This window comes from Enterobacter sp. CCUG 70166, assembly GCF_020224095.1.
Lineage (GTDB): Bacteria > Pseudomonadota > Gammaproteobacteria > Enterobacterales > Enterobacteriaceae > Enterobacter > Enterobacter intestinihominis.
In genome coordinates this window covers 1-51,744 of the sequence record NZ_NRIQ01000010.1, presented here as the reverse complement: position 1 = coordinate 51,744, position 51,744 = coordinate 1, and the positions used below count along the sequence as shown (strand labels likewise).

The following is a 51,744-nucleotide window of genomic DNA, read 5'->3' as shown; positions in this document are numbered from 1 at the left end:
TATGTATCCGGTCATACACTTCGCTTACCGGGCCTACGATTTGCCCTTGCGCCGTGCTCCCTGTTGAAGAGGGCCGGGGTGAGGGCATCAGGCATTAGCCTTTATCCGCTGAATCTCCGCTTCTCCACGTTTCATCACTCTATCCAGCACTTCCGCCTCCAGCTCCGCCAGTCTGGCCGATCCCACCCGGCGAGGACGTGGAATATCCACCGTCAGATCCAGACCAATTTTACCCTCTTCTATTAACAGCACCCTGTCTGCCATTGCCACAGCTTCGCTTACGTCATGCGTCACCAGCAGCACCGTAAAGCCGTGCGTCTGCCAGAGGGTTTCAATCAGATCCTGCATCTCGATCCGCGTCAGGGCATCAAGCGCGCCGAGCGGTTCATCAAGCAGCAGCAGGCCGGGACGATGAATCAGCGCGCGTGCCAGGGCCACGCGCTGCTTTTGTCCACCCGAGAGGGCCGCAGGCCACTCTCCCGCACGATTCTCCAGCCCGACGGCGGCGAGTGCCTGCCGGGCGTCCTCCCGCCAGCTGCCCTTCAGGCCCAGCCCGACGTTATCCATCACCGTTTTCCACGGCAGCAGACGCGCGTCCTGAAACATCATGCGCGTATCATCCTGAATCGTGGACAGCGGCGTGGTGCCTGCCAGAATGTCACCACTGTTTGGCGCCTCCAGCCCGGCTAAAAGACGCAGCAGGGTACTCTTGCCGCCACCGCTGCGGCCAACAACGGCCACAAACTGTCCGGCAGGAATATGCAGATCCAGTGCATTCAGAATAGTGTTATCACCGTAGCGTTTGGTCACGCCGTTCAGCAGTAACGGTGTTCCCTGGTTCAGTCGTGCAGTATTCATGCTTTCGCCTCCTGAGCGGTGTAGGCCGGGTTCCAGCGCAGCCAGCTACGTTCCAGCCACTGGGCGCTGACGTCCGCAAGTTTGCCAAGCAGGGCATAAAGGATAATGGCAACCACCACCACGTCCGTTTGCAGGAACTCGCGGGCGTTCATCGCCAGATAACCAATGCCGGAGTTAGCCGAAATGGTTTCCGCCACAATCAGGGTTAGCCACATCAGGCCGAGCGCAAAACGCACGCCAACCATAATGGAGGGCAGGGCGCCCGGCAGGATCACATGGGTAAACAGGGCAAAACCTGACAGGCCATAGCTGCGGGCCATCTCAACCAGACCGCGATCGATATTGCGGATCCCATGCCAGGTATTGATATAAATCGGGAATAATGTTCCCAGCGCCACGAGGAAAATTTTGGCGCTCTCATCAATGCCGAACCACAGGATAACCAGCGGAATAAGCGCCAGATGCGGCACGTTACGCAGCATTTGAACGGAGGTATCCAGCAGCCGCTCACCCCAGCGGGACAGGCCGCTGATCAGCCCCAGCGTCAGGCCGATGCTCCCGCCAATCGAAAAGCCGATTACCGCGCGCCAGGAGCTGATGGCAAGATGTTGCCACAGCTCACCGCTGGCGCTTAGCGACCAGAACGCTTCCACAACGCCCTCCGGAGAGGGCAAAATACGGCTCGACAGCCAGCCAGTTGAAGACGCCAGTTGCCAGACGAGGACAATGCCGACGGGCAGAAACCACGGTGCGGCGCGCAGCAGCCATTTTTGTGCGGTTGCAGACATGGTGGCTCCTTAACTTTGCGCGACTTTTCTCGGGATAAACGCATTCGCCACGGCTTCGCCCTGCAACTGAAGCTGACGTGGCTGCGGAATTTCCGGGATAGCGACATCCAGGTGCGGGAAGAGCAGTTCACCCACCTTGTAGGCCTCCTCCAGATGCGGGTAGCCAGACAGGATAAAGCTGTCGATCCCCAGCGCCGCGTATTCATTAATGCGTGCCGCTACGGTTGGACCATCGCCGACCAGCGCCGTACCGGCGCCGCCGCGCACCAGACCCACCCCGGCCCACAGGTTCGGGCTGATCTCAAGATTTTCACGCTTGCCGTTGTGCAGGGAGGCCATTCGGTGTTGGCCCACGGAGTCGGTTTTGGCAAACGCCGCCTGTGCTTTGGCGATAGTGTCGTCGTCCAGATGAGCGATCAGACGGTCGGCAGCTTGCCAGGCCTCGTCGTTGGTTTCGCGTACGATCACGTGCAGGCGAATGCCGAAGCGCACCGTACGGCCATGTTCTGCGGCTTTGGCGCGTACCTGAGCAATTTTCTCTTTAACCAGCTCCGGTGGCTCGCCCCAGGTCAGATAGAGATCGACCTGCTCAGCCGCCAGCTCCTGCGCCACGTCCGACGATCCGCCGAAATAAAGGGGAGGGCGCGGCTGTTGTACCGGCGGGAAGTAGAGTTGCGCATCGCGAACGTGGATATGTTTTCCTTCGAAGGTGACGGTTTCCCCTTCCAGCAGACGTCGCCAGACGCGGGTGAACTCTGCGGAGGCTTCATAGCGCTCGGTATGATCGAGAAAAACACCATCGCCCGCCAGCTCCTGCGGATCGCTGCCCGTCACCAGATTGAACAGCGCGCGGCCGTTGGAGAGCCTGTCCAGCGTTGCCGCCTGGCGTGCCGCGACGGTGGGCGACACCACGCTTGGGCGCAAGGCTACCAGGAATTTCAGGCGCTTGGTGACGGGGATCATCGACGCGGCAACCAGCCACGCATCCTCACATGAACGGCCCGTCGGGATCAGCACCCCGGTAAAACCGATGCGGTCTGCCGCCTGGGCGATCTGCTGTAGATAGCCGTGATCGACCGGGCGGGCGCCTTCTTCTGTGCCAAGATAGTGTCCATCACCGTGGGTGGGTAAAAACCAGAAAAGATTCAGACTCATGATTTTTTTCCTTCAATACCAGCGGGTTGCCAGATGCGTTCGCGAATATTCACCTGCTTTGGAACCAGGCGGTTTTGATAAAAGAGGTCTGCCGTTTGCTGCTGGAGGGCGGCAACGTGGGCGTCAACCGGCGCTATGGTGGTGGGAGGACGGTGGTCAAGATAGGTGGCGATCACCGATTCAGGCAGGCCCATGGTTTTTGCCAGTAGCGTGATGCTCTGCTGACGCTGGCTTTGGGTCAGCGCATCGGCCTGAGAGAAGGTATCCAGCACCTGCTGAATAAATGCGCCATTTTTTTCAGCGTAAGGACGTGCCGCCAGGTAGAACGAACCGGTTTGTTTCAGGGTGGTGCCGTCTTTCAGCACCCGCACACCGCCCTGCAACAGTGCGGCGGAGTAGTACGGATCCCAGATAGCCCAGGCATCAACATTTTTTTGCTGAAACGCCGCGCGCGCATCGGCAGGCGTCAGGTAAACGGGCTGGATATCGGTGAATTTGAGGCTGGCCTCCTGCAACGCGCGCAGCAGCAGGTTATGCGAGCTGGAACCTTTCTGGAAAGCAACCTTATGGCCTTTGAGATCGGCGACGCTTTTGATCTCGCTGTTTTCCGGCACCAAAATAACCTCTGCCTTCGGCTTGGCGGGCTCAACGCCAACGTAAACCAGATCCGCCCCGGCCGCCTGGGCAAAGATCGGCGGGATATCGCCGGTGCTGCCTAAATCAATACTCCCGACGTTCAGCGCCTCCAGCATCTGCGGTCCGGCAGGGAACTCGACCCATGAGAATTTGGTCTGCGGGAAACGTTTCTCCAGCAACGCATGGCTTTTCGCCAGCACCATGCTGACGCTGCCTTTCTGATAACCGATACGCAGGCTCTCCGGCGTTTTCTCCGCCGCCTGAGCCAGCGATGCCACTGCCAGCAGACCTGCCAGCCCGATACGGGTAACTGTTTTAAACATGCGCCACTCCTTGTGATTGATGAAATGCCGCCGCGTGGCGATCCCGACGATTAAGGGCGTGCCAGAAGGTTTCAAGCGCGCTGTCGAGGCGGGTTTGCAGATTCGGCGTGAAATGCGGTTTATGCTGGTAGTCGATTACCTGTGAGTCGTCAGCGAAGACGCCATGCAGGATCTCCTGCGCTTTCAGCGCGTTCAGAACCGGCTTGAGGGCATAATCCACCGCCAGTAAATGGGCTACCGTACCGCCTGTGGCCAGCGGCAGGACGACCTTACCGTCCAGCGCGCGTTCGGGCAGCAGATCGAGCAGCGTTTTCAGTGCACCGGAAAAAGAGGCTTTATAAATTGGTGTCGCGACGACCAGCCCGTCAGCACGCTTAAGTTGTTCGATCAGGGTTTTCAGCGCCGGGCTGTCGAAACGGGCGTAGAGCAGATCTTCAGGCGCGAAATTGTGCAAATTCCAGTGACACACTTCGACATCCAGAGCATTAAGCTTTTCGCGAGCGTATTCCAGCAGTGCGCTGGATCGAGAGGGGAAGCGGGGGCTTCCGGCCAGGGTAATGACGCGCATGGTTGCTCCTTATAACTAATTGTTTGCTTTTATCTAACATTCATAACAATTTTCAGGAGTGTGACATTGCGTGGTTATTCCACTAAATGATTTATCCTCAGGATGAATGCAGAAAAAAGCATAAGAAGCGAACCGATAAGTAAACGATTGCGTTTTACATGGCTTTTTTTGCCACAGGTCAATTCCCTTTCCGGGCGGGATCGCACATAATCCCCTCCCGGTTTGCACACCGGGAATCCAGGAGAGTTCATGTACTACCCCTTCGTTCGTAAAGCCCTTTTCCAGCTCGATCCTGAGCGCGCTCATGAATTTACATTTCAGCAGTTACGTCGTATTACAGGAACGCCTCTGGCCGCGCTGGTGCGTCAAAACGTGCCGGAAAAACCTGTCCAATGCATGGGCCTGACGTTCAAAAATCCACTGGGCCTTGCGGCCGGTCTGGACAAAAATGGCGAATGCATTGATGCACTCGGCGCGATGGGCTTTGGCTCGATCGAAATCGGGACAGTGACGCCGCGTCCGCAGCCGGGAAATGACAAGCCACGTCTGTTCCGCCTGGTTGAAGCCGAGGGGCTGATCAACCGCATGGGCTTTAATAACCTTGGCGTCGATCATCTGGTTGAGAACGTTAAGAAAGCCCATTTTGATGGTGTGCTGGGTATTAATATTGGCAAAAATAAAGACACGCCAGTCGAGCAGGGTAAAGATGACTATCTGATTTGTATGGAAAAAGTCTATGCCTATGCCGGTTATATCGCGGTGAATATATCCTCGCCTAACACCCCAGGGCTGCGTTCATTACAATATGGCGAAGCGCTTGACGATCTTCTTAGCGCCATTAAAAATAAACAAACGGCACTACAGGCGATCCACCATAAATATGTTCCGGTCGCGGTTAAGATCGCCCCGGATCTTTCGGCAGAGGAATTGATCCAGGTTGCCGACAGTTTAGTTCGCCATAATATTGATGGTGTGATTGCGACCAATACAACGCTCGATCGCTCCCTCGTCCAGGGAATGAAAAACTGTGACGAAGCGGGTGGATTAAGTGGCCGTCCGGTACAATTAAAAAGCACCGAAATTATTCGCGCACTCTCCGCGGAATTAAAAGGCCAGCTGCCGATTATTGGCGTGGGTGGCATTGACTCCGTCATCGCTGCACGTGAGAAGATGGCGGCAGGGGCTTCACTGGTGCAAATTTATTCCGGCTTTATTTTTAAAGGGCCGCCATTGATTAAAGAAATTGTCACGCATATCTAATCTTTTCTCTTAATCAGACAACCAGGGCTTTATTTCCAGCCCTGGTTGTTTTATATTCCGTCATTGTTGCTTATTTAGACATTATAGTCTTTTATTACTAGTGTTATAAGCGAAGCGGCAAACAGGACATTTTTAGTACAGGACGTTTTGGGGACGGGAGAGAAACATGCGAATTAAACCTGACGATAACTGGCGCTGGTATTTTTGTGACGAGCATGACCGTATGATGCTCGACTTAGCCAATGGCATGTTGTTTCGCTCTCGTTTTGCGCGCCGAATGTTAACGCCAGACGCGTTTGCTCCCTCAGGCTTTTGCGTTGACGACGCTGCACTCTATTTCTCTTTTGAAGAAAAATGCCGCGACTTCAATCTCTCCAAAGAACAGCGCGCTGAACTGGTACTAAATGCGCTGGTGGCGATCCGTTTCCTGAAACCACAAATGCCGAAAAGCTGGCATTTCCTCGCGCACGGTATGAGCTGGACCCCGGCTATCGGCGATGCGGCCAGCGTCAATCTGAGCGATACCGAAGAAGAGGTGAATCTGCTGGTGGTTGAACCCGGTGAAAACGCTGCGCTCTGTTTGCTGGCCCAACCCGGCGTGACCATTGCCGGGCGAGTCATGCAGTTAGGTGATGCCATCAAAGTGATGAATGACAGGCTGAAGCCTCAGCTGCGCGTCGATTCCTTCAGCCTCGAACAGGCGGTTTAAGCTTCCAGCTGTACGGATGTTTTCGGTACACAGCTACAGCACAGGATCGTGCCGTCAATGCCAATCGCAGATTTCTTCAGGGCACTCACTTCACCATCGACCAGTTTAATGCGACAGCATCCGCAAATCCCCGCGCGACAGGAATAAGGTACGCGGATACCCGCCTGCTCCAGCTGTTCCAGTAGCACCTGCTGATTGTTACCACGAATAACTTTGCCTTCCCAGTGAATATCCACCGCGGAAGCGACGTTGGTGACAACGTCAACCATTTCTTCTTCCTGGCCTGCGCCGTACACTCTTGCAGGCCCGCGGGTAAGAATTTCGACCTCGTCGCCCACGCGGATTACGCCGCTGGAGCGGGGGATCAGGTTCTGGCCGAAGTCGACATCACCGTTATCCTGCGCGGTACGAAATGACTGCAAGGTTTTCAGCGGTTCGCCGGAAGGGTGTTTCTGACCTTTCTCCGGGCTGACGGTGGTAAAAATACAGCGGCTGCACGGCTTCACGACATCAAAGATAACGCTGCCGATGCGGATCACTTTCCAGGTATCTTCATCCCAGGCATCCGCTCCGGTCACCACCAGATTCGGGCGAAACTGCTCCATCTGCACGCTGGCTTTGCAACGGGTTTGTAAATCACGCAGCGAGGCCTCGCTGGTCAGCAGGAAGGGAAAACCATCCGCAAAGGAGAGGGGAACCGCGTCGTGGCGTTTCACGCGACGAGTCAGCGCAGGCCCAACCCAGCGCAGCTGAACGTCACGTGAGAAAAAGCCGCTCAGCCACTGGTTAATGTTATCCGGCGCGATACGCGCGGTAAAATGATTGCCCCACACTTCCGTTGGCGCTTCAACCGGCGCAAAATCAGCAAAGCGGATCACGACGCTTGAACCGTCTGGCGCGGTCAAATGCAATCCGTCATGAAGCGGGGAAGGCGTAAAGCGAACCATCTGCGGGAACTGACGTGCGGTGATGAACGTACCGTCAGGCTCGGTGATCATAAAAATACGATCGAAGGCGAATCCGCTCATATCGGCCAGCGCGTGCGTCACGCCGATACCACGCATGGATTTCACCGGATGAATAAAAAGCCTGGATAACGTCGCCACTGCACACTCCCGCTAAATAAAATAAGCCTTCAACTTTATGACATACACGCCATATTAGCTATAATGCGCGACAATTTTCTATGAGTAAAAGTGACGATATGAATTCTCTGTTTGCCAGTACGGCCCGTGGGCTGGAAGAGCTGTTAAAAACTGAACTGGAAACCCTGGGCGCGAAAGAGTGCCAGGTGGTTCAGGGTGGTGTCCATTTTGAGGGCGACACGCGGCTTATTTACCAGAGCCTGATGTGGAGCCGTCTGGCGTCGCGCATCATGCTGCCGATGAAAGAGTGCAAGGTCTACAGCGATCTTGATCTCTACACCGGTGTACAAATGATCGACTGGACAGAGATCTTCACCCCGGACGCTACCTTTGCGGTGCATTTCAACGGCGTCAACGATGAGATCCGCAACAGCCAGTACGGCGCCCTGCGCGTCAAAGACGCCATTGTGGACTGCTTCACGCGTCGTAATAGAGAACGTCCGAACGTAGATCGTGAAAACCCGGATCTGCGTATCAACGTCTGGCTGAACGGCGACACTGCCAGTATTTCCCTGGATCTGAGCGGCGCAGGCCTGCATCTGCGCGGCTATCGCGATCGCACCGGCATGGCCCCAATCAAAGAGACACTGGCCGCCGCTATCGTGATGCGCTCCGGCTGGCAGCCGGGTACGCCGCTGCTCGATCCAATGTGCGGTTCCGGTACGCTGCTGATTGAAGCCGCGATGCTGGCCACCGACCGCGCGCCAGGGCTGCATCGTGGACAGTGGGGCTTCAAAGGCTGGGCGCAGCACGATGAAGCCCTCTGGAAAGAGGTCAAAGACGACGCGCAGACCCGTGCCCGTAAAGGGCTGGCGGAGTACACCTCTCACTTTTACGGTTCGGACAACGACCCACGGGTGATTGAACGCGCGCGCAGCAACGCCCGTCGTGCCGGTATCGGTGAGCTGGTGACCTTCGACGTCAAAGATGTGGCGAACCTGACCAATCCGCTGCCAAAAGGCCCGTACGGTACGGTGATCAGCAACCCGCCGTATGGTGAGCGTCTTGGCAGCGAGCCAGCGCTGATTGCGCTACACAGCCTGCTGGGCCGCAACATGAAAGCGCATTTCGGCGGCTGGAACCTCTCCCTGTTTAGCGCCTCGCCGGAGCTGCTGAGCTGCCTGCAATTACGTGCCGATCGCCAGTTCAAGGCGAAAAACGGCCCGCTGGACTGCGTGCAGAAAAACTACCATCTGGCAGAGATAGCAGCGGACAGCAAACCGTCTGGCGTGGCGGAAGATTATGCCAACCGTCTGCGCAAAAACCTGAAGAAATTTGAGAAGTGGGCGAAGCAGGAAGGCATCGAATGTTATCGCCTTTACGACGCTGACCTGCCGGAATACAACGTGGCGGTTGACCGCTATGCAGACTGGGTGGTGGTTCAGGAATACGCCCCGCCGAAAACCATTGATGCGCAAAAAGCGCGTCAGCGTATGCTGGATGTGATTGCGGCCACCATCGCCGTACTCGGCATTTCGCCAAACAAGCTGGTGCTGAAAACCCGTGAGCGTCAGAAAGGCAAAAACCAGTATCAGAAGATGGGCGAGAAGGGCGACTTCATCGAAGTGGGCGAATATAACGCGCGCCTGTGGGTTAACCTGACCGATTACCTTGATACCGGTCTGTTCCTCGATCACCGCATCGCCCGCCGCATGCTGGGACAGATGAGTAAGGGCAAAGACTTCCTGAACCTGTTCTCCTATACCGGCAGCGCCAGCGTTCATGCAGGGCTTGGCGGGGCGCGTAGCACCACCACGGTCGATATGTCCCGTACTTATCTGGAGTGGGCAGAGCGCAACCTGCGTCTTAACGGCTTAACCGGTCGTCAGCATCGCCTGTTACAGGCCGACGTGCTGGGCTGGCTGCGCGATACCGATGAGCAGTTTGACCTTATCTTTATCGATCCGCCGACCTTCTCTAACTCCAAGCGTATGGAGGATAGCTTTGACGTTCAACGCGATCACCTGCGCCTGATGACCGACCTGAAGCGTCTGCTGCGTAAAGGCGGCACCATTATGTTCTCGAATAACAAGCGCGGATTCCGCATGGATCACGACGGCCTGGCCGAACTGGGACTTAAAGCACAAGAAATCAGCCAAAAAACGCTGTCTCAGGACTTTGCCCGTAACCGTCAAATCCACAACTGCTGGCTGATCTCCGCGGTCTGAAAGGAAAAATAAATGTCTTTAATTAGTATGCACGGCGCGTGGCTCTCTTTCAGCGACTCACCGCTTCTCGATAATGCAGAGCTGCATATCGAAGATAACGAGCGCGTCTGTCTGGTCGGCCGTAACGGCGCAGGTAAATCGACGCTGATGAAAATCCTCAACCGAGAGCAGGGGCTGGACGACGGCCGTATTGTTTACGAGCAGGATCTGGTCGTCTCTCGTCTGCAACAGGATCCGCCGCGTAACGTTACCGGCAGCGTGTACGATTTTGTGGCTGAAGGAATTTCAGAGCAGGCGGAATACCTCAAGCGCTACCACGAGATTTCGCATCTGGTCATGACCGACCCGAGCGACAAAAATCTCAACGAGCTGGCAAAAGTGCAGGAGATGCTCGATCACCACGGCCTGTGGCAGCTGGAAAACCGCATTAACGAAGTGCTGGCTCAGCTTGGCCTGGAAGCGGATATGGAGCTGTCGGCGCTCTCCGGCGGCTGGCTGCGTAAAGCCGCGCTGGGCCGTGCCCTGGTGAGCGGGCCTAAGGTACTGCTGCTGGACGAACCAACGAACCACCTGGATATCGAAGCAATTGACTGGCTGGAAGGGTTCCTGAAAACTTTCAATGGCACCATTATCTTCATCTCCCACGACCGTTCGTTCATCCGCAACATGGCCACGCGCATTGTCGACCTCGACCGCGGCAAGCTGGTGACCTATCCGGGCGATTACGATACCTATCTGCTGGAGAAAGAAGAGAACCTGCGCGTGGAAGAGCTGCAAAACGCCGAGTTCGACCGCAAGCTGGCGCAGGAAGAGGTATGGATCCGTCAGGGCATCAAGGCGCGTCGTACCCGTAATGAAGGCCGCGTTCGCGCCCTGAAGGCGATGCGCCGCGAACGTAGCGAACGCCGTGAAGTCATAGGTAGCGCCAAAATGCAGGTGGAAGAGGCGTCCCGCTCGGGCAAGATTGTCTTCGAAATGGAGAACGTGAATTATTCGGTTGACGGCAAAGTGCTGGTGAACGATTTCTCCGCACAGGTTCAGCGTGGCGACAAAATTGCGCTTATTGGTCCAAACGGCTGCGGCAAAACCACGCTGTTGAAACTGATGCTGGGCCAGTTGCAGGCAGACAGCGGTCGTATTCACTGTGGTACCAAGCTGGAAGTAGCGTACTTTGACCAGCATCGCGCAGAGCTGGATCCGGACCGTACGGTGATGGACAACCTCGCAGAGGGTAAACAGGAGGTGATGGTTAACGGCAAGCCGCGTCACGTGCTGGGCTACCTTCAGGACTTCCTGTTCCACCCAAAACTCGCCCTGACGCCTGTGCGCGCGCTGTCCGGCGGTGAGCGTAACCGTCTTTTACTGGCGCGCCTGTTCCTGAAACCCAGTAACTTACTGATTCTCGATGAACCGACGAACGATCTGGATGTCGAAACGCTGGAACTGCTGGAAGAGTTGATTGATGGCTATCAGGGAACCGTGATGCTGGTCAGCCACGATCGTCAATTTGTCGATAACACCGTGACCGAGTGCTGGATCTTCGAAGGCGAAGGACGCATCGGTCAATATGTGGGCGGCTATCATGACGCGCGTGGACAGCAATCGCAGTCGCTGGCGCAAAAACAGGCGAAGACCAAAAATGTCGCTGAACCTGTTGTTGTGAAAGCAGAAACTGTCAAAAAGTCTCCTGCTAAAATGAGCTATAACTTGCAGCGCGAGCTGGAAGGGCTGCCGCAGCGTCTGGAAGAGCTGGAAGCGGCACTGGAAGCACTGCAAATTCAGGTCGCTGATGCGTCATTCTTTACGCAGCCTCACGACTATACTCAGAAAGTATTGGCTGAACTCTCCCAGGCCGAGCAGGCGCTGGAAGAGGCATTTGAGCGCTGGGAGTACCTTGAGTCTCTGAAAAACGGCGCATAAACAGGGATAATCTATGTGTGACCAGCACCATGCCGATCGGCATATTTTATGCTCGCAATGCGATATGCTCGTGGCGTTGCCAGAGCTTGGTCACGGACATAAGGCTGCCTGCCCGCGCTGCGGAGCTACGCTGACGACCGAGTGGGACGCGCCAAGGCAGCGTCCTACGGCTTATGCGCTGGCAGCCCTGTTCATGTTACTGCTCTCCAATCTCTTCCCTTTCATCTCTATGAAAGTGGGTGGGATGGTAAGCCAGGTGGAGTTACTGGAAATTCCAGGCGTGATGTTCTCGGAAGATTACGCCAGCCTTGGCACCTTCTTTCTTCTGTTCGTGCAGATAGTCCCGGCTTTTTGCCTGGTCGTCATTCTGCTACTGGTCAATCGCGTCAGGATGCCCACCGCCCTTAAAATCAAACTCGCGCGGATCCTGTTCCAGCTGAAAAGCTGGGGGATGGCGGAAATTTTTCTGGCGGGTATCCTGGTCAGCTTCGTGAAGCTGATGGCCTACGGCGATGTGGGGATTGGCAGTAGCTTTATTCCGTGGTGTCTGTATTGCGTGCTGCAACTGCGCGCTTTCCAGTGCGTGGACCGACGCTGGACCTGGGACGATATTGCCCCGGCACCGACGCTCTCGCAGACGGTAAAGGTGGGCGTACCGGGTATCCGTCAGGGGCTGCGCTCCTGCTCCTGCTGCACCGCCGTGCTGCCCGCGGATGTCGAGGTGTGTCCCCGCTGTGAAACAAAAGGTCACGTCCGACGCAAAAATAGCCTGCAATGGACCATGGCGCTGCTGGTGACCTCTGTCATGCTTTATCTGCCCGCCAATATTTTGCCGATCATGATCACCGATCTGCTCGGCGACAGAATGCCCTCGACCATCCTTGCCGGGGTGATTTTGCTGTGGAGCGAAGGGTCATACCCTGTTGCAGGCGTCATATTTCTCGCCAGCATTATGGTTCCGACCTTAAAGATGATTGCCATTGCCTGGCTTTGCTGGGATGCAAAAGGGCACGGTAAGCGTGACAGTGAGCGCATGCATCTGATTTATGAGGTCGTGGAATTTGTTGGCCGCTGGTCGATGATTGACGTGTTCGTGATTGCGGTTCTCTCAGCGCTGGTGCGTATGGGTGGGCTGATGAGTATTTATCCCGCTATGGGAGCGCTGATGTTTGCTTTGGTCGTCATTATGACCATGTTTGCGGCCATGACCTTCGACCCTCGTTTATCGTGGGATCGTGAGCCCGATTCAAGCCATGAGGAAGAGTAAGAGCATGGAAAATAAGAGTGGAGAGGCTAAAGTGCAGAAGGTCAGAAACTGGTCGCCGGTGTGGATTTTCCCCATCGTGACCGCGCTGATCGGTGCATGGATCCTGTTTTATCATTACAGCCATCAGGGACCGGAAGTCACGCTAATTACCACCAATGCAGAGGGAATTGAGGGCGGAAAAACCACCATCAAGAGCCGCAGCGTGGATGTGGGTGTCGTGGAAAGCGCGACCCTGACGGATGATTTAACCCATGTTGAAATTAAGGCCCGCCTGAATGCTGGCATGGAAAAACTGCTCCATGAAGATTCCGTTTTTTGGGTGGTGAAACCGCAGGTCGGAAGAGAAGGGATCAGCGGCTTAGGGACGCTATTGTCAGGGGCTTACATTGAACTCCAGCCCGGCAATAAAGGCGCCCAGCCAGCAAACTATCAGTTGCTGGATTCACCGCCGCTTGCGCCACCGGATGCAAAAGGGATCCGCGTCATTCTGGACAGCAAAAAAGCGGGCCAGCTCTCGCCGGGCGATCCGGTGCTGTTCCGTGGGTATCGTGTCGGTTCGGTTGAAACGAGCACCTTCGATCCGCAAAAACGGACCATCAGCTATCAGCTATTTATCAATGCGCCTAATGACCGACTGGTGACCAGTAACGTTCGTTTCTGGAAAGACAGTGGGATCGCTGTGGATCTCACCTCTGCGGGGATGCGCGTTGAGATGGGTTCACTCACCACGCTGTTTGGTGGGGGCGTCAGTTTTGACGTGCCGGAAGGTATAGATCTGGGACAACCGGTGGCGGAAAAAACCGCCTTCAGATTGTTTGACGATCAAAAAAGCATTCAGGATGCGCTCTATACCGATCACATCGATTATCTGATGTTCTTTAAGGACTCTGTACGCGGCTTGCAGCCAGGAGCGCCAGTTGAGTTCCGCGGTATCCGTCTGGGTACAGTAGGGCAAGTGCCTTACTTTGTTCCGGGACTCAAGCAAATGCTTGATGATGATTATCGTATTCCGGTGCTGATACGCATTGAGCCTGAGCGTTTAATTAACCAGATTGGTGAGGATCAGGATATTGGGGAGCATATCAGCGACCTGATGAATCGCGGTCTGCGTGGCTCGCTGAAAACCGGCAACCTGGTGACAGGGGCGTTGTATGTCGATATGGACTTCTATCCAAAAGCGCCACCTATGACGGGAGTCCGTGAATTTGGCGGCTACAAAATCATTCCTACGGTCAGCAGTGGCCTGGCGCAGATCCAACAGCGTCTGATGGAAACGCTGGATAAGATCAACAATCTGCCGCTGAATCCAATGCTTGAGGCTGCGACGGGATCACTGCATCAGAGCCAGGCGACGATGCAACGTCTGCAAACCACCCTGGATAATATCAACAAGATCACGGCCAACCAGTCCATGCAGCAGCTGCCGCAGGATATGCAGAAAACGTTGCGTGAACTGAATCGCAGCATGCAGGGCTTCCAGCCGGGCTCAGCGGCCTACAACAAGATGGTGGCGGATATGCAACGTCTTGATCAGGTTTTACGCGAGCTACAGCCCGTTCTGAAAACGCTCAATGAAAAGAGCAACGCGCTGGTGTTTGAAGCGAAAGATAAAAAGGATCCTGAGCCTAAGAGGGCGAAACAATGAAAAAATGGCTAATCATCGCAGGCGCACTGGTATTAACGGCCTGTAGCTCTGGAAGCGATAACAAAAGCTACTACCAGCTGCCGTTAAGCGCGCAGTCGGGGGCGCAGAGCAGCGCCTCGCAGGGCAGCCGTCTGCTGTGGGTTGAGCAGGTTGCCGTGCCAGATTACCTGGCGGGCAACGGGGTGGTCTACCAGACCAGCGATGTGCAGTACGTAATCGCCAACAACAACCTGTGGGCCAGCCCGCTGGATCAGCAGCTACGCAATACGCTGGTGGCGAATCTGAGCAGCCAGCTCCCCGGTTGGGTCGTTGCCTCGCAGCCTCTGGGAAGCGATCAGGACACTCTGAATGTTAACGTGACGGGATTCCATGGCCGCTATGATGGTGCCGTTGTTATCAGCGGGGAGTGGCTGCTGAATCACCAGGGTCAGCTGATTAAGCGTCCTTTCCATCTTGAACTCAAGCAGCAGAAAGATGGCTATGACGAAATGGTGAAAGTACTTGCGCAGGGATGGGCACAGGAGTCGGCTACTATAGCAAGAGAGATTTCCCGCCTGCCATAAGTAAAATTCATCGACGAAAGCCGCACTCAGCTTCTTGCTGATTGCGGCTTTTTTTTCGTTTTACGTTCAGGTTGTTACTTGTCCCGCATCACACTTTTTGTACAAACGATCTTCCATGTAGCTCACAAATATGACACCCGTATGAATTTTGAACGTTGACGCTGACGCAGATTCGGGGTATTCGTTAACTGTGCTTGCACATATTGCAACCACTGTTTTCTTTCCACCAGACAAAAGAATGAGGGAAACGAGGCATGAAGAGACAGAAACGAGATCGCCTGGAAAGGGCTCATCAACGTGGTTATCAGGCTGGCATCGCCGGACGTTCTAAAGAAATGTGTCCCTATCAGGCCCTGAATCAAAGGTCCCAATGGCTAGGGGGCTGGCGAGAAGCCATCGGAGACAGGGCAGTACTTGCTTGATACCGTCTCTTTAAAAAGAAACCTCCGCAATGCGGAGGTTTCGCCTTTCTGGAAGGGGCTAAAAGCCGTTATCAGAAAGCGGAGGTATCCTGGAACAGACCCACTTTCAGGTCGTTCGCGGTATAGATCAGACGACCATCAACCAGCACTTCACCGTCCGCCAGGCCCATAATCAGACGGCGGTTAACGATGCGTTTGAAATGGATACGGTAGGTGACTTTCTTCGCGGTAGGCAGAACCTGACCGGTGAATTTCACTTCGCCTACGCCCAGCGCACGGCCTTTGCCTTCACCGCCAAGCCAGCCCAGATAGAAGCCAACCAGCTGCCACATAGCATCGAGGCCCAGGCAGCCAGGCATTACCGGATCGCCAATAAAGTGGCAACCGAAGAACCACAGGTCCGGGTTGATATCGAGTTCTGCTTCTACGTAACCCTTATCAAAGTTGCCGCCGGTTTCGGTCATTTTCACGACACGGTCCATCATCAGCATATTTGGGGCTGGTAACTGCGGGCCTTTCGCGCCAAACAGTTCACCGCGACCAGAGGCAAGAAGGTCTTCTTTAGTATAGGATTCGCGTTTATCTACCATGTTCTCAGTAAGCCTTATTTTAGTGAAGGACGCAGGATAGCTAACACGTGTACGCTGAACAAGTCCGATCAGTTCGCACTAAACCAACTCAACCAGCGTAACGGCCACGGATAACGATGACGAGCATCCTGCTGTGTCGCCTGAGCTATACGTTCCTGAATGGTCTGCATCAGGGTTGTCTGGCCTTCGCCGTCCCAGACCAGGTTTGTCAGTAAGGGTAGTGCATCCTCAACCCCTTCGATGGCCCAGACGGTGAATTGTTCCTGCTCTACCGCATCCAGAATCGCCTGGCTCAGGCTCAAATGGCGAGCGTTAGGTGCCGGAATTATCACGCCCTGTTTGCCGTTTAAACCGCGCTGCTGGCAGATTGCGAAGAAGCCTTCGATTTTCTCATTCAGTCCGCCCACCGGTTGGGCACGGCCAAACTGATCCACGGACCCGGTAATCGCAATATTCTGGTTAATCGGCACGTCTGCAAGCGCGCTGATCACGGCGCACAGCTCTGCCATTGAGGCGCTGTCGCCGTCGACTTCACTGTAGGACTGCTCAAAGGTCAACGAGGCAGAGAAGGGGATCTGCTGCTCGAGCTGAAGTTCAGACATCAGGAATGCCTGCATGATCATCATGCCTTTGGCATGAATGTTTCCGCCCAGTTCGGCCTTGCGTTCGATATCGGTAAATTCGCCGTCACCAATGTGTACGACACAGCTGATACGGGAAGGCTCACCAAAGGCGCGTGGGTGCCCGGGGAACTCGATGACGGACAAGGCATTGATTTGCCCGATACGTTCGCCTTCGGTCTCCACCAGAATCTGTTCAAGCAGAATTTCATCCTGCATACGGTCAGCAAGATAGCCTTCGCGCCATTCACGCTGGGCCAGCATCTGGCACAGTTGCTCACCGTTGAACGTACCGTTGCCGCTGATAACGCCCACTTCACGCAGTTGTTTACCGATCCAGAGCGGACAGAGCGGCAGGGTTTCCTGATCGCCGGTGTAGCGTACGGCCTCGCGGATTAAGCCCGGCCACGCATCCTCGGCAGGTGAGGGCAGCGCGAAACGTTCCGCCACGGCCATAACCCACTGACACCACTGCGCCATGTCATCGGCATCTGCAATCTGAATATTGTCTTCAAATTCGCTGTAAACCGCCTGCTCCGCGAGTTCTGGCTCCATTTCCTGGAAGTCAGCCAGGGATTCACGGTCACCCGTCAGCACGACGGTCAGCGACAGCGGCATAGACGGAATGGAAAGAGGCAGAGGACGTGAATCGTCGAAGCCTACCCAGTCAAAACGTTGCTGCGTCACCACCGTTTTCAGGCGCATCCACAGCAGCGGCTGCGCAAGCAGTGTGCGAAGGGAGATGAGCAATACGCCGCCATTAGCGCGGTGTACCAGCCCGGGTTGCAGTGAAACATCGCCATTGAACTGACGAAGGCAGCCGAACAACTGTTCTGCTTCCACCCAGTTGGCGGTGATCACCTCGCCTTTTGCAGCGAACAGTCCATCTGCCTGTGTGGCAGGTTCGAATGTCACGTCGCGTCCGGCAATATGATACTGACCACCAAAAACGGCATTCGTTTTTGGCTGCAACTGGCGCATGGCATCACCGAGAAGCGTCAGATACTCGGCTTCTTCCGGGGCTTTGAGCAGCATGAAAGGAGATGTAGCCCATGGGGATGACATCTGCTCCAGCGCGTAATGCAAACGCGGTTGTGTCTCGCTAAGTATGAATTTGTGTTCTTTTGTGAGGTCTGGCTGTGCAAACAGCTCCTGATAGCTCTCGGTATCCGGAACCAGGTCACGCCATGCAAGTTTCGTAATGGTCAAAGTTGATGTTTTTTAGTCAGAAGTAAAACCGTGGAGTATACCGTAAGCGGCGCACTCTGCCCAATCAGGATTCGGGTTTTCATCATGCGGATCGCCTGCGACGTTTCACAGGATATGATTTCTTTTCAGCAGATTGCCAAAAAACTGATATTCTGAACAGAGTTACACGGTAACACTGAGATCGCAATGAAATATCAACAACTGGAAAACCTCGAAAGCGGCTGGAAATGGAAGTACCTGGTCAAAAAGCACCGTGAAGGGGAGCTGATCACCTGCTACATCGAAGCCAGCGCGGCACAAGAAGCTGTGGATATGTTGCTGACCCTCGAAAACGAACCGGTACAGGTCAACGGCTGGATCGAGAAACACATTAATCCGGCCTTGTTAAACCGGATGAAGCAAACTATCCGAGCTCGTCGTAAACGGCATTTCAATGCCGAGCATCAGCACACCCGTAAGAAATCCATCGACCTGGAGTTCATGGTCTGGCAGCGTCTGGCCGGGCTTGCGCAACGGCGCGGGAAAACCCTGTCGGAAACGGTGGTGCAGCTGATTGAAGATGCCGAGCACAAAGAGAAGTATGCCAGCCAGATGTCGACGTTGAAAAACGATCTACAGGCACTGTTAGGTAAAAAATAAGCTTTTTACTTTTCTTCAGATAATAAAAAACCCCGCATGGCGGGGTTTTTTTATAAGACGATAACTTATGCCGCAGGCTGAGTTACAACGTCTTTGATACCTTTAACTTCGATCTCTACGCGACGATCTGGTGCCAGGCAGTCGATCAGTGCAGCGCGTGGTTTCACGTTGTCACAGGTAGAACCGGTAACTGGGTTAGATTCGCCCATACCACGTGGGGAGATCTTGTTAGCTGGGATACCTTTAGATACCAGGTAATCAACTACAGACTGAGCACGTTTCTCAGACAGACCCTGGTTGTAAGCGTCAGAACCGATACGGTCGGTGAAGCCCAGAACCACTACAGAACCGTCTTTAGGATCCAGGTTGCTCAGCTGGGTGTACAGCTGATCCAGTGCCTGCTGACCTTCTGGTTTCAGGGTAGCTTTGTTGAAGTTGAACAGAACGTCAGACTTCAGAGTGAAGTGCTTGGTCTGTACTTCTGGCGCTGGAGCCGGAGCTGGAGCTACGACTGGCGCATCTTCCTGCTGACCGAAACGGTAAGAAACACCAACGCTCAGCATGCCGTTGTCTGGACGAACACCAACGGTAGCACCGTCACCGATGTTGTTAACCCACTGGTATTCCAGACGGGTAGCGATGTCACGGGTCATTGCCCACTCAACGCCACCAGCGAATACTGGGGAAACACCAGTGTCGTGGTCGTCACCAGCGATGCTGTTGCTGGAGTCTGCACGCCATACCATGCCGCCCAGACGGGTGTACACGTCCAGATCGTCAGTTACTGGGTAACCCAGTTTAGCGGTCAGCTGTACGCCTTGAGCTTTGAAAGCGCCATTTACGTTGTCGCCTTTGTAAGGCATACGACCTAACCAGTCGTAACCCATTTCAAAGCCAACATACGGGTTAACCTGATAGCCACCGAACGCACCTGCACCCAGCTGGCTCTCGTGAGTAGGGCCATCGTTGTTCAGGCTGCTGTTGTACCAACCGGTGTCATGGAACTGAGACCAGCCCAGTTTACCACCTGCATACCAGGTATTATCTTTCGGAGCGGCCTGCGCTACGGTAGCGAAGCCAGCCAGTGCCACTGCAATCGCGATAGCTGTCTTTTTCATTTTTTGCGCCTCGTTATCATCCAAAATTTGCCATGAATATCTCCATCGGAGGAATCACGGTTAAATCCTTCACCGGGGGGCGTGGTCAAATATAAACCTACCGATATCTTCGGCTTAGGCCGAGCACCCCTGGCGATGTAAAGTCTACAACGTAGCTGAAAACTTACAAGTGTGAAGTCCGTCAGGCATATGAAAAAAAAAGTTCCGTATACCTAATATTTAACAATTTTTGAACGAATTTTGTGCAGTAAAATTAACGAGAACCGCGTCAGACAAGCCTTGCCGCAGTTTTGGCGCGTTGAACTTTTTTTGCATACTGCGGTCGAAAAAAATTCCAGGAAAACTCTTAAAATGACTCAATGGTACACATTTGAGTGAATTTTTAGCCCGGGATGTTGTCCTCTGCGATAGGAATCTCCACGAACTGGCCGCATGATGAAACCCATCGCGTTACCTTCTTCAGCCGCTTCAGTCAGACGCAAATGTTCCTCTTGCGACAGATCCTCAGGCAACCACCCAATCACGACGCTATAGTTCCCGGTACGTAATGCCCGGACCATCGACTCGACCGTATCGCAAGGGGAGAGTTGATTAATCTGCATCACCTTCGCTAACGGCAGCCCAGCCGACTGAACCCATTCGCGACTTAATTTTTGCTGTGGCGTCAGCCAGAGCTGCCAGCGAGACTGTTGCCCGAGCTGCTGCAAAAGCGGCAGGAGTAAGAGTTGTGTTAACAGCGGCTGGTCTTCACGGTAAACCACTTCACTGATAAGCCCTGTCGATACACGCCCGATAGAATTCTGCGCAGCATTGCCTGCGGCAGAAGTGGAAGGTGTTAAGTGATTTGCATAGCCTGAAGTGTACATATTCATTCCAGCCCTGTAGTTACTGTATGGATATACAGTAACCCCTGTGTGCATAAAGATCAACCTCATTTTCGGAAAGCGACTCGCAAATTTCATCCATTCCTGGTGAACCTGAAAAAATCATCTTGCCCAACGGCAATAAGTTGCCTATTTTCCTGCTAACGGATCCGTTAGTAAGAAATATCGTGGTTACTGTATGATTTTTAATGGAATTATCATGAAAAAGATATCTTATGATCGGATTTATCAATCTCAAGAATACCTCTCTCCGCTGGGCGAAATTCATCATCGCGCCCTGTTTGGCGGTTATACCTTGGCCGTGGATGAAGCGGTGTTCGCGATGGTGTCTGACGGTGAGCTTTACCTTCGCGCCTGTGAGCAAAGTGCAAAATACTGTGTAAAAAACGCCTCTTCTTTTCTGACCCTGATGAAACGAGGACGTCCTGTGCTGCTTAATTACTACCGTGTGGATGAAGGTCTGTGGCAAAACAGGGAAAAACTGCTTCAGCTCTCCTCGTTTGCGCTCGATGCCGCCAGGAAAGAGCGCTACCAGCGCCATCAGCGTAACCGGCTTAAAGATCTGCCGAACCTGACCTTTCAGATTGAGGTCCTGCTTATGGAGGCGGGCATTACCAATGAAGAGACGCTACGACAGTTGGGGGCGAAGACGAGCTGGCTGAAAATGCGCTCTAAGAATAAAGCGCTGAGTATCCGGGTATTGTTCGCGCTTGAAGGCGCGATTGAAGGGTTACATGAAGCGGCACTCCCGGCGGATATCCGCCGGGAGCTTACGGAGTGGTTTAATGCGCTGCCTGAGTCGCAGGGCCATCATTCCGCCAGGTAGCGATCTGCTGTCGCAGCCGACAAATTTCCGGCAGCAAAGCGATAAGCAGGCCAATTTGCTGAAGGACCAGCGGAGCTTTGTTGTCGGTGCCTGGATCAAGGTGTGCGATACGTTGCACCAGTTCATCCAGTGCCTGGTGAACCCGTGGCTCATCCGCAGGTTGATGATGAAGCGCATCATCAACGTAGCAAACGGCATCGTCCAGTAGTGCCAGGATGCCCGGATTCGTCAGTTTCTCTCGGTGGGCGCCAAGGGTAGAGATATAGCTGGTGAACGTGTGGTTCAGACACAGCAGGCGGAAGGCTGTCTCCCGGATTTCTGCCGTGGCGCGCGGCTCAGTTGACATATTCGAGACAACGGAAGCCAGCTCTGCGTCAGTGTTATGCGCATCGCGACGGGCAATCCGATAGGCCAGACGGTTATCGCGACCCTGATGGTATTGCTCAAGTATGGCGTCCAGATAGCGGCAGTTGGCGTTCATTGCTCTGTCGGACACGCGCGGTAAATTTCGGAAACGCCAGTCCGGCCAGATAAAGCTCACCGCCGCCCAGGCGATGGCGCAGCCGATCAGCGTGTCGATCACACGGGGGAGGGCCACTTCAAAGCCTTCACCCAGCAGATTGAAGCAGAGCAGCACAAGCAGCGTGATGAACATTGTGGCGTGAGCGTACTGCACATTGCGGAAGGCGAAGAACAGTACCCCGGTAATCACAATCAGGATCAGTTGCCCTTCTACTGAGGGTACAAAATAGAGCACCGGCAGCCCGATGGCGACCCCGACTAACGTCCCGACAATACGCAGCGCGAGTCGATGGCGGGTAGCGTTATAGTTCGGCTGGCAGACGAACAGGCTGGTCAGCAGGATCCAGTAGCCGTGGTGCAATCCTGTTATCTGGATAAACGCGTAGCCAACGCACAGTACCAACGACATCCTTACCGCATGGCGAAAGAGGGCGGATTCCGGCGTAAAATGACGGCTCAGGCGCAGCCATATATCGCTGAAACCGTTGAGACTGTCGTCGGCAAGCTGGTTGTCAGCGTCATTGCCCGGCATCGCCATCGCCTGTTCAGACTCAATGGTGGCGAGCTGAGCATCGATGGCTCTCAGGTTGTTGAGCAGGAATCCCAGGGCTTTGAACTGTTCCGGCGAAGTTCCACTGGCCTGAACGCGATCGAGCGCCGCATCCAGGTGGCTGAATGCACGTTCAAAGCGAGGATCGTGCTGATAGGGCGTGCGCAGCAGTATTGAGCGCGCAAGTTGCTGGCAGGCCTGAGACTGCATCGACAGCAGACGCTGGAAACGGAACATCACGTCGCTGTAGCGGAATTTCTCGCGCAGATCAGCGTACTGTACATGCGAGGAGCTGGCGCGCTCGTGAATATCCTGGGCAACAAAGTAGTAGTGCAGGGTGCGCCGGGTACCGCGCTGACCGCGATCGCCGCGCAGACGGGTGAGCAGAGACGCTTTGGTCTGATTCAGCGTGGCGACCAGTTGGCCATTTGCCAGCGCCAGATCGTACAGGGGCGCCTGGCTGTCCTCTTCGATATCCGGATCAAACAGCCGGGATTTCAGCTCCAGATAGTGGGCCAGCTGTTCGTAACTGCGGGCAATGTTGTCCTGTAAGGCACGAACCGGAAAAATAAGATGCCCGGTTAAGGTCAGCAGGTTATACCAGATAGCGCCCAATAGCAGCAGGACCGGTTGCTGATACCACTGATCGTAAAGAGAGACGCCCAGCATGGTGTAAATGGCAATCAGCAGGGCGCCAAACGCGATAGTGGCGTAGCGTTGCCCGAGGCCGCCGAGCAAAATGAAGCCGCTGGTGGACACCGTCAGCCCTAAGGCAAACAGCCAGGGCCACGGGAAAAGCAGCTCAACGGAGGCGGAAGCAATAAAGAAGCAGACCAGCGTGATGACCAGATTACGCAAACGACCGGCCAGGCGGTCGTCGAGATCCGCCAGCGCGCCGGCCACCACCCCAAGCGTGAGGGGGATGGTGAGCTTCACATCATTCAGCCACCACGGCAGAGCGACGGTGCCGCAGAGGGCGATAAATATCCTGACGTTATACAGCCAGTTACTGTTCCATGTATAGCGACGAAGCAGGGGGCTTAGCATGAGAGCGGCCAGTCCTTATTACTGAAAACGACGACGGGCATTGGCTTCACGCGCGGCTTGCGCGACTTCGACCGGAACAACTCGGCGTCCTACCGGCCACAGGGCGATGGTGGCAATTTTGAAATTAGCGAGGCCAACCGGAATGCCAATAATCGTAATGCACTGGGCGATACCGGCGAAGATATGCATCAGACACAGCCACCAGCCAAAGAAGATTAGCCATAAAATATTCAGCAGCGTGCCGCCGGTATTCATCAGGGCATTTTTTCTTTCCGGCTCCAGTTCATCCACGTGCACGGCTTCATTTCCATAAGGAACGAGGGACAGTTTGGTGATTTCCCAGCAGGAGCGCGTCAGCGGAAGGGTGAAGATAAGCACGATGCTCACCAGGGTGGCAAAAAGCCAGGAAAGGGTGGTGGCAAAACCGCCAAGGACAAAATTCAACACATTCAGAACGGTACGCATAAACCCTCATTTCCTTCGATGTGATTAACGCCCGGTGATTGTAACGTTTTTTTGGGCTGGAGCACCTTAAAACTGGCAGTTAAACTGTCTGACAAATTATGACCTCGTGGATCCGGCAGGATATGGAACTGAAAGCAACTTCAATGGGCAAACGCCTGGCGCAGCACCCTTACGACAAGGTTGTGCTTCTTAATGCGGGAGTGAAAGTCTCCGGTGAACGCCACGAATACCTTATTCCGTTTAATCAGCTACTGGCCATTCACTGTAAACGAGGGCTGGTATGGGGGGAGCTGGAGTTCGTTTTACCGGCAGAGAAAGTGGTGCGACTCCACGGGACCGAGTGGGCGGAAACCCAACGCTTCCACCATCATCTGAACATGCGCTGGCACCAGTGGAGCCAGGAGATGAGCGTGATTGCCGCACAGGTGCTGCATCAGGTGCTGGACGATATCGCGCTAAGCAATACGCAGCAGAAGTGGCTGACGCGCCAGCAAACCGCCGGGCTTCAGCAAAAAATCACCCAGGCGCTGACGGCATTGCCTTTACCGGTGGCGCGGCTTGAGGAATTTGATAACTGTCGCGATGCGTGGCGGAAGTGTCAGGCCTGGCTTAGCGATATCGAGAAAAGCCGTCTGGCGCATAACCAGGCCTGGACTGAGGCGATGCTTACGCAATATGCCGATTTCTTCAGTACGGTGGAATCATCGCCCCTCAATCCTGCTCAGGCGCGCGCAGTGGTGAATGGCGAGCACTCTTTACTGGTGCTGGCAGGCGCAGGGAGCGGCAAAACGTCGGTGCTGGTGGCGCGCGCGGGCTGGCTTCTGACAACGGGCGAGGCAGTTGCCGACCAGATTTTGCTGCTGGCTTTTGGTCGCAAGGCGGCGCAGGAGATGGATGAGCGCATTCAGGCGCGTTTGCATACCCAGGATATCTCGGCGCGCACGTTCCACTCCCTCGCTTTACACATCATTCAACAGGGCAGCAAAAAAGTCCCTGTTGTCAGCAAGCTGGAGAATGATGCTCAGGCTCGCCAGGCGCTGTTTATCAAGGCATGGCGTCAGCAGTGCAGTGAAAAAAAGGCGCAGGCGAAAGGTTGGCGTCAGTGGCTTGAAGAGGAACTCAACTGGGAGGTGCCGGAGGGCAGCTTCTGGCAGGATGAAAAGCTGGCGCGCCGGCTGGGCTCTCGTCTCGACCGGTGGGTAAGCCTGATGCGCATGCACGGCGGCTCTCAGGCGGAGATGATAGAAAGCGCACCGGAAGCGATCCGCGCCGTGTTTTCTAAGCGGGTAAAGCTAATGGCGCCGATGCTGAAAGCGTGGAAAACCGCGCTGAAAGACGAAAACGCGGTCGATTTTTCCGGGCTAATCCATCAGGCCATTATCATTCTGGAGAAAGGGCGCTTCGTCAGTCCGTGGAAACACATTCTGGTGGATGAGTTTCAGGATATCTCGCCGCAGCGCGCTGCGCTGCTTTCGGCGCTGCGGGCGCAGAATAAACATACGTCGCTGTTTGCCGTGGGCGATGACTGGCAGGCTATCTACCGCTTCAGCGGGGCGCAACTTTCCCTCACGACGGCCTTCCATCACTATTTTGGGGAAGGCGATCGCAGCGATCTGGACACCACCTACCGCTTCAACTCGCGGATTGGTGAAATTGCCAACCGTTTTATTCAGCAGAACCCGCATCAGCTGTCGAAGCCGCTTAACAGCCTGACGTCGGGGGATAAAAAGGCCGTCACGCTGCTGGCGGACGATCAGCTGGAACCGCTGCTGGATAAACTGAGCGGCTATGCGAAACCGGATGAACGGATTCTGGTCCTGGCGCGTTATCACCACCTCAAGCCGACGGCGCTGGAAAAAGCGGCGACGCGCTGGCCAAAACTACAGCTCGATTTTATGACCATTCACGCCAGTAAAGGGCAGCAGGCCGACTACGTAATTGTGGTGGGGCTGAAAAAGGGGAGTGACGGATTCCCGGCACCGGCGCGGGAATCCGTGATGGAAGAGGCGTTATTGCCTGTTCCGGAAGATTTCCCGGATGCAGAGGAGCGGCGCTTACTGTACGTGGCGATAACCCGCGCGCGCCATCGCGTGTGGCTCTTGTTCAACAAAGAGGAGCCGTCGGTGTTTGTCGATATTTTGAAAAGTATTGACGTGCCGGTGGCGAGAAAGCCGTAACGCGCCGGGCAAATTCTGTAGGCCCGGTAAGCGCAGCGCCACCGGGCAAAAAACTACTTCAGTCTCTCCGCAAGGTAACGCTGATAATCCGGGATCAAAATCTCCACCGGATCGTTAAACTGCGGCGATTCAATGATGAAATCTGCCGTTGAAAGATTGGTGGCTACCGGAATGTTCCATACCGTCGCCAGACGCAGCAGCGCTTTAACGTCCGGATCATGCGGAACCGCGTTCAGCGGATCCCAGAAGAATATCAGAACGTCAATTTTACCTTCCGAAATCTGAGCGCCGACCTGCTGGTCACCCCCCATCGGGCCGCTCAGCATGGCATTCACTTCCAGACCGGTTTCGCGGTGGATCAGGTTGCCGGTTGTTCCCGTGGCAGAAAGGGCATGATGCTGTAAAAGAGGCTGATGGCGACGAACCCAGTTAAGCAGCATTTGTTTACAGTGATCGTGCGCAACCAGAGCAATGTGCTTGCGCGCCGGAAGTGTGCGTGTTGTCAGTTCCATAATCTTATCCGTGAGGTTACCTCGCTACACGATGACGGGAACTGACTGATGCTGCAAGAGAAAGGACGAAAAAATGTGGCTTACGACGAAGGTTGTCGTTTCGCCCATTGCAGAAAACGGGCGCGCGTGTCCGGATCGGCATTCTGGAACCAGAATTTGAGGCGTTGCTCAGTAAGGGTCTGCGACTGAGGAGGGAGTACATCCAGCTCCGATACGCCCGAAAGCAGGGTACTGTCATCCGCCATCATGGTGGCGAACTGGGGCAGGGAGGCGCGCCTGCTGGCTCTGTTATAGATCTCCGTGTCCGCTTCGTAATCTGTTCCTTTTGGCCTTTTTGTCAGCGCCAGGATATCCAGCTTTACCGGGATGGGCATAGAATCCCCGTCCACCAGCTCAATGCGCGGTGAGGCATCAAATGCCAGTGACTCTTTTTCTGTCTCAAGGTGCGGGAGACGAAAATTGACCTGGCTGATGCGTTGGGTATTAAAGCTGACCACCAGCGGAGGCGAAATGTACACCTGCTGTTCGTTGTCGGCGAGGCGAATCGTCTTTTCAACCCGAAAAACCACCTGATGCGGGCCATTATCCAGCTCGATGCTGTCTGCGCCCCGCAGCAGGGAGCTGGAGACTTTTTTCCCGTCCAGCACCAGCAGGTCAATGTCGGTTGAGAGTCTGAGGGTGGTTGCGAAAACACAAACCGGCATGATTAACGCAACCACAGCCCAGGCAATGCCGGTTTTCATAGCAGACTCCTGTAGACAAACTACCTGGTAAGAATGTATCAAAATTTTTCGATAAACACGTTTACTAACATATAGACATATTCTGCCGTTTTGCCCTCATACTTCTGTATGGGATGCGTGGTTGAGATGTCTGCTTTGACGTACACTTTGAAAAAAACCAGGAGGAACAGCATGAAAGAGAACGACATTGTCGAGATTCTGACGTCCACGCGCACTATCGCGCTGGTCGGCGCGAGCGATAAACCGGATCGCCCAAGCTATCGGGTCATGAAATACCTTCTGGACCAGGGATATCACGTGATCCCGGTCTCGCCGAAGGTGGCGGGGAAAACACTGCTGGGTCAGCAGGGCTATGCGACGCTCGCGGACGTGCCGGAAAAGGTGGATATGGTGGACGTTTTTCGTAATTCAGAGGCAGCCTGGGGCGTGGCGCAGGAGGCGATTGCCATCGGCGCGAAAACGCTGTGGATGCAGCTGGGCGTGATTAATGAGCAGGCGGCCGTGCTGGCGCGTGATGCCGGGCTGAAGGTGGTGATGGATCGCTGTCCGGCAATCGATATTCCCCGTCTGGGGCTGGCAAAATAAAAAAAGCCCGCTTGACGGGCTTTTTTACACCTTTAGTTACGCAGTCTTGGCGCCTGTAACTGTTTGCGGATGGTCTGAGCAAGCTCGTCCATAGTGGGTTGTTCCGGATGCTCATCCTGTAGTTCACCACTCAGCTGCGCTTCGGCAAGATAGGTATGGACAGGCTGACCATCGTCGCCCTCCATAACCACATGATACCAGGGCGCGGCGCGAAGCTCTGCGTCTACGGCCAGATCGTCTGCTGACGGTTCATCAAGGGAATACTCCGGGTCGATATCCACGACCACACCCAAATATCCAAGCAAGGTGTGGCGGACCTGCTGGCCGATACCGAATTTGCTGGCAATCATAGTCACCTCCCGGGAAACATTACATACACACTATGTGCGGGCAATATTTCTCTTTTCAAGTTACATGACGCGACAGGCAAACCCTTTCAGATACAGCCCTTCCGGGTAGGTAGCGATCACCGGGTGATCGGCGGCCTGACGGAACTGCTCTATAAATTGTACATCACGACCCGCATCTATTGCGGCATCGGCGATGATTTTTTGGAATAAATCTGTCGTCATCAGGCCAGAGCAGGAGAACGTCAGCAGAACGCCACCCGGGTTCAGCAGCTGGATCGCCAGCATGTTGATGTCTTTATAGCCACGGCAGGCGCCCATCAGCTGGCTTTTATTTTCTACAAACTTCGGCGGGTCCATCACGATAACGTCAAATTTCTCGCCCTGGTCGCGGTATTTACGCAGCAGTTTGAACACGTCGTCGCGCACAAACTCCGCTTTGCTCAGATCCAGCTTGTTCAGCTCAACGTTCTGTTTCGCCACATCCAGCGCTTCCTGTGAGGTGTCGACGCTCACAACCTGGGCACAGCCGCCCATCAGGGCAGAGACCGCAAAGCCGCCGGTATAGGAGAAGCAGTTCAGCACGCGCTTATCGGCAACGTACTGGCGCGTTGCCAGACGGCTGTCACGCTGGTCGAGATAATAACCGGTCTTATGGCCGCCCTGGATGTCCACCAGCAGCTTCATGCCGTGCTCCTCGATAGGCAGCAGGGCAGGCGGCAGTTCGCCGGTGACCGGGCCCTGCGTCAGCTCCATGCCCTCTTTTTTACGTACCGCCACGTCGCTGCGGTCGTAAATGGCACATTCCGGGAACAGGGTTTGCAGGGCGCTAATTAGCGCGGCACGCTGGTATTCCGCCCCGGCGCTCAGCAGCTGCAACACCAGGAAATTGCCGAAGCGGTCAATGGTCACGCCCGGCAGCCCGTCGGATTCACCGGCAATCAGACGATAGCTGTCCAGCCCGTCACGCTTTGCCAGCCACTCGCGCCACTGCTGCGCCTGTTGCAGACGACGGACAAAGAAGTCGATATCGATGGCTTCTTCTTTATCGAACGTCCAGACGCGCGCGCGGATCTGAGATGCATGCGAGTATGCGCCGCGTGCTAACCATTTCCCCTGATGGTCAACAATATCGATGGTTTCACCGAGGCTGGCTTTACCTTCCATGCGGGCAACCGCGCCGGAAAAGACCCAGGGATGGCGGCGCAGTAATGACTTCTCGCGCCCTTTGGCTAACACTAAACGTACACTCATAATTTGCTATTCTGTCGATTCCAATGAAATGGCCGCCATTTTCCCGACTTCAGCGAGGAAATGCAACGCGCCAGTCGGATAAGGAGAAGGATGATGTCAAATGTATGCACCATTGCCTGGGTCCATGGCCTTGTACAGGGCGTCGGATTCCGCTACAGCACCCAGCGCGAAGCCCTTCAGCTCGGACTGACGGGGTATGCGCGTAACATGGATGATGGCAGCGTGGAGGTTGTGGCCTGCGGTGAGGCGGATCGGGTAGAGAAGCTGGTGGCGTGGCTGAAAGCGGGCGGACCGCGCAGCGCGCGGGTTGATAAGGTGCTAACGGAACCGCATCAACCCGGCCGGGAATACGCTGACTTCAGTATTCGCTATTAAATGCATTTTACCGGCTTTGGCAGGCCGGCAATTTTTGTCGCCTGTTTAGCCGGGCCTTTCGGAAACAGGCGATACAGATAACGGCTGTTGCCTTTCTCTTCGCCAAATTTATTCGCCATGGCTTTGACCAGCATGCGGATAGCCGGAGAGGTGTTGAATTCGAGGTAGAATTCGCGCACAAAGCGCACCACTTCCCAGTGTTCCGGGGAGAGGGTAATTCCTTCGTTTTCCGCAATTTTCTCCGCCAGCGCTTCGCTCCACTGGCTGCTCTCTTTCAGATAACCGTCGTTATCGGTTTCGATCTCTTTGCCTTCAAAACTCAACATATTCATTCACGCGTTTGTCAAAAACCGCCTCAGTCTACCAAAAAAACAAAGCCCCGCATAAGCGGGGCTTTGTTCACAGCACGGTGAGTTAATCGCGGCTGGCGAAGCCCAGGATACTCAGCAGGCTGACAAAAATATTGTACAGCGACACATACAGGCTCACGGTGGCGCGGATATAGTTCGTCTCACCGCCGTGAATGATGTTGCTGGTTTCATACAGGATTGCGCCGGATGAAATCAGGATAAACACCGCGCTGATTGCCAGATGCAGAGCAGGCAATTGCAGGAAGATGTTCGCCAGCATACCGACCAGCACAATCACGATACCCGCCATCAGCATACCGCCGAGGAAGGACATGTCCTTACGGGTGGTCAGCACGTAGGCCGAGCAGCAGAAGAACACCAGCGCGGTACCGCCCAGCGCCATACCAATCACGTCGCCCATTCCGGCAGACAGATAGGCGTTCAGGATTGGCCCCAGGATGTAGCCCAGGAAGCCGGTGAAGGCGAAAGCGGAGAGAATACCCACCGGTTTATCCGCGGTTTTATAGGTCAGGAACATCAGACCATACATACCCACCAGCGTCAGGATCAGGCCCGGAGAAGGCAGCATCAGTACGGTGCTGGCCGTCGCGGTGATCGCCGAAAACGCCAGCGTCAGGCTGAGCATGAAATAGGTATTGCGCAGCACCTTATGGGTGCTGAGTAGCGATGTGCGGTCGCGTGAAGAAGTAATTATACGATCCATGAGTCACTCTCTTATGACAGATGTAATTAGCGCAAAGAATAGGAAACGGCGCGGCAGACGCAAAGTGGTTTTACCCATCTTTACTCAGCCCCTTAGGGATTATGCTGGTTTTTTATTCTGGTAAAGCCTTTGTACTCAGAATGAAGTGCGGTATGCAAGGCGTATTCAGATCAACCTCTTATAGGTCACTGAAAAATATTGCGTTATTTCCCTAAGGCCGCTAAGAGTTATTTCCGGATCGTCATAAAAACAGACAATAAGGCGAAGGAAATGAAACCACAAACACGCATGCACTTTACGCTCTCTTTGTTAACCGCAGGGGTCCTGTGCGCCAGCACGGCAACCTGGGCGGCTAACGTGCCAGCAGGAACCCAGCTGGCAGATAAGCAGGAACTGGTCAGGAACAACGGCAGTGAACCCGCCTCGCTCGACCCGCATAAAGTCGAAAGCGATGTCGAATTCAATATTATCAGCGATTTATTCGACGGGCTGGTCAGCGTCTCTCCGGCAGGTGAAATCCAGCCGCGCCTGGCGGAGAAATGGGAAAATAAAGATAACACCGTCTGGACTTTCCATCTGCGCCCGGGCATAACCTGGAGCGATGGCACCCCCATCACCGCGGAAGATATTGTCTGGAGCTGGCAGCGACTGGTCGACCCGAAAACCGTCTCTCCGTATGCCAGCTATCCCGGCAGTATGCGTATCGTCAACGGCACTGATATCGCAGAAGGCAAAAAAGCACCCGAGTCGCTGGGCGTGAAAGCCATCAATGACACCACGCTGGAAGTGACGCTCACCCAGCCAAATGCTGCTTTCCTGGCGATGCTGGCTCACCCGTCTCTGGTGCCGATAGATAAAGTCCTGGTAGGTCGTTTCGGTGATAAGTGGACCAAACCGGAGCACTTCGTCAGCAGCGGGGCCTATAAACTGTCACAGTGGGTGGTGAACGAACGCATTGTGGCGGTGCGAAACCCGAAATACTGGGATAACGCACATACCGTCATCAACAAGGTGACCTATCTGCCCATTTCCTCCGAAGCCGCTGACGTCAACCGCTACAAAGCGGGCGAAATCGACATCGCCTACACGGTGCCGATCAACCAGTTTGCTCAGCTGAAGAAAACGCTGGGGAACGAGCTGGACGTATCGCCGCAGCTTGCCACCTATTATTACGAATTCAACACCACCCGGCCGCCGTTCAGCGACGCCCGCGTGCGTAAGGCGCTGAATCTGGCGCTGGATAAAGATATTATCGCCGGGAAAGTTTTAGGGCAGGGGCAACGCCCGGCATGGCTCATCAGCCAGCCGGATATTGGCGGCGTCAAGTTACAGAACCCTGATTACGCCAGCTGGCCGATGGATAAACGCATTGCCGAGGCGAAAAAACTGCTGGCCGAAGCCGGATTTAACGACAGCCATCCGCTCAGCTTTAATCTCCTCTATAACACCTCGGAATCGCACCAGCGTATTGCGATTGCCGCCAGCTCGATGTGGAAGAAGAACCTCGGCGTAGAGGCGAAGCTGCAAAACCAGGAGTGGAAAACCATGCTTGATACCATGCACACCCATAACTTTGACGCGGTGCGCTACGCCTGGATTGCTGATTACGATGACGCCGCAACCTTCCTGAATAACTTCCGTACCGGTGACAGCCAAAACACCACTCAGTACAGCAATCCGGAATACGATCTGGCTCTGGTGAATGCGGCGAAGGCGAAAACGGCGGAGGAGCGCGGTAAGTTCTACCAGCAGGCAGAAGATCTGCTGGGGCGCGATGTGCCGGCGATCCCTGTCTATCACTACGTGCGCACGCACCTGGTGAAACCGTGGGTAGGGGGCTTCACGCCGGATAAGCTTGGCTACTACTACACCAAAGATATGTACATCAAAAAGCACTAACGATCCGCGGTGGATATTATGCTGGTAAAACGGCCAATCTGTTGTCTATTCAACCGATTAAACGCATTTTGGCTATTTTTAAAGCGAACGAATGCGCGCACCCTTTACAGCGCGCGGTGAGGTGTTTATAGTTCGCCTCACTTAGGAAGCGTGGCCGAGCGGTTGAAGGCACCGGTCTTGAAAACCGGCGACCCGAAAGGGTTCTAGAGTTCGAATCTCTACGCTTCCGCCAAATTCGAAACCCCTGCGATAGCAATATCGCAGGGGTTTTTGCTTTTGTTCTGGCTCTCCGCCATGTTACCCATGTTATAGCTTATCGTGATCCCGGCGTCGGCCTTACAGACCTGAGCTTTTACGCACCAGGTATCCGCGATGTTCGAGGGCGTCAGCACCGCTTCGGGCGCACCCGTGGCTGCGATCTGCCCGGCCTTCAGGAGGATCAGACGCTGGCAATAATTGGCCGCAAGATTGAGATCGTGCAGTGCAACCACCACCGTAAGCGGCAGCTGTGAAACGAGCCGCATCAGCTCCAGCTGGTGCTGAATGTCCAGGTGGTTTGTCGGTTCATCGAGCAACAGCACCTGCGGCTGCTGGGCCAGCGCGCGGGCTATCTGACTTCGCTGTCGTTCTCCGCCTGACAAAGAGTGCCATCGCCGCTGGCGTAAGCGGCATAACTGCATCAGGCCAATCGCCTGTTCAACCGCAGCCTCATCGTCGCGCGTGGTTCTCTGGAATGTTTTCCGGTAGGGCGTACGCCCCAGCCTGACAATATCCTCAACGGTCAGTTCCCCGTCGACCTCAGCATGTTGCGGGACAAACGCCATGTGCTGCGCCCGTATTTTCAGCGGCATCAAGCCAAGCGTTGTGCCATTAAGCGCAACACGTTCGCTGTGTCGTGGAAACAGCCCGGCGAGGCAGCGCAGCAGCGTCGACTTGCCTGAGCCGTTTGGCCCTAACAGGCCGACAATCTGCCCGGATGGCAGGTCGAGATCGATATCCTTAAGCACCGTCTGCGCCTGTCGGGTTACGGTTAACCCGGCCACTGTAATATTCATGGATGCTCCTTTCGATTTTGATAAAGCAACGCCACAAAGACGGGGGCGCCCACCAGCGCAGTCACCACCCCGATGGGCAGAACCTGGTGCACGATCAGCGTGCGTGAGACGATATCGGCAAGGATCATAAAGTGGGCGCCGATGAGAAACGTCAGCGGGATCGAGCGGCGATGGCCCGGCCCGCGTAGCATGCGCGTCACATGGGGAATGACCAGCCCGACAAACCCCACTGCGCCTGTGGCGCTCACCAACGTGGCGGTGACAACGGCACAGGTCAGCAATAAGACAATACGCACGGCGGTAACCGGGATCCCCAGCGTGGTGGAGACCTCATCCCCGAAGGTGAAGGTGTCCAGCGCCCGGGAAAAGAGCAATACCACCAGTAAACCCGCAAGCGTAACGGCCAGCGCCAGCAGCGCGTCAGGCCAGCGCACGCCGCTCAGACTCCCCATCAGCCAGAACATGACGCTACGGGACTGCTCGGCATTGGCGGACGTGCTGACGACGTACGCGGTCATGGCGTTGAAGAGCTGGGTGCCCGCAATACCGGCCAGCAAAATGCGCGAGGGGCTTTCACTCATCCCGTTTGTAATCACCATGATGAGCGCAAAGGCGGCGCAGGAGCCGACAAACGCACCGCTGCTCACGCCAATCACGCTTCCCCCCATGCCGAGAAGCATCACGCAGACGGCCCCCAGCGAGGCGCCCGCGGAAATCCCCAGCAGATAAGGCTCAGCCAGAGGGTTACGCAGGATCGACTGTAACACCAGCCCGCACAGCGCCAGGCCACCGCCGCTGCACGCGGCCATCACTGCCCGGCTCATGCGATATTGCCAGACGATACCCTCCTCCGTTTGTGGCAACGCATAAGAGGTCAAACCCAGTCCGTTGAGGATCGCTTTCCCGGTACTGGCATACGACACCGGCATATCACCGATACTGGCGGCAAAAACCAGCATTAGCGGCAGCGCCATGACGCCTGCTGCCAGTAAACCTTGCTGGCGGCGGTCAAAAGCGAAATGACTCATTGTTCATCCTGGAAAGAAGCCAGCCGATCGCTGATAAGCTCAACCGCATCGACGTTACGTAATGAAGGGTTTAACGACATTGCCGGCACCACAATAATGTGGTTGTTCCTGACCGCAGGCATGTTCTTCGTCACCGGGTCATTACGCAAGAATGCTTTTTTTACTTCAACGTCATCGGCAGGGTAGAGCCTGCGGGACATCCCGGCGATAACAATCACGTCCGGCTCCGACTGGGCAATATGTTCCCAGGTTACAGCCGGCCATTCGTCATGAGAGTCAATAATGTTCTTCAACCCCAGAGTGCGGCTGATCCAGCCAGGCGCGCCATAATTCCCCGCCACCCAGGGATCGCCATTCAGACGGCTACTTGAGAACCAGAATACGACGCGAAGCGGTTTCGCTGAGACGCGCGCCTGGGCCTTTTTGATACGTTTCGTCAGCGTATGATTAAGCTGCTCACCTCGCGCGGAAACATCAAATATCGTCGCCAGATCTGTCACTTCCCGTGTAATTTCGGCCAGCGAAAACGGCGCGCTGCGTGCTCCGTCTGCGTTTGACGTTTCCGTCACCGCTTTATCCGTGCAGTCGGCAGGAGAGATCCACGTATTAATCCCCAGCGAGGCAAACTGCTCACGGGTTCCCACTTCTCCCTGCGGACCAATGTGCCAGTGATACTGCGCGAGAACGAGCTCAGGTTTCTGTCCCACCACGGCTTCAAATGAGGGGGAATTATCTGCAAGCCGGGGGATATTTTTCCCGGCATCTGCCAGCTGATCCGGGAGCTTGCCGAACCAGACCGACGTTGCGGCGATCTTTTTCTCCAGCCCCAGTGCGAGCAGTAATTCTGTTTCATGCTGTCCCACGGTCACGACGCGCTGAGGAGCCTGCGCCAAGGTCTGCTTTACGCCGCAATTTTCAATCGTGAGGGGCCAGGAGGTTGCTGAGAAAGCGGCAGGCGCCGTGGAGAGCAATAAAGCCAGAAATAACCCTTTTTTAAGTAACATAGAACACAATCCCAAATTGTTATGTTATAACATAATACATATATTGTGATTGAGAGCAACACGCTCACCGTCGCTTGTTGCAGAAACGAAAGGCTGGACTATTCTCAACATACCCACCTGGCATTCGCGGGTTGCCTGAAAAACAACAAGATTTCTGATTTGGGGTAGTGAGGATGAAAAAGATCCTGCTCGCGTTTGCGTTCTGTTTTGCCTCCCTGAGCGCCTTCTCATCGTATGCCGCTGAGCCCCGCCAGGCGCCTTCTGAGCAGGAGCGCGCCCGGACGGTCTATATCTTTCATCAGCCGATCGTCATGCTTCAGGCGAAATTTGGCCTGACCACGCCGGAGGAGCGCGTTTTACGCATCCGCAACACCCTGCGCAATTTTACCGAGGCGGACGTGCGTGAGCCGCTCACTATCGTCCCCGTGACCCGCTATAACCAGCAGGGGCGGCTGATCGTGATGAACGGTAAGCCCGTGATGCTGCTGACGGAAGGGGATTTGGACGAAGGGGACGATCTCACCCTCGATCAGGCCGCGCAGCGCGTGCTGGCGCGCATGGAAGCGCAGAGAATGGCGCTGCGCGATCAATACGATACCGGCTGGCTGGCGCTGTCGACGGTAAAAGCTGCCGCTGGCCTGCTGGCGCTTTTGCTGCTCTGCTATGGCGCCTGGCGATCCTGGCGCTGGTTTCGACGCGTCTACCGTCTGCGTATTGTGGAGAATCGCAGCCGGGTCCCGCAAAGCTGGCGGCGGTACATTGGCGCCATTGAGATTCGGCTTTACGCCTTGCTGATGTTCCTGTTGGGTTTAATCGGCTTTTACGTCTGGCTGAGCTGGGCATTCAGTCTGTTTCCGTGGACGCGGGTGTGGGGCACGTCGCTGGGAGACTGGTCGCTTCGCGTGGTGCAGCAAATTGCCCTGGCGATTGTCTCGGCTTTGCCGGGGCTGACGATTGTTCTGATCATTTTCCTCATTACCGCTTTTATTCTGAAGCTTCTGAGGATGGTGCTGAATCAGGTGGAGGCTGGTCGTCTGCAACTTCCCGGCGTTCATCCGGAAACCGTGGGGGCAACCCGTAAGCTCATTTCCGTCGCCGTCTGGCTATTTGCTCTCTCCGCTGCCTGGCCGTTTCTCCCCGGCGCAAACTCACTGGCGTTTAAAGGTATTAGCGTCTTCTTCGGCCTGATGTTAACGCTGGGTTCGGCAGGGGTGATGAACCATGCCATGAGCGGTCTGGTCCTGATTTACTCCCGCGCACTGCGTAAAGGCGATGTCATTCGGGTGGCGGATAACGAAGGTAAGGTCAGTGAAATAGGCATGCTGGCGACCAAAATTATTACCCGGGAAAATTATGTCGTTACCGTGCCCAATGCGGTGGTGGTGAGCGGTAAGATCACCAACCTTAGCGCGCTACAGCCCGATGGCAGCCTCAATCTGACGGTCAGCGTCACTATCGGTTATGACACCCCATGGCGTCAGGTGCATGCCATGCTGGAGCTGGCCGCGAAACGGGCAAAAGGGATTGATCTTTCCGAGCCGCCGCTGGTGCGCCAGTTAGGGTTAATGGACTGGTATATCGCCTACGAGTTGCAGGTTCGTCTGCTGCCCGACCAGTCCCTCGCGGTTGCCCGCAATGAACTGCATAGCCAGATACAGGATGTGTTTAACGAATTTAACGTGCAGATCATGTCTCCGAATTTTGTTATGCAGCCAGAGGGCAGCGTAATGGTTGCCAAAGAGAACTGGTATACCGCGCCCGCCAAACCCCCTCAGGGCGAAACCTGAGGCCCCGGTTTTCTCGAGGTAAGGCAAAAGATCACAGTTTCTGATCGACAATCGCCGATTTTATACGGGTCATCGCCAGAATGTTTTTTGAACGCATATTCAATTTCTCGAGGATCCTCACGCGGTAGGTGCTGGTCGTTTTTTGTGACAGTTGCAGTTTTTTCGCGATTTCATGATTTTCCATATGGAAAAGCTTTAGCACGTCATATTCGCGTCGGGTAAAGGAGTGTGTCCTGAGCGCCCGATAAAAACGCATCAGCTGCTGAAAAGGGTGAGCAGTAAAATGCATCGACGAATAGATAATATTATCAATTCTCACCGCGCTGTTGGCTTCTATCTCATGCATCAGGACAATGTAATCACGCTTGACTTTTTTGACCTGCTGAATGGTTTTATTGCGTAACTTATCCTGTTCAATCGCAATGATAAAATCCAGCTCGGGATCGACCTCATAAAGCTGGTGAATATCCTCCTCATCGCGAATCAAATGGGTAGATGTCAGTGAGCTTGAGACACCGTGGCAAAGGTAATAGTTATCGCTGATAAAAATAAAATTCATAATTAATGGGCAGGGTTTTAGATAAAATTCATTAAAAATCTAAGAGGCTTAATCTGTAGTATTTTCTGCCAGACAGCGGCGAGGTCGACGACCCCGGCCATCGACAGCAGAACCAGAATAATCAGCAGTGTAGATAGCGTTATCGCAAACATAAAACGCGTAATTTTTTTCTGCATTTTTTGCTGATGCGTTACCCGCTGGTCCTCTTTTTCATACTCGACCATGGTGGTAATAGCCTGGCCCTGCACGTAGTACACCTTACCCTCTTCGCTGAGATCGCCCGTGATCACGAGCGACTCAAGTAAGAGCGCGATTTTTCTGCTAAACGACTCATTTTTGATATGTTTATACCAAAGTGTGCCGTAAAGCATGGCGATCACTTCCCGCTGGGTGAAACCAGACGAAACGCGCGAAGGGCGCTGGTTGACGTAGTCGGTCACCAGCAGCCTGAGCAAGTTGTAACGGTCCCGGCTGATGGTTTCTGAATCAGATTTCAGGCCAGAAATACAGCGCCCTTTCAGACGAGCAAGGGCCGTTTTTAAGGTGATGATTTTCGTATAATGGTCAAAGGCAAACGGGATAATGCCTTTGTAAGCCTGAAACCCATTGCGCTTATAGTGAATGATTTCAGCCTGCATTTCGCTGATATCTTCCACGCTCATACTGACATCTTCGCTTTTATGCATCGGGCAGAGCACAACGTTGCTGCTTTCGTGCTTCTTCAGAATATAACGCGTATTGTCGGCATCTTTTAAGTACACCAGAAAATAGTCATGCGGGTTGTTTTTTTGCGCACCGTTCTGGATCAGCCACGGCAGAAATTTACGCCAGAGAATAAGTCTGTAGTTATCGGTATCGAATAATTTCATGGAAAATCTCTTATCGCAGTGACCTGCGTGAATAGGGTCTTACAAGGGCATATTGAGGTGGTAATGTTGCACGGATAAGCTGCGGTGTATGAAAAAGAGTCTAGATCACAAACTTTCATTCTAATAAGTTTATGTGATGTAAAAATAAATGTTTACATTTTAGCCAGCCGATGACGAAGAAGTGATCGGAGCGGAAGGGAATGAGGCAAGAAGCTCAACGTAATGCAATTTCCTGCTTTACATCATGCTCAGAGATGTTTATAGTGCGCCTCACTTTGGAAGCGTGGCCGAGCGGTTGAAGGCACCGGTCTTGAAAACCGGCGACCCGAAAGGGTTCTAGAGTTCGAATCTCTACGCTTCCGCCAAATTCGAAAACCCTGCGATAGCAATATCGCAGGGTTTTTTCGTTATTCCAGCCCCAGCGTATACTGTGCGATTTTGAAGTAGATAATGAGCCCGGTACCGTCGATCAGCGTGGCAATAAACGGCGCGGAAACGACCGCCGGGTCGATTTTGCAACGTTTCAATACCATCGGGATCACCGATGAGACAATGGCGCTCCACAGCGTAATGCAGACCAGCGTCAGGCTGACGATAAGCGTGATTTCCATCCCAATGCCCATCATCCAGGCACGAACGCAGCCCGCCAGGCCCAGCGTGGCGGCAATCATTAACGAGGTGCTCATCTCTTTGCGCAGCACGCGACCCACGTCGCGAAGGTGGACTTCACCCAGCGCCATGGCGCGCACCAGCGTCGAGGTAATCTGCGTCCCGCTGTTTCCGCCGGTGCCAATCAGCAGCGGAATAAAGAACGCCAGCGCAATGGCGGATTCCAGCGCCTCTTCAAAATGCTGGATCACCGAGCTGGTATACGCTTCCGCGACAAACAGCAGCAGCAGCCAGACGGAGCGTTTCTTCCACAGGCTAAAGGCGCTGGTTTCCAGATAGGGCTTCTCCAGCGGCAGCGTTGCCCCCTGAAGCTGGGCATCTTCAGTAACGTCATCTTCCAGCAGATGGGCGATTTCACGCTCGGTAAGGCAGCCCACCAGCTTGCCGTGGGTCACCACCGGTACGACATCCGCACCTGCGTGCGCCAGCAACCCGGCGACATCCGCCCGCTCATCTTCCGGTTTAAGCTGGATAAAATCCGATATCATCAGACCTTTAACGGGCTGTACGGTATCCGTGGCCTGCAATAATTTACGTACGGCAATCAAACCCGCGAGGCGACCGTTGTCTTCGATAAAAATATGTGACGGAATATCATCATCTTTTAATTTTTCAAAGAACTGCTCGCGTGCCAGAGCCACGCATAATGAAATATCAATAACGATAAAATCGGTATTCATATATTGCGCGATGGCGCTGTCGTTAAAAGCCAGATTATGGTTGTGAATAGCGTAAGACATTGTAACTTCCCTTTGAATAATAAAATCTCTCAGGGGCGAGCAAGACAGGGCATGTCGGAAAGGAGATCCCCACGTCCTGGGTTCAGCACTGTACACCGTATCCCGTAAGGGAAGTTATACTGGCAAAGCCTTGATTCGACAGTGCCTGTTTTACCCTGTGCCGGTTCTCTCGAACCCACCAGAGCGATAACGTGTATTTGTACAGGAGCCTCGCCATAACGAGATCGTTGTAAAACGTGAGGGATAATACGCTTATTTAAAATGGCTGCTGAGGAATGTTAATAATGTTTAAGTATGGTTTAAATGAATATTATTGAACGAATGTTGACGTTTTATTTAACTATTTTCACTTCTAATGGGGAATTCTGATGTTACCGGGGAGAGTAAAATGGCATGGCTGGACACGCTGCTGGATCATTTTGCGCATTATCCAACGCATCTCTTCGCGTTGCTCGTTGTTATGGCACTGAGTAAATCAACGGTACTGATCTCTTCCGTGCTCCCGCCCGCATCGGTCATGCTGCTGGCGGGGATTGCCGTCAGCCAGTCGAGTATGCATCCGGCGCTGACGTGGCTGGCGGTGGTGATGGGCGCTACGGCAGGATCGGTGCTGAATTACCATATCGGCCAGCTGATGGGGCATACCCGGCGAGTGTCACGCTTCACGGCAAAACATGCCGGGAAGTTTTTGCGGGTACAGCACCAGCTGCATAAAAATGGCCTGCTGGTGTTGTTCACCTCGCGTTTCCTGGCGGTACTGCGCTATATCGTGCCGCTGGCGGCGGGCATGCTCAGGCTGAGCGCGATAAAGGTTTACGCCATCAGCCTGCTTTCAGCCTGCGCATGGGCGGCGCTGTATGTCGGCATCGTCACCAGCATCAGCCTCTGAATCAGCGAGTCACGTATTCATCAGTTTGAGAAATGCTTCCCGAAAAACCTGTCACGAATCTGTCACACTCAATGCGACATTAAAAAAACGTGTGAGGAATTAGGGATGAGAAAAGCACTACTTGCAGTTGCCGTGGCAGGTACCCTTGCCGTGACCTTTGGCGCACAGGCGCAGGACACACCGGACGGCTATCAGCTGGAACAGGTACTCATCATGAGCCGCCACAACCTGCGTGCGCCGCTCGCCAATAACGGCAGCGTGCTGGAGCAGTCCACGCCGAAGCAGTGGCCGGAGTGGGACGTCCCGGGTGGACAGCTCACCACCAAAGGGGGCGTACTGGAAGTGTATATGGGTCACTATATACGCGAGTGGCTGGCAGAGCAGGGGATGGTGAAGACGGGTGAATGCCCGCAAGCGGATACCGTCTATGCCTACGCCAACAGCCTCCAGCGCACCGTGGCGACCGCGCAGTTCTTTATCACCGGCGCGTTCCCGGGGTGCGATGTGCCTGTGCATCATCAGGAAAAAATGGGCACCATGGACCCCACCTTCAATCCGGTCATTACCGATAATTCCCCTGAGTTTCGTGAGAAAGCGCTGAAAGCGATGGAGACAGAACGGCAGAAAATGCAGCTGGATGAAAGCTACAAACTGCTGGAGCAGCTGACAAACTATAGCGACTCGCCGTCCTGCAAGGAGAAAAAAGTCTGTTCCCTGACGGAGGCGAAAGATACGTTCAGCGCCGATTATGAAAAAGAGCCGGGCGTCTCCGGGCCGCTGAAAGTGGGTAACTCGCTGGTGGATGCGTTCACCCTACAGTATTACGAAGGATTCCCGGCAGACCAGGTGGCATGGGGGGAAATCAAAACCGATCAGCAGTGGCGCGTGCTGTCGAAGCTGAAAAACGGCTACCAGGACTCGCTGTTTACCTCGACGGACGTGGCGCAGAACGTGGCTAAACCGTTGGTGAAGTACATTGATAAAGCGCTGGTGACCGAACAGGCCAAAGCGCCAAAAATTACCCTGCTGGTGGGGCACGACTCCAACATTGCCTCCCTGCTGACCGCGCTGGATTTCAGGCCGTATCAGCTGCACGACCAGCAGGAACGAACCCCGATTGGCGGTAAAATTGTCTTCCAGCGCTGGCATGACAAAAACACAAATCATGAGCTGATGAAAATTGAGTATGTCTACCAGAGTTCTGAGCAGTTGCGTAATGCCAGCGTGCTGTCGCTGCAATCTCCTGCGCAGCGCGTGACGCTGGAGCTGAAGGGCTGTCCGGTAGATGGCAACGGCTTCTGTCCGATCGATAAATTCAATGCGGTGATGAACAACGCGGCGAAATAGAAGAAAACCCCCCGCGCGGGCGGGGGGAACATTCAGACGTTTTTACGTTCGATGGTTTGCTCGCCCCAGAACAGCGAGTCTTTGTCGGTTTTTTCGAAGGCGCGAACCAGCACTTCATCGTTGCCTTCTTCCCAAATCTGCTCAGCCAGCTTTTCGTCATACCTGGCGACTTCAAAGATGGCTTCTGCAATCTCCGGAGAGGTATTGCGTAAACTTGCCCATTCGCCCACGTGGTGAGCTTTGGATTCTTGAGTTGGCATACTTGTCCTCCTGTTGGGTTAGCCGTTCAGTTTTTTGGCAAGACCCGCGACGTATTCACCCTGATAGCGGGCGATCGAAAGTTCTTCATTGCTTGGCTGACGTGAACCATCCCCACCGGCAATGGTTGTCGCGCCATACGGTGTCCCGCCACGAACCTGGGAAACATCGAACAGTTCCTGCGCGCCGTAGCCAATCGGCACAATCACCATCCCATGATGTGCAAGGGTAGTCCAGGTTGAGGTGATCGTCTGCTCCTGGCCGCCGCCTGTGCCGGTAGAGCTGAACACGCTGGCCAGCTTGCCGTATAACGCGCCGGAGGCCCAGAGCCCGCCCGTCTGGTCGAGGAAGGTGCGCATCTGGCCGGACATATTGCCGAAGCGGGTCGGGGTGCCGAAGATAATGGCATCATAGTCCGCGAGCTCCTGCGGGGTGGCGACCTGGGCGTTTTGTGTTTTTCCCCCGGCTTTGGCGAAGGCTTCCGCCTGCATGGTTTCCGGTACGCGTTTAACCACAACCTCAACGCCGTCTACTCTGTTTGCGCCTTCTGCAACTGCGTGAGCCATGGTTTCAATGTGTCCATACATGGAATAATAGAGCACCAGAACTTTTGCCATTTTGCATCACTCCTCGTTGGTTTTTCTTACAGCGGATCGCTGCGTTACTTTAAAGATATGACATCACGGCCAGACTGCAAAAATGAACGGCATTTATTTGATATATAACAATATCTTTTCGTTATGTGCTTTGTAGCAAAATGAAACAACTTTAGCGGCGCTGATTTTTCAAAATATAAGAATGGCTTATGGATGACCTCCTCAATATTTCATACGAAAGGCTGAGATCATGTTGCAGAATATTACCTCTCGCTTGCCGGATAGCCGCATTACACTAAGCTTAGTTTCACGCGGCACAGATAAAGGCACTGTCCTTGAGCCGCGAGGTGAAAGAATCCTCTTTTACTGAATGCAATATGATGTCTAATGTTTCACACTCTGGAGGTTAGAGATGGCAAACCATCGTGGTGGTTCAGGTAATTTCGCTGAAGACCGTGAAAGAGCATCAGAAGCAGGTCGTAAAGGTGGCCAGTCTAGCGGGGGCAATTTTAAAAACGACCCTCAGCGCGCATCAGAGGCTGGCAAAAAAGGGGGTAAAAATAGCCACGGCAGCAACAAGTAGTACGCCGGGTTAACTCTCTGCCGCCGGGTTTCCCGGCGGTTTTTTTATGTCTGCTACATTGAACTGTAATCAAAGGCATCGCACACTACAGGATTGATTCTTCGTGCTGGTGTCCCATGTCCGTTTCCCGTTTTACTTTCTCCATTAAGCCTCAGGAAGCCATCCTGATTTTGATCACCATGTTCTGGGGCGGAACCTTTCTTGCCGTTCAGTACGCGGTCACGATGAGCGATCCGTTTTTCTTTGTAGGGCTGCGTTTTGCAACCGCGGCGGTTGCCGTGGCGCTTATTTCGCTGAAAACCCTGCGCGGGTTGACCCTGAGAGAGCTTAAAGCGGGTGTCGCTATTGGCGTGGCGATTGCCATGGGCTATAGCCTGCAAACGTGGGGGCTCCAGTCTATCTCCAGCAGTAAATCCGCCTTCATCACCGCCATGTACGTACCGCTGGTGCCGCTGTTGCAGTGGCTGTGCCTGGGCAGAATACCGGGCCTGATGTCGTGCATTGGTATCGTGCTGGCGTTCATCGGCCTCATTTTATTAGCCGGGCCGGAAAATAATCTGCTGGCGCTGGGGCCGGGAGAGATCATCACGCTGGTGGGGGCAGTTGCCATTGCGGCTGAAATTATTTTGATTAGCGCCTGGGCAGGAAAAGTGGACGTCAAGCGGGTGACGGTCGTGCAGCTTGCCACCGCGTCGCTGGTGGCGTTCGCGACGATGGTGCCGGCAGGGGAGTCCGTCCCGCCGATGTCTACCGGGCTTATCGTCGTGGCGCTGGGGCTGGGCATTTTTAGCGCTATTATTCAGGTCACCATGAACTGGGCGCAGCGCAGCGTATCTCCGACACGGGCGACGGTCATCTATACCGGTGAACCGGTGTGGGCGGGTATTTTCGGGCGACTCGCCGGGGAGCGTCTGCCGCTGCTGGCGCTGGTGGGCGCGGCATTTATTGTCGCCGGGGTGCTGGTGAGCGAGTTAAAGTTAAAAAAACGACGTAAGGCGACTGCCGGGTTGGGCACTGAACAAGGGGCAGATAGCTAACAACGCGCACGCTGTCCGTTTTGCCCGGCGGCGCTTCGCTTGCACGGGCCTACAATTGGCATGTAGGCCGGGTAAGCGTAGCGTCACCCGGCTATTTCAGGTTCAGGGGGTGATGGGTTCCGCTTGCGCTTTATCCCCTTTGCGGCGGCTAAGCAGGGCGTTGAGCAGGATCGCGCCGAAGGTCGCCGTACCAATCCCGCCCACCGTAAACCCGCCCAGCGTCAGGGCGAAGTCGCCTGCGCCCAGCACCAGCGTGACCGCCACCATGATCAGGTTACCGTTCTGGCTCAGATCAACATGATTCTGCACCCAGATGCGTGCCCCCGCGACGGCAATCAGACCAAATACAACAATCGAGGCGCCGCCAATCACGGGTGCCGGGATGGTGTGGATCAATGCGCCGAATTTTGGGGAAAAGCCGAGCAGCATCGCCATCACCGCCGCCGCCAAGAAGACCAGCGTCGAGTAGACTTTGGTCACTGCCATCACGCCGATGTTTTCCGCGTAGGTCGTCACGCCGCTGCCGCCGACCGAGCCGGAGAGCATGGTCGCCAGACCGTCTCCCACAAACGCCCGCCCCATATACGGATCCATATTGCGCCCGGTCATTCCCGCTACGGCTTTCAGGTGGCCCAGGTTTTCAGCCACCAGGATCACCGCGACAGGCGCGATGAGCATCATCGCCTGAGCGTTAAAGGTGGGCGAGGTCATGTGCGGCATCCCGAACCAGGCGGCCTGGTGAATCAGTGTGAAATCAACCGGCTTGCCGAGACCAAACACGTTCGCCAGCAGCGCGTAGATCAGACAGGCCGCAATCAGCCCGACCAGGATCAGCAGCCGCTGGATCATCCCGCGCGTAAAGACCGCCACCACGCCGATGCACAGCACCGTAATCACCGCCATCCAGCTTTCAAACGGCGAGCCGGATACGCTCTTCACCGCAATCGGCGCGAGGTTCAGGCCTATCGCCATCACCACCGCCCCGGTGACGACGGGGGGCATCATCCGCTCGATCCAGCGCGTGCCGACTTTCATCACCACCAGACCGGTCAGGGTGTAGACCAGCCCACAGGCGATAATGCCGCCGAGGGCCACGCTCAGGTTGGGGTTAATACCCTGACCGTTAAACCCGGTCGCTGCAATAACGACTCCCACAAAGGCGGCGCTGGAGCCCAGATAGCTGGGCACGCGCCCGCCAGTGACAAAAAAGAACAGCAGGGTACCCATACCCGACATCAAAATGGCGAGGTTAGGATCCAGCCCCATCAGCATGGGCATTAGCACCGTCGCACCAAACATCGCGACCGCATGCTGCACGCCCATCACCATTGTCTGCCCGAGCGGGAGCCTTTCATCCGGCGCGACCACGCCTGCTTCTGTGGAGGTCGATTTCAACTGCCAGTGAGGAAGTCCGAACATGTTCTGTCTCCTGAATGCGGATTAACAGGCGGGTCGCATAAGTGCGTGATAGCCGCGGTCGAACCACACCAGCCCTTGCGGTGCCGGGTGGCGAACGATGGATACGATGTCGCAAAACAGAATGTCGTGGGTGCCGACGCTAACCACCTGGCTGATGCGGCAGTCGAACGAGGCCAGGGCATTTTCCAGACGTGGACAGCCCGTGTCGCCTGTCTGCCAGCAGGCAGCGGCAAAGCGTTCCGCCATCGGCGTTTTACCGCCAAACAGGTTGGATAATGGCTCCTGTCCGGCACTCAGCGTGTTAACGCACAGGGTGCGGTTCTCGCTGAAAATCGGCCAGACGGACGCGCCACGGTTGAGGCAAACCAGCAGAGTGGGCGGGGAATCGGTCACGCTGCATACCGCGCTGGCGGTAAAGCCCGCCATTCCCGCAGGGCCGTCGGTGGTGATGATATTGACCGCCGCACCGACGCAGGCCATGGCATCACGGAAGGTTTGTTGATCGGGTGTCGTCATGATGGCTCCTTACGCCAGCCCGCAGGCGTCTTCGAAGGTCAGACGCGGTAAGCGCCCATAGACTTTGCTCATATCGCCATAACCGATGTTAATCAGCAGATTGCTTTTAAGCAGCGTGCCCGTGAAAAAGGCCGCGTCCACTTTTTCCCGGTCAAAGCCGGACATCGGCCCGGTGTCGAGCCCGAGCGCGCGGCAGGCGAAAATCAGGTACGCGGCCTGCATCGAGCTGTTGCGAAAGGCGGTCTCTTCCGCCAGTGCGGGGCTGGAGGTAAACCAGCTTCTGGCATCGCCGTGCGGGAACAGTACAGGCAGGCGCTCATAAAACTCGCTGTCCCAGGCGACAATTGCCGTGACCGGGGCGGTGAGTGTTTTCTCAAGGTTGCCGCTGGAGAGCGCCGGACGCAGCTTCTCTTTTCCTTCCGGGCTTCGCACAAAGACAATGCGCGCCGGGGAACAGTTGGCGGACGTCGGCCCCCATTTCATCAGGTCATAAATCTCGCGCAGCGTCTCGTCACTGACCGGTATATCCAGCCAGCCGTTATGGGTACGTGCGCCGGTAAACAGCGTTTCCAGCGCGGCGGGCGTGATGGCTTCGCTCATTCAGGCTCCTTACAAAGCGGGTTCAGGGCTGTGTAGCAGGCTGGCAAGCCCGTTCAGCAGCAGAGTGTTAAAGATGTCCGGCGCGGTCACGTTGCAGGCATGCCCGCCCTGGCGCATGACCGTTTTGCGGGCGTGCGGGAGGGCGGCGTGCAGTTCCGCGGAGCAGAAGGACGGCACCAGCAGATCGTCGGTGGAACAAATAATCTGCACGGGGCAGCGAACGCGTGCAGCGTGGCGGCTGAAATCGGCCTGTTTCAGCGCATGCAGCCTGCGCAGCAGATTGGCTTCGCCCTGGAAATGGGCCAGCGCCAGCGCTTCCTCGGCCTCCAGCCGCGGAGCGCGGGCGGCCATCCAGTCTGCCGGGTAAAGAAACAGCGGCTGTGCCTCTACCCACGCCTGAGCCCCGCCCGCATGCAGCAGACGTTCGCGAACGTCAAAACAGCGTCGGGTATGGGCATTGAGGGTCAGCCAGCCGTTGACACAAACCAGCGCGGTGAGGGCGTCAGGCTTATCGATAGCCAGCCGCAGGCCGACCAGCGCCCCCAGCGCGTGGCCGACCACGCAGTAACGGGCGATCCCGGCCCCGGCTAACGCCAGTGCGAGCTCGTCAGCCATGTGTGCGAGGGTGTAGTCTTCCGGCAGGGTATCCGGGTTATTCCCCGTGCCCCGCTGGTCGTAGCACACCACCTGATACTCCTGCCCCAGCACGGCGAGCTGAGGCAGCCAGTAGCTCCCGCTGCCGCCGAGCCCGGCAATCAGCACCACCACGGGCGCGCCCGCAAAGGGGGGCGGGGAAATGGACAGTTTCATGGCGGCCTCACTTCGCGATGTGCGCAACGGTGGCAATTTCAACCAGCGCTTCAGGCTTTACCAGCCCGCACTGGATGCAAAATCGCGCCGGTTTATCGCCGGGGAAAAACTCCGCGTAGATCTCGTTAATCGCGGCGTAGTTTTTCCAGTCGGTGATAAAGATGCTGTTGAAGGTCACGTCCTCCATCGTGCCACCCGCCGTTTCGATCACGGTTTTGATCGTCTCCAGCACGTGGCGGGTTTGCGCCTTTGGGTCATCGATAAACACCACGTTGTTGTCTTTATCAAACGGCAGCGTGCCTGAGACATACACCACGCCGTCGGCGAGGGTACCGGGGACAAACGGGGCTATCGGGGTGCTGGTGCCCGGCGGAATAATCACGGATTTCGGCATAGCGGTTCTCCTCAGGCGATGCGGGCGAGCGGGGGATCCAGCGCGTCGCAGAAATCATTGACGTTACTGACCCAGCCAAAAAAGGTTTCGATATTGAACAGGGCGGCTTTCTGGGCGAAATCCGGCCCGGCCTGATGGGTAGCGTCTTCCAGCACCACGCCAAAATACTCGAGGAAGAAGCCGTCGCGCAGGGTGGACTCCACGCAGACGTTGGTGGCAATGCCCGTAAAGACCAGATGACGAATGCCCCGGCTGCGCAGCAGGCTGTCGAGCGGGGTATTGAAAAAGCCGCTGTAGCGCGGTTTCGGCAGTACGATATCGCCAGCTTCCGGTACCAGCTCATCCACCAGCTGATAATCCCAGCCGCCTTTCGCCAGCAGCGTGCCCTGGAGTTCAGGCCGTTGGCGCATGGTTTTCAGGGCGTTGGATTTGTGAAAGTTGGGTGAGCCGGGACCGCCAGCTTCGACGTACTGGTCGTCCCAGCCGTTCTGGAACCAGACGATCAGCATGCCCGCAGCACGCGCGGCGCTCACGGCGGTTTTGATATTCTCAATCACCGGCTGCGTGGCCGAGACGTCGAACCCGGCCAGATCCAGATACCCGCCTTTACTGGCATAGGCGTTTTGCATATCCACCACGATCAGCGCGCTCTGCTGCGCGTCAAAGGTGATGGCCTCCGGGCGAGCGTTGAGGGTCGTCATTACGCCACCTCCTTCGTCACGGCAGGGATGTGGGCGCGGCACTGCATCAGCGGCTGAATACGCTCGCCGAAGGTTTCCACGCCGGTGAGAAAATCATCGAAGGTCAGCAGCACGCCTTCGGCGCCGGGCACGGCAGCCACTTCGTCGAGCATTCTGGCGACGCTGGCATACGAGCCAACCAGGGTGCCCATGTTGATATTGACGGCAGACGTCGGGTCGGCCATCTGGCGAACGTTGGTGTCCGCGCCGGAGCGGGTATCCTTCTGGCTCTGCTCGGTCAGCCAGCTCAGGGCTTCCTCGTCGGCGCCGTCCTTGTATCGTTCCCATTTGGCGCGCGCGGCGTCGTCGGTTTCGTCGGCAATCACCATAAACAGCACGTAGGAGCCCACGTCGCGCCCGATTTTGTCGGCGGCCGCTTTCATGCGTGCCGCGGTGGGCGCGAAGGCGACAGGGGTGTTAACGCCTTTGCCGAAGCAGAAGTTGAAGTCGGCGTATTTGGCGGAGAATTCCATCCCCGCGTCGCTCTGCCCGGCGCAAATCACCTTCATCGGCACCGACGGCTGGGGGCTGACGCGGCAGTCGTTCATGGTGAAGAAGTCACCCTTGAAGTCACTTTTGCAGGTGCCCCACAGATCGCGTAGCACCTGCACGTATTCAGTCAGGTAGTCGTAGCGACGAGAGAAGTAATCGTCACCCGGCCAGATCCCCATCTGCTCGTACTCCGGCTTTTGCCAGCCGGTGACAAGGTTGACGCCAAAGCGCCCGCCGGAGATGGAGTCGATGGTGGAGGCCATTCGCGCCACGATTGCCGGGGGAAGGGTAAGGGTGGCGGCGGTGGCGTAAATCTGGATGCGCGAGGTTACCGCCGCCAGGCCCGCCATCAGGGTAAAGGACTCCAGGTTGTGGTCCCAGAATTCGGTCTTACCGCCGAAACCGCGCAGCTTGATCATCGAGAGCGCAAAGTCGAAGTGGTAATGCTCCGCTTTCTGCACGATGGCTTTATTCAGCTCAAAGGTCGGCATGTATTGCGGGGCCGTGGTCGAGATAAGCCAGCCGTTGTTGCCGATCGGTACAAATACGCCAATTTTCATCACGAACCTCTCTTCATTACGTCGCAGGTGTCACGACGTTTTTGCAAAGGGAGTGCCAGTTTTGAAAAATACTTTGTTATTAGGGTGTTAACTGGTGGCTGTTAAATTTAACAGCGAAAATGTGGACTAAGTGGTCAAAATCATTGCACAGAAAACAGGCACTCATGCGCGCTGAGGGTGCAGAAGGTCGTGGCGAGACGGGGGTTTTGCTATGCTGAGCGCAGGACAGAAAATGGAGAGCGAAAATGACACAAGGCGCAGTGAAAACACCCGGTAAACGTTCGCAGGCGGTGAGCGCCAAGAAACAGGCGATCCTCAGCGCTGCGCTGGAGACATTTTCGCAGTTTGGTATTCACGGTACACGCCTTGAGCAGGTGGCGGAGCAGGCCGGGGTGTCCAAGACCAATCTGCTCTACTACTACCCGTCGAAAGAGGCGCTATATGTGGCGGTGATGCAGCAGATCCTGGATATCTGGCTCGCACCGCTTAAAGCATTTCGCGAAGAGCTGGCCCCGCTGGTGGCGATAGAGGAGTACATACGCCTGAAGCTGGAGGTATCGCGTGATTATCCCCAGGCATCGAGGCTGTTTTGTCTGGAGATGTTACAGGGCGCGCCGCTGTTGCAGGCGGAGCTGACGGGAGATCTAAAGCAGCTGGTGGACGATAAATCAGCCATTATTGCCGGATGGGTCGCCAGCGGAAAACTGGCGCCCGTCGATCCGCAGCATCTGATTTTCATGATTTGGGCCTCAACCCAGCACTACGCTGACTTCGCGGCCCAGGTCGAGGCGGTAACCGGTAAAACGCTCCAGGACGAGGCGTTTTTCCAGAGCACCCTGGAAAACGTGCAGCGGATGATTATTGAAGGGATCCGCGTGCGCTAATTTCCCTCACCCTAACCCTCTCCTGCGGGGCTGAGGGATCCCCAG

53 protein-coding genes, 2 tRNA genes and 1 riboswitch are annotated in these 51,744 nt (G+C 55.3%); of the genes, 22 read left to right on the top strand and 33 right to left on the bottom strand.

From position 1 onward, the window contains the following. Positions 1-87: 87 nt before the first annotated feature. From ssuB to ssuE, 5 genes are read right to left on the bottom strand one after another with little or no spacing between them, the layout of a single operon-like run. On the bottom strand, positions 88-858 hold the full coding sequence (ssuB, locus tag CKK19_RS05070) for an aliphatic sulfonates ABC transporter ATP-binding protein (protein ID WP_022647644.1): 771 nt from the start codon (positions 856-858) through the stop codon (positions 88-90). After that, positions 855-1,646, bottom strand: a complete 792-nt coding sequence (gene ssuC / locus CKK19_RS05065) for an aliphatic sulfonate ABC transporter permease SsuC (RefSeq protein WP_003858185.1) — start codon at positions 1,644-1,646, stop codon at positions 855-857. The genes ssuB and ssuC overlap by 4 nt, the downstream gene beginning before the upstream one ends. 9 nt (positions 1,647-1,655) lie before the next feature. Beyond that, complete coding sequence (ssuD, locus tag CKK19_RS05060) at positions 1,656-2,801, bottom strand: FMNH2-dependent alkanesulfonate monooxygenase (RefSeq protein ID WP_023305815.1); 1,146 nt, start codon at positions 2,799-2,801, stop codon at positions 1,656-1,658. After that, positions 2,798-3,760 (bottom strand): sulfonate ABC transporter substrate-binding protein, encoded by a 963-nt coding sequence (locus CKK19_RS05055; RefSeq protein ID WP_063854165.1) that lies wholly within the window; start codon positions 3,758-3,760, stop codon positions 2,798-2,800. The genes ssuD and CKK19_RS05055 overlap by 4 nt, the downstream gene beginning before the upstream one ends. Next, positions 3,753-4,328, bottom strand: coding sequence for an NADPH-dependent FMN reductase (ssuE, locus tag CKK19_RS05050; protein ID WP_022647647.1), 576 nt, complete (start codon positions 4,326-4,328; stop codon positions 3,753-3,755). Before ssuE ends, CKK19_RS05055 begins: the two co-directional genes overlap by 8 nt. 249 nt (positions 4,329-4,577) lie before the next feature. Between ssuE and pyrD the strand changes: the two genes are divergently transcribed. After that, positions 4,578-5,588 carry a quinone-dependent dihydroorotate dehydrogenase gene (pyrD, locus tag CKK19_RS05045; protein WP_015570907.1) on the top strand — a complete coding sequence of 337 codons (1,011 nt, stop codon included), beginning with the start codon at positions 4,578-4,580 and terminating at the stop codon, positions 5,586-5,588. A gap of 166 nt (positions 5,589-5,754) precedes the next feature. Further along, on the top strand, positions 5,755-6,297 hold the full coding sequence (zapC, locus tag CKK19_RS05040; protein WP_023299740.1) for a cell division protein ZapC: 543 nt from the start codon (positions 5,755-5,757) through the stop codon (positions 6,295-6,297). Here the strand turns inward: zapC and CKK19_RS05035 are convergent. Next, positions 6,294-7,403, bottom strand: a complete 1,110-nt coding sequence (locus tag CKK19_RS05035; RefSeq protein WP_063854163.1) for a YcbX family protein — start codon at positions 7,401-7,403, stop codon at positions 6,294-6,296. The two genes, zapC and CKK19_RS05035, sit on opposite strands and share 4 nt — an antisense overlap. A gap of 98 nt (positions 7,404-7,501) precedes the next feature. Here CKK19_RS05035 and rlmKL point away from each other — a divergent pair, with 98 nt between their 5' ends. From rlmKL to rmf, 6 genes are all read left to right on the top strand, one after another. Continuing rightward, positions 7,502-9,610 carry a bifunctional 23S rRNA (guanine(2069)-N(7))-methyltransferase RlmK/23S rRNA (guanine(2445)-N(2))-methyltransferase RlmL gene (gene rlmKL, locus CKK19_RS05030; RefSeq protein WP_032622253.1) on the top strand — a complete coding sequence of 703 codons (2,109 nt, stop codon included), beginning with the start codon at positions 7,502-7,504 and terminating at the stop codon, positions 9,608-9,610. Between the two features lie 12 nt (positions 9,611-9,622). Further along, on the top strand, positions 9,623-11,530 hold the full coding sequence (locus CKK19_RS05025; protein ID WP_225455044.1) for an ABC transporter ATP-binding protein: 1,908 nt from the start codon (positions 9,623-9,625) through the stop codon (positions 11,528-11,530). A 13-nt stretch (positions 11,531-11,543) separates the two neighbouring features. Then, complete coding sequence (gene pqiA, locus CKK19_RS05020) at positions 11,544-12,797, top strand: membrane integrity-associated transporter subunit PqiA (RefSeq protein WP_022647652.1); 1,254 nt, start codon at positions 11,544-11,546, stop codon at positions 12,795-12,797. A 4-nt stretch (positions 12,798-12,801) separates the two neighbouring features. Further along, positions 12,802-14,442, top strand: a complete 1,641-nt coding sequence (gene pqiB, locus CKK19_RS05015; RefSeq protein ID WP_022647653.1) for an intermembrane transport protein PqiB — start codon at positions 12,802-12,804, stop codon at positions 14,440-14,442. After that, positions 14,439-15,005 carry a membrane integrity-associated transporter subunit PqiC gene (pqiC, locus tag CKK19_RS05010; RefSeq protein WP_022647654.1) on the top strand — a complete coding sequence of 189 codons (567 nt, stop codon included), beginning with the start codon at positions 14,439-14,441 and terminating at the stop codon, positions 15,003-15,005. Before pqiB ends, pqiC begins: the two co-directional genes overlap by 4 nt. A 254-nt stretch (positions 15,006-15,259) precedes the next feature. Next, positions 15,260-15,427 carry a ribosome modulation factor gene (rmf, locus tag CKK19_RS05005; protein WP_003858162.1) on the top strand — a complete coding sequence of 56 codons (168 nt, stop codon included), beginning with the start codon at positions 15,260-15,262 and terminating at the stop codon, positions 15,425-15,427. Between the two features lie 71 nt (positions 15,428-15,498). Here rmf and fabA read toward each other — a convergent pair whose 3' ends face one another. Together fabA and CKK19_RS04995 are read right to left on the bottom strand one after the other, a co-directional pair. After that, positions 15,499-16,017: a bifunctional 3-hydroxydecanoyl-ACP dehydratase/trans-2-decenoyl-ACP isomerase gene (fabA, locus tag CKK19_RS05000; RefSeq protein ID WP_000227926.1), complete on the bottom strand. Its 519-nt coding sequence runs from the start codon at positions 16,015-16,017 to the stop codon at positions 15,499-15,501. 68 nt (positions 16,018-16,085) lie between these two features. Then, positions 16,086-17,846 carry an AAA family ATPase gene (locus CKK19_RS04995; protein WP_063854161.1) on the bottom strand — a complete coding sequence of 587 codons (1,761 nt, stop codon included), beginning with the start codon at positions 17,844-17,846 and terminating at the stop codon, positions 16,086-16,088. A 186-nt stretch (positions 17,847-18,032) separates the two neighbouring features. Here CKK19_RS04995 and matP point away from each other — a divergent pair, with 186 nt between their 5' ends. Next, positions 18,033-18,485 carry a macrodomain Ter protein MatP gene (matP, locus tag CKK19_RS04990; RefSeq protein ID WP_006809347.1) on the top strand — a complete coding sequence of 151 codons (453 nt, stop codon included), beginning with the start codon at positions 18,033-18,035 and terminating at the stop codon, positions 18,483-18,485. A 65-nt stretch (positions 18,486-18,550) separates the two neighbouring features. On the opposite strand, the gene ompA is transcribed toward matP, so the two are convergent. Further along, a complete protein-coding gene (ompA, locus tag CKK19_RS04985; RefSeq protein ID WP_017694761.1) occupies positions 18,551-19,603 on the bottom strand; it encodes a porin OmpA in 1,053 nt (350 codons plus the stop codon). Between the two features lie 356 nt (positions 19,604-19,959). Continuing rightward, positions 19,960-20,469 carry an SOS-induced cell division inhibitor SulA gene (gene sulA / locus CKK19_RS04980; protein ID WP_026094322.1) on the bottom strand — a complete coding sequence of 170 codons (510 nt, stop codon included), beginning with the start codon at positions 20,467-20,469 and terminating at the stop codon, positions 19,960-19,962. A gap of 217 nt (positions 20,470-20,686) precedes the next feature. Between sulA and CKK19_RS04975 the strand changes: the two genes are divergently transcribed. Further along, on the top strand, positions 20,687-21,313 hold the full coding sequence (locus CKK19_RS04975) for a TfoX/Sxy family DNA transformation protein (protein ID WP_023299743.1): 627 nt from the start codon (positions 20,687-20,689) through the stop codon (positions 21,311-21,313). Here the strand turns inward: CKK19_RS04975 and yccS are convergent. Beyond that, positions 21,270-23,432: a YccS family putative transporter gene (gene yccS, locus CKK19_RS04970; protein ID WP_023299744.1), complete on the bottom strand. Its 2,163-nt coding sequence runs from the start codon at positions 23,430-23,432 to the stop codon at positions 21,270-21,272. The two genes, CKK19_RS04975 and yccS, sit on opposite strands and share 44 nt — an antisense overlap. An 18-nt stretch (positions 23,433-23,450) precedes the next feature. Next, positions 23,451-23,897: a YccF domain-containing protein gene (locus tag CKK19_RS04965; RefSeq protein ID WP_022647660.1), complete on the bottom strand. Its 447-nt coding sequence runs from the start codon at positions 23,895-23,897 to the stop codon at positions 23,451-23,453. Positions 23,898-24,019: 122 nt separating this feature from the next. Between CKK19_RS04965 and helD the strand changes: the two genes are divergently transcribed. Beyond that, positions 24,020-26,074, top strand: a complete 2,055-nt coding sequence (gene helD / locus CKK19_RS04960) for a DNA helicase IV (protein ID WP_063854160.1) — start codon at positions 24,020-24,022, stop codon at positions 26,072-26,074. A 53-nt stretch (positions 26,075-26,127) separates the two neighbouring features. Here the strand turns inward: helD and mgsA are convergent, their stop codons facing one another. Together mgsA and csgI are read right to left on the bottom strand one after the other, a co-directional pair. Next, positions 26,128-26,586, bottom strand: coding sequence for a methylglyoxal synthase (gene mgsA / locus CKK19_RS04955; protein WP_003858146.1), 459 nt, complete (start codon positions 26,584-26,586; stop codon positions 26,128-26,130). 80 nt (positions 26,587-26,666) lie between these two features. Continuing rightward, positions 26,667-27,329, bottom strand: coding sequence for a curli synthesis inhibitor (gene csgI / locus CKK19_RS04950; protein WP_023305822.1), 663 nt, complete (start codon positions 27,327-27,329; stop codon positions 26,667-26,669). Positions 27,330-27,500: 171 nt separating this feature from the next. Between csgI and CKK19_RS04945 the strand changes: the two genes are divergently transcribed. Beyond that, entirely contained in the window at positions 27,501-27,914 is a 414-nt protein-coding gene (locus CKK19_RS04945; RefSeq protein WP_006809337.1) for a CoA-binding protein, read from the top strand. A gap of 32 nt (positions 27,915-27,946) precedes the next feature. Here CKK19_RS04945 and hspQ read toward each other — a convergent pair whose 3' ends face one another. After that, entirely contained in the window at positions 27,947-28,264 is a 318-nt protein-coding gene (gene hspQ, locus CKK19_RS04940; protein ID WP_003858136.1) for a heat shock protein HspQ, read from the bottom strand. A gap of 60 nt (positions 28,265-28,324) precedes the next feature. After that, entirely contained in the window at positions 28,325-29,515 is a 1,191-nt protein-coding gene (gene rlmI / locus CKK19_RS04935; RefSeq protein WP_225455043.1) for a 23S rRNA (cytosine(1962)-C(5))-methyltransferase RlmI, read from the bottom strand. Positions 29,516-29,608: 93 nt separating this feature from the next. On the opposite strand from rlmI, the gene yccX reads away from it, so the two are divergent. Then, positions 29,609-29,890 (top strand): acylphosphatase, encoded by a 282-nt coding sequence (gene yccX, locus CKK19_RS04930; RefSeq protein ID WP_003858131.1) that lies wholly within the window; start codon positions 29,609-29,611, stop codon positions 29,888-29,890. On the opposite strand, the gene tusE is transcribed toward yccX, so the two are convergent. Then, positions 29,887-30,216, bottom strand: a complete 330-nt coding sequence (gene tusE / locus CKK19_RS04925; RefSeq protein WP_003858129.1) for a sulfurtransferase TusE — start codon at positions 30,214-30,216, stop codon at positions 29,887-29,889. The genes yccX and tusE overlap by 4 nt on opposite strands. Positions 30,217-30,304: 88 nt before the next feature. Further along, on the bottom strand, positions 30,305-30,964 hold the full coding sequence (gene yccA / locus CKK19_RS04920; RefSeq protein WP_003858127.1) for an FtsH protease modulator YccA: 660 nt from the start codon (positions 30,962-30,964) through the stop codon (positions 30,305-30,307). Between the two features lie 270 nt (positions 30,965-31,234). Between yccA and CKK19_RS04915 the strand changes: the two genes are divergently transcribed. Together CKK19_RS04915 and CKK19_RS04910 are read left to right on the top strand one after the other, a co-directional pair. Continuing rightward, positions 31,235-32,863 (top strand): ABC transporter substrate-binding protein, encoded by a 1,629-nt coding sequence (locus CKK19_RS04915; protein ID WP_022647664.1) that lies wholly within the window; start codon positions 31,235-31,237, stop codon positions 32,861-32,863. Between the two features lie 144 nt (positions 32,864-33,007). Further along, positions 33,008-33,095: transfer RNA gene (locus tag CKK19_RS04910), tRNA-Ser, on the top strand. On the opposite strand, the gene CKK19_RS04905 is transcribed toward CKK19_RS04910, so the two are convergent. From CKK19_RS04905 to CKK19_RS04895, 3 genes are read right to left on the bottom strand one after another with little or no spacing between them, the layout of a single operon-like run. Further along, positions 33,082-33,918: an ABC transporter ATP-binding protein gene (locus CKK19_RS04905; protein WP_225455042.1), complete on the bottom strand. Its 837-nt coding sequence runs from the start codon at positions 33,916-33,918 to the stop codon at positions 33,082-33,084. The genes CKK19_RS04910 and CKK19_RS04905 overlap by 14 nt on opposite strands. Next, complete coding sequence (locus tag CKK19_RS04900; protein ID WP_063854159.1) at positions 33,915-34,946, bottom strand: FecCD family ABC transporter permease; 1,032 nt, start codon at positions 34,944-34,946, stop codon at positions 33,915-33,917. Before CKK19_RS04900 ends, CKK19_RS04905 begins: the two co-directional genes overlap by 4 nt. Beyond that, on the bottom strand, positions 34,943-35,950 hold the full coding sequence (locus CKK19_RS04895) for an ABC transporter substrate-binding protein (RefSeq protein WP_063854158.1): 1,008 nt from the start codon (positions 35,948-35,950) through the stop codon (positions 34,943-34,945). The genes CKK19_RS04900 and CKK19_RS04895 overlap by 4 nt, the downstream gene beginning before the upstream one ends. Before the next feature lie 173 nt (positions 35,951-36,123). Between CKK19_RS04895 and CKK19_RS04890 the strand changes: the two genes are divergently transcribed. After that, positions 36,124-37,737 (top strand): mechanosensitive ion channel family protein, encoded by a 1,614-nt coding sequence (locus CKK19_RS04890; RefSeq protein WP_023299754.1) that lies wholly within the window; start codon positions 36,124-36,126, stop codon positions 37,735-37,737. A gap of 31 nt (positions 37,738-37,768) precedes the next feature. Here the strand turns inward: CKK19_RS04890 and CKK19_RS04885 are convergent, their stop codons facing one another. Next, positions 37,769-38,296, bottom strand: coding sequence for a helix-turn-helix domain-containing protein (locus tag CKK19_RS04885; protein ID WP_063854157.1), 528 nt, complete (start codon positions 38,294-38,296; stop codon positions 37,769-37,771). A gap of 17 nt (positions 38,297-38,313) precedes the next feature. Further along, positions 38,314-39,165 carry a hypothetical protein gene (locus CKK19_RS04880; RefSeq protein WP_023299756.1) on the bottom strand — a complete coding sequence of 284 codons (852 nt, stop codon included), beginning with the start codon at positions 39,163-39,165 and terminating at the stop codon, positions 38,314-38,316. A 277-nt stretch (positions 39,166-39,442) separates the two neighbouring features. Here CKK19_RS04880 and CKK19_RS04875 point away from each other — a divergent pair. Continuing rightward, a tRNA-Ser gene (locus tag CKK19_RS04875) sits at positions 39,443-39,530 on the top strand. A gap of 42 nt (positions 39,531-39,572) precedes the next feature. Here the strand turns inward: CKK19_RS04875 and CKK19_RS04870 are convergent. Beyond that, positions 39,573-40,574, bottom strand: a complete 1,002-nt coding sequence (locus tag CKK19_RS04870; protein ID WP_023299757.1) for a magnesium transporter — start codon at positions 40,572-40,574, stop codon at positions 39,573-39,575. 60 nt (positions 40,575-40,634) lie between these two features. Next, positions 40,635-40,804, bottom strand: a riboswitch (M-box (ykoK) riboswitch). A gap of 158 nt (positions 40,805-40,962) precedes the next feature. Here CKK19_RS04870 and CKK19_RS04865 point away from each other — a divergent pair. Together CKK19_RS04865 and agp are read left to right on the top strand one after the other, a co-directional pair. Continuing rightward, entirely contained in the window at positions 40,963-41,463 is a 501-nt protein-coding gene (locus tag CKK19_RS04865) for a DedA family protein (RefSeq protein WP_023299758.1), read from the top strand. 105 nt (positions 41,464-41,568) lie between these two features. Next, positions 41,569-42,810 (top strand): bifunctional glucose-1-phosphatase/inositol phosphatase, encoded by a 1,242-nt coding sequence (gene agp / locus CKK19_RS04860; RefSeq protein WP_063854156.1) that lies wholly within the window; start codon positions 41,569-41,571, stop codon positions 42,808-42,810. 32 nt (positions 42,811-42,842) lie between these two features. On the opposite strand, the gene CKK19_RS04855 is transcribed toward agp, so the two are convergent. Continuing rightward, positions 42,843-43,070 carry a YccJ family protein gene (locus CKK19_RS04855; protein WP_022647674.1) on the bottom strand — a complete coding sequence of 76 codons (228 nt, stop codon included), beginning with the start codon at positions 43,068-43,070 and terminating at the stop codon, positions 42,843-42,845. A gap of 18 nt (positions 43,071-43,088) precedes the next feature. Then, complete coding sequence (gene wrbA, locus CKK19_RS04850; protein ID WP_022647675.1) at positions 43,089-43,685, bottom strand: NAD(P)H:quinone oxidoreductase; 597 nt, start codon at positions 43,683-43,685, stop codon at positions 43,089-43,091. Positions 43,686-44,076: 391 nt separating this feature from the next. On the opposite strand from wrbA, the gene CKK19_RS04845 reads away from it, so the two are divergent. Next, on the top strand, positions 44,077-44,247 hold the full coding sequence (locus CKK19_RS04845) for a general stress protein (protein ID WP_001273664.1): 171 nt from the start codon (positions 44,077-44,079) through the stop codon (positions 44,245-44,247). A 116-nt stretch (positions 44,248-44,363) separates the two neighbouring features. Beyond that, on the top strand, positions 44,364-45,284 hold the full coding sequence (locus tag CKK19_RS04840) for a DMT family transporter (protein WP_063854155.1): 921 nt from the start codon (positions 44,364-44,366) through the stop codon (positions 45,282-45,284). A 102-nt stretch (positions 45,285-45,386) separates the two neighbouring features. On the opposite strand, the gene rutG is transcribed toward CKK19_RS04840, so the two are convergent. The 7 genes from rutG to rutA are packed head-to-tail and all read right to left on the bottom strand — an operon-like array spanning position 45,387 to position 50,815. Beyond that, a complete protein-coding gene (gene rutG / locus CKK19_RS04835; protein ID WP_225455041.1) occupies positions 45,387-46,703 on the bottom strand; it encodes a pyrimidine utilization transport protein G in 1,317 nt (438 codons plus the stop codon). A 21-nt stretch (positions 46,704-46,724) separates the two neighbouring features. Next, positions 46,725-47,219 carry an NADH-dependent FMN reductase RutF gene (gene rutF, locus CKK19_RS04830; RefSeq protein ID WP_063854153.1) on the bottom strand — a complete coding sequence of 165 codons (495 nt, stop codon included), beginning with the start codon at positions 47,217-47,219 and terminating at the stop codon, positions 46,725-46,727. Between the two features lie 9 nt (positions 47,220-47,228). Beyond that, positions 47,229-47,819 carry a malonic semialdehyde reductase gene (locus CKK19_RS04825; RefSeq protein ID WP_022647679.1) on the bottom strand — a complete coding sequence of 197 codons (591 nt, stop codon included), beginning with the start codon at positions 47,817-47,819 and terminating at the stop codon, positions 47,229-47,231. A gap of 9 nt (positions 47,820-47,828) precedes the next feature. Further along, positions 47,829-48,629 (bottom strand): pyrimidine utilization protein D, encoded by an 801-nt coding sequence (gene rutD, locus CKK19_RS04820; RefSeq protein ID WP_063150427.1) that lies wholly within the window; start codon positions 48,627-48,629, stop codon positions 47,829-47,831. Positions 48,630-48,636: 7 nt separating this feature from the next. Next, positions 48,637-49,023, bottom strand: coding sequence for a pyrimidine utilization protein C (rutC, locus tag CKK19_RS04815; RefSeq protein ID WP_015570870.1), 387 nt, complete (start codon positions 49,021-49,023; stop codon positions 48,637-48,639). A gap of 11 nt (positions 49,024-49,034) precedes the next feature. Next, positions 49,035-49,724 carry a pyrimidine utilization protein B gene (gene rutB / locus CKK19_RS04810; protein ID WP_022647681.1) on the bottom strand — a complete coding sequence of 230 codons (690 nt, stop codon included), beginning with the start codon at positions 49,722-49,724 and terminating at the stop codon, positions 49,035-49,037. Then, on the bottom strand, positions 49,724-50,815 hold the full coding sequence (gene rutA / locus CKK19_RS04805; RefSeq protein WP_063854152.1) for a pyrimidine utilization protein A: 1,092 nt from the start codon (positions 50,813-50,815) through the stop codon (positions 49,724-49,726). The genes rutB and rutA overlap by 1 nt, the downstream gene beginning before the upstream one ends. 245 nt (positions 50,816-51,060) lie before the next feature. Here rutA and rutR point away from each other — a divergent pair, with 245 nt between their 5' ends. Beyond that, the gene (gene rutR, locus CKK19_RS04800) at positions 51,061-51,699 is read left to right on the top strand and encodes an HTH-type transcriptional regulator RutR (RefSeq protein WP_046618398.1); all 639 of its coding nucleotides are present in this window, start codon (positions 51,061-51,063) and stop codon (positions 51,697-51,699) included. Positions 51,700-51,744 lie beyond the last annotated feature (45 nt).

Excerpts from the sequence above, each read along its gene's own strand:
- matP (WP_006809347.1), top strand. The coding sequence starts at position 18,033 with ATGAAATATCAACAACTGGAAAACCTCGAAAGCGGCTGGAAATGGAAG.
- fabA (WP_000227926.1), bottom strand. The coding sequence starts at position 16,017 with ATGGTAGATAAACGCGAATCCTATACTAAAGAAGACCTTCTTGCCTCT.
- rutR (WP_046618398.1), top strand. The coding sequence starts at position 51,061 with ATGACACAAGGCGCAGTGAAAACACCCGGTAAACGTTCGCAGGCGGTG.
- CKK19_RS04890 (WP_023299754.1), top strand. The coding sequence starts at position 36,124 with ATGAAAAAGATCCTGCTCGCGTTTGCGTTCTGTTTTGCCTCCCTGAGC.
- CKK19_RS04845 (WP_001273664.1), top strand. The coding sequence starts at position 44,077 with ATGGCAAACCATCGTGGTGGTTCAGGTAATTTCGCTGAAGACCGTGAA.
- CKK19_RS04945 (WP_006809337.1), top strand. The coding sequence starts at position 27,501 with ATGAAAGAGAACGACATTGTCGAGATTCTGACGTCCACGCGCACTATC.
- csgI (WP_023305822.1), bottom strand. The coding sequence starts at position 27,329 with ATGAAAACCGGCATTGCCTGGGCTGTGGTTGCGTTAATCATGCCGGTT.
- CKK19_RS04905 (WP_225455042.1), bottom strand. The coding sequence starts at position 33,918 with ATGAATATTACAGTGGCCGGGTTAACCGTAACCCGACAGGCGCAGACG.
- CKK19_RS04880 (WP_023299756.1), bottom strand. The coding sequence starts at position 39,165 with ATGAAATTATTCGATACCGATAACTACAGACTTATTCTCTGGCGTAAA.
- rutG (WP_225455041.1), bottom strand. The coding sequence starts at position 46,703 with ATGTTCGGACTTCCTCACTGGCAGTTGAAATCGACCTCCACAGAAGCA.
- rutC (WP_015570870.1), bottom strand. The coding sequence starts at position 49,023 with ATGCCGAAATCCGTGATTATTCCGCCGGGCACCAGCACCCCGATAGCC.
- rutF (WP_063854153.1), bottom strand. The coding sequence starts at position 47,219 with ATGACGACACCCGATCAACAAACCTTCCGTGATGCCATGGCCTGCGTC.
- CKK19_RS04975 (WP_023299743.1), top strand. The coding sequence starts at position 20,687 with ATGAAAAAGATATCTTATGATCGGATTTATCAATCTCAAGAATACCTC.
- rutA (WP_063854152.1), bottom strand. The coding sequence starts at position 50,815 with ATGAAAATTGGCGTATTTGTACCGATCGGCAACAACGGCTGGCTTATC.
- CKK19_RS05055 (WP_063854165.1), bottom strand. The coding sequence starts at position 3,760 with ATGTTTAAAACAGTTACCCGTATCGGGCTGGCAGGTCTGCTGGCAGTG.
- zapC (WP_023299740.1), top strand. The coding sequence starts at position 5,755 with ATGCGAATTAAACCTGACGATAACTGGCGCTGGTATTTTTGTGACGAG.
- CKK19_RS04865 (WP_023299758.1), top strand. The coding sequence starts at position 40,963 with ATGGCATGGCTGGACACGCTGCTGGATCATTTTGCGCATTATCCAACG.
- CKK19_RS04855 (WP_022647674.1), bottom strand. The coding sequence starts at position 43,070 with ATGCCAACTCAAGAATCCAAAGCTCACCACGTGGGCGAATGGGCAAGT.
- CKK19_RS04965 (WP_022647660.1), bottom strand. The coding sequence starts at position 23,897 with ATGCGTACCGTTCTGAATGTGTTGAATTTTGTCCTTGGCGGTTTTGCC.
- mgsA (WP_003858146.1), bottom strand. The coding sequence starts at position 26,586 with ATGGAACTGACAACACGCACACTTCCGGCGCGCAAGCACATTGCTCTG.
- hspQ (WP_003858136.1), bottom strand. The coding sequence starts at position 28,264 with ATGATTGCCAGCAAATTCGGTATCGGCCAGCAGGTCCGCCACACCTTG.
- yccA (WP_003858127.1), bottom strand. The coding sequence starts at position 30,964 with ATGGATCGTATAATTACTTCTTCACGCGACCGCACATCGCTACTCAGC.
- rlmKL (WP_032622253.1), top strand. The coding sequence starts at position 7,502 with ATGAATTCTCTGTTTGCCAGTACGGCCCGTGGGCTGGAAGAGCTGTTA.
- helD (WP_063854160.1), top strand. The coding sequence starts at position 24,020 with ATGGAACTGAAAGCAACTTCAATGGGCAAACGCCTGGCGCAGCACCCT.
- ompA (WP_017694761.1), bottom strand. The coding sequence starts at position 19,603 with ATGAAAAAGACAGCTATCGCGATTGCAGTGGCACTGGCTGGCTTCGCT.
- CKK19_RS05025 (WP_225455044.1), top strand. The coding sequence starts at position 9,623 with ATGTCTTTAATTAGTATGCACGGCGCGTGGCTCTCTTTCAGCGACTCA.
- CKK19_RS04915 (WP_022647664.1), top strand. The coding sequence starts at position 31,235 with ATGAAACCACAAACACGCATGCACTTTACGCTCTCTTTGTTAACCGCA.
- CKK19_RS04885 (WP_063854157.1), bottom strand. The coding sequence starts at position 38,296 with ATGAATTTTATTTTTATCAGCGATAACTATTACCTTTGCCACGGTGTC.
- pqiC (WP_022647654.1), top strand. The coding sequence starts at position 14,439 with ATGAAAAAATGGCTAATCATCGCAGGCGCACTGGTATTAACGGCCTGT.
- pyrD (WP_015570907.1), top strand. The coding sequence starts at position 4,578 with ATGTACTACCCCTTCGTTCGTAAAGCCCTTTTCCAGCTCGATCCTGAG.
- tusE (WP_003858129.1), bottom strand. The coding sequence starts at position 30,216 with ATGTTGAGTTTTGAAGGCAAAGAGATCGAAACCGATAACGACGGTTAT.
- ssuE (WP_022647647.1), bottom strand. The coding sequence starts at position 4,328 with ATGCGCGTCATTACCCTGGCCGGAAGCCCCCGCTTCCCCTCTCGATCC.
- yccX (WP_003858131.1), top strand. The coding sequence starts at position 29,609 with ATGTCAAATGTATGCACCATTGCCTGGGTCCATGGCCTTGTACAGGGC.
- ssuC (WP_003858185.1), bottom strand. The coding sequence starts at position 1,646 with ATGTCTGCAACCGCACAAAAATGGCTGCTGCGCGCCGCACCGTGGTTT.
- CKK19_RS04895 (WP_063854158.1), bottom strand. The coding sequence starts at position 35,950 with ATGTTACTTAAAAAAGGGTTATTTCTGGCTTTATTGCTCTCCACGGCG.
- ssuD (WP_023305815.1), bottom strand. The coding sequence starts at position 2,801 with ATGAGTCTGAATCTTTTCTGGTTTTTACCCACCCACGGTGATGGACAC.
- pqiB (WP_022647653.1), top strand. The coding sequence starts at position 12,802 with ATGGAAAATAAGAGTGGAGAGGCTAAAGTGCAGAAGGTCAGAAACTGG.
- rmf (WP_003858162.1), top strand. The coding sequence starts at position 15,260 with ATGAAGAGACAGAAACGAGATCGCCTGGAAAGGGCTCATCAACGTGGT.
- wrbA (WP_022647675.1), bottom strand. The coding sequence starts at position 43,685 with ATGGCAAAAGTTCTGGTGCTCTATTATTCCATGTATGGACACATTGAA.
- pqiA (WP_022647652.1), top strand. The coding sequence starts at position 11,544 with ATGTGTGACCAGCACCATGCCGATCGGCATATTTTATGCTCGCAATGC.
- CKK19_RS04900 (WP_063854159.1), bottom strand. The coding sequence starts at position 34,946 with ATGAGTCATTTCGCTTTTGACCGCCGCCAGCAAGGTTTACTGGCAGCA.
- CKK19_RS04825 (WP_022647679.1), bottom strand. The coding sequence starts at position 47,819 with ATGAGCGAAGCCATCACGCCCGCCGCGCTGGAAACGCTGTTTACCGGC.
- rutD (WP_063150427.1), bottom strand. The coding sequence starts at position 48,629 with ATGAAACTGTCCATTTCCCCGCCCCCCTTTGCGGGCGCGCCCGTGGTG.
- agp (WP_063854156.1), top strand. The coding sequence starts at position 41,569 with ATGAGAAAAGCACTACTTGCAGTTGCCGTGGCAGGTACCCTTGCCGTG.
- CKK19_RS04840 (WP_063854155.1), top strand. The coding sequence starts at position 44,364 with ATGTCCGTTTCCCGTTTTACTTTCTCCATTAAGCCTCAGGAAGCCATC.
- CKK19_RS04870 (WP_023299757.1), bottom strand. The coding sequence starts at position 40,574 with ATGTCTTACGCTATTCACAACCATAATCTGGCTTTTAACGACAGCGCC.
- ssuB (WP_022647644.1), bottom strand. The coding sequence starts at position 858 with ATGAATACTGCACGACTGAACCAGGGAACACCGTTACTGCTGAACGGC.
- sulA (WP_026094322.1), bottom strand. The coding sequence starts at position 20,469 with ATGTACACTTCAGGCTATGCAAATCACTTAACACCTTCCACTTCTGCC.
- yccS (WP_023299744.1), bottom strand. The coding sequence starts at position 23,432 with ATGCTAAGCCCCCTGCTTCGTCGCTATACATGGAACAGTAACTGGCTG.
- rlmI (WP_225455043.1), bottom strand. The coding sequence starts at position 29,515 with ATGAGTGTACGTTTAGTGTTAGCCAAAGGGCGCGAGAAGTCATTACTG.
- rutB (WP_022647681.1), bottom strand. The coding sequence starts at position 49,724 with ATGACGACCCTCAACGCTCGCCCGGAGGCCATCACCTTTGACGCGCAG.